49 protein-coding genes and 1 pseudogene (1 of these 50 only partly in view) are annotated in these 55470 nt (G+C 59.8%); 19 read left to right on the top strand and 31 right to left on the bottom strand.

Going from position 1 to position 55470, the window contains the following annotated elements:
* The 7 genes in view from QEH54_RS13435 to QEH54_RS13405 are tightly spaced (at most 40 nt apart) and all read right to left on the bottom strand, a layout consistent with a single transcriptional unit that may run on beyond the window.
* A protein-coding gene (locus tag QEH54_RS13435; RefSeq protein WP_309019203.1) for a glutamine amidotransferase crosses the window boundary here: on the bottom strand, positions 1-1249 show its 5' portion. The gene continues 1103 nt to the left of window position 1, outside the view; the window shows 1249 of its 2352 coding nt (coding positions 1-1249); its start codon is at positions 1247-1249; the stop codon falls past the left edge of the window.
* A gap of 9 nt (positions 1250-1258) precedes the next feature.
* Entirely contained in the window at positions 1259-4645 is a 3387-nt protein-coding gene (locus QEH54_RS13430) for a hypothetical protein (RefSeq protein WP_309019202.1), read from the bottom strand.
* Positions 4645-6675 carry a BatA domain-containing protein gene (locus tag QEH54_RS13425; RefSeq protein WP_309019201.1) on the bottom strand — a complete coding sequence of 677 codons (2031 nt, stop codon included), beginning with the start codon at positions 6673-6675 and terminating at the stop codon, positions 4645-4647. Before QEH54_RS13425 ends, QEH54_RS13430 begins: the two co-directional genes overlap by 1 nt.
* A complete protein-coding gene (locus QEH54_RS13420; RefSeq protein ID WP_309019200.1) occupies positions 6672-7577 on the bottom strand; it encodes a DUF58 domain-containing protein in 906 nt (301 codons plus the stop codon). The genes QEH54_RS13425 and QEH54_RS13420 overlap by 4 nt, the downstream gene beginning before the upstream one ends.
* A 19-nt stretch (positions 7578-7596) precedes the next feature.
* Positions 7597-8586 carry a MoxR family ATPase gene (locus QEH54_RS13415; RefSeq protein ID WP_309019199.1) on the bottom strand — a complete coding sequence of 330 codons (990 nt, stop codon included), beginning with the start codon at positions 8584-8586 and terminating at the stop codon, positions 7597-7599.
* Between the two features lie 32 nt (positions 8587-8618).
* On the bottom strand, positions 8619-9428 hold the full coding sequence (locus QEH54_RS13410) for a DUF4159 domain-containing protein (protein WP_345785658.1): 810 nt from the start codon (positions 9426-9428) through the stop codon (positions 8619-8621).
* Positions 9429-9468: 40 nt separating this feature from the next.
* A complete protein-coding gene (locus QEH54_RS13405; RefSeq protein ID WP_309019197.1) occupies positions 9469-12081 on the bottom strand; it encodes a tetratricopeptide repeat protein in 2613 nt (870 codons plus the stop codon).
* Here QEH54_RS13405 and QEH54_RS13400 point away from each other — a divergent pair.
* Positions 11990-12865: pseudogene (locus QEH54_RS13400) on the top strand (Na+/H+ antiporter NhaA). The gene QEH54_RS13405 and the pseudogene QEH54_RS13400 sit on opposite strands and share 92 nt — an antisense overlap.
* A 92-nt stretch (positions 12866-12957) precedes the next feature.
* Here QEH54_RS13400 and QEH54_RS13395 read toward each other — a convergent pair.
* The gene (locus QEH54_RS13395) at positions 12958-13737 is read right to left on the bottom strand and encodes a PRC-barrel domain-containing protein (RefSeq protein ID WP_309019196.1); all 780 of its coding nucleotides are present in this window, start codon (positions 13735-13737) and stop codon (positions 12958-12960) included.
* Between the two features lie 343 nt (positions 13738-14080).
* Positions 14081-15076: a hypothetical protein gene (locus QEH54_RS13390; protein WP_309019195.1), complete on the bottom strand. Its 996-nt coding sequence runs from the start codon at positions 15074-15076 to the stop codon at positions 14081-14083.
* A gap of 376 nt (positions 15077-15452) precedes the next feature.
* Between QEH54_RS13390 and QEH54_RS13385 the strand changes: the two genes are divergently transcribed.
* Together QEH54_RS13385 and QEH54_RS13380 are read left to right on the top strand one after the other, a co-directional pair.
* Positions 15453-15938 carry an MgtC/SapB family protein gene (locus tag QEH54_RS13385; RefSeq protein ID WP_309019194.1) on the top strand — a complete coding sequence of 162 codons (486 nt, stop codon included), beginning with the start codon at positions 15453-15455 and terminating at the stop codon, positions 15936-15938.
* Positions 15939-16238: 300 nt separating this feature from the next.
* Complete coding sequence (locus QEH54_RS13380; protein WP_309019193.1) at positions 16239-21755, top strand: chemotaxis protein CheB; 5517 nt, start codon at positions 16239-16241, stop codon at positions 21753-21755.
* 161 nt (positions 21756-21916) lie between these two features.
* Here the strand turns inward: QEH54_RS13380 and QEH54_RS13375 are convergent, their stop codons facing one another.
* Positions 21917-22330, bottom strand: coding sequence for a response regulator (locus tag QEH54_RS13375; RefSeq protein ID WP_309019192.1), 414 nt, complete (start codon positions 22328-22330; stop codon positions 21917-21919).
* A gap of 278 nt (positions 22331-22608) precedes the next feature.
* Here QEH54_RS13375 and QEH54_RS13370 point away from each other — a divergent pair, with 278 nt between their 5' ends.
* Positions 22609-22953, top strand: a complete 345-nt coding sequence (locus tag QEH54_RS13370; protein ID WP_309019191.1) for a hypothetical protein — start codon at positions 22609-22611, stop codon at positions 22951-22953.
* A gap of 76 nt (positions 22954-23029) precedes the next feature.
* On the opposite strand, the gene QEH54_RS13365 is transcribed toward QEH54_RS13370, so the two are convergent.
* Positions 23030-23476 carry a hypothetical protein gene (locus tag QEH54_RS13365; RefSeq protein ID WP_309019190.1) on the bottom strand — a complete coding sequence of 149 codons (447 nt, stop codon included), beginning with the start codon at positions 23474-23476 and terminating at the stop codon, positions 23030-23032.
* Positions 23477-23757: 281 nt separating this feature from the next.
* Complete coding sequence (locus tag QEH54_RS13360) at positions 23758-24186, bottom strand: CFI-box-CTERM domain-containing protein (RefSeq protein ID WP_309019189.1); 429 nt, start codon at positions 24184-24186, stop codon at positions 23758-23760.
* Positions 24187-24393: 207 nt separating this feature from the next.
* Here QEH54_RS13360 and QEH54_RS13355 point away from each other — a divergent pair, with 207 nt between their 5' ends.
* Genes QEH54_RS13355 through QEH54_RS13345 form a run of 3 tightly spaced genes read left to right on the top strand, consistent with a single transcriptional unit; the run spans position 24394 to position 30234 of the window.
* Complete coding sequence (locus QEH54_RS13355) at positions 24394-25872, top strand: efflux transporter outer membrane subunit (RefSeq protein WP_309019188.1); 1479 nt, start codon at positions 24394-24396, stop codon at positions 25870-25872.
* Entirely contained in the window at positions 25869-27083 is a 1215-nt protein-coding gene (locus QEH54_RS13350) for an HlyD family efflux transporter periplasmic adaptor subunit (RefSeq protein WP_309019187.1), read from the top strand. The genes QEH54_RS13355 and QEH54_RS13350 overlap by 4 nt, the downstream gene beginning before the upstream one ends.
* Entirely contained in the window at positions 27064-30234 is a 3171-nt protein-coding gene (locus tag QEH54_RS13345; protein ID WP_309019186.1) for an efflux RND transporter permease subunit, read from the top strand. The genes QEH54_RS13350 and QEH54_RS13345 overlap by 20 nt, the downstream gene beginning before the upstream one ends.
* Here QEH54_RS13345 and QEH54_RS13340 read toward each other — a convergent pair.
* Positions 30231-30605 carry a DCC1-like thiol-disulfide oxidoreductase family protein gene (locus tag QEH54_RS13340; RefSeq protein WP_309019185.1) on the bottom strand — a complete coding sequence of 125 codons (375 nt, stop codon included), beginning with the start codon at positions 30603-30605 and terminating at the stop codon, positions 30231-30233. The two genes, QEH54_RS13345 and QEH54_RS13340, sit on opposite strands and share 4 nt — an antisense overlap.
* A gap of 63 nt (positions 30606-30668) precedes the next feature.
* On the opposite strand from QEH54_RS13340, the gene QEH54_RS13335 reads away from it, so the two are divergent.
* Positions 30669-31190, top strand: a complete 522-nt coding sequence (locus QEH54_RS13335) for a hypothetical protein (RefSeq protein ID WP_309019184.1) — start codon at positions 30669-30671, stop codon at positions 31188-31190.
* A 6-nt stretch (positions 31191-31196) separates the two neighbouring features.
* Here QEH54_RS13335 and QEH54_RS13330 read toward each other — a convergent pair whose 3' ends face one another.
* Together QEH54_RS13330 and QEH54_RS13325 are read right to left on the bottom strand one after the other, a co-directional pair.
* Positions 31197-31901 carry a TrkA family potassium uptake protein gene (locus tag QEH54_RS13330; protein WP_309019183.1) on the bottom strand — a complete coding sequence of 235 codons (705 nt, stop codon included), beginning with the start codon at positions 31899-31901 and terminating at the stop codon, positions 31197-31199.
* Between the two features lie 20 nt (positions 31902-31921).
* Entirely contained in the window at positions 31922-33661 is a 1740-nt protein-coding gene (locus tag QEH54_RS13325) for a potassium transporter TrkG (RefSeq protein ID WP_309019182.1), read from the bottom strand.
* A gap of 240 nt (positions 33662-33901) precedes the next feature.
* On the opposite strand from QEH54_RS13325, the gene QEH54_RS13320 reads away from it, so the two are divergent.
* Positions 33902-34501, top strand: coding sequence for a superoxide dismutase family protein (locus QEH54_RS13320; RefSeq protein WP_309019181.1), 600 nt, complete (start codon positions 33902-33904; stop codon positions 34499-34501).
* An 87-nt stretch (positions 34502-34588) separates the two neighbouring features.
* On the opposite strand, the gene QEH54_RS13315 is transcribed toward QEH54_RS13320, so the two are convergent.
* The 4 genes from QEH54_RS13315 to QEH54_RS13300 all read right to left on the bottom strand — a co-directional run bounded on the left by QEH54_RS13315 (position 34589) and on the right by QEH54_RS13300 (position 37854).
* Positions 34589-35077, bottom strand: a complete 489-nt coding sequence (locus QEH54_RS13315; protein ID WP_309019180.1) for a ferritin-like domain-containing protein — start codon at positions 35075-35077, stop codon at positions 34589-34591.
* Positions 35078-35364: 287 nt separating this feature from the next.
* Positions 35365-35862 (bottom strand): hypothetical protein, encoded by a 498-nt coding sequence (locus QEH54_RS13310; protein WP_309019179.1) that lies wholly within the window; start codon positions 35860-35862, stop codon positions 35365-35367.
* Between the two features lie 60 nt (positions 35863-35922).
* On the bottom strand, positions 35923-36360 hold the full coding sequence (locus QEH54_RS13305) for a response regulator (RefSeq protein WP_309019178.1): 438 nt from the start codon (positions 36358-36360) through the stop codon (positions 35923-35925).
* 141 nt (positions 36361-36501) lie between these two features.
* A complete protein-coding gene (locus QEH54_RS13300) occupies positions 36502-37854 on the bottom strand; it encodes a sensor histidine kinase (protein WP_309019177.1) in 1353 nt (450 codons plus the stop codon).
* Positions 37855-37909: 55 nt separating this feature from the next.
* Here QEH54_RS13300 and QEH54_RS13295 point away from each other — a divergent pair, with 55 nt between their 5' ends.
* Positions 37910-38563, top strand: a complete 654-nt coding sequence (locus QEH54_RS13295) for a response regulator transcription factor (RefSeq protein ID WP_309019176.1) — start codon at positions 37910-37912, stop codon at positions 38561-38563.
* Between the two features lie 118 nt (positions 38564-38681).
* The gene (locus tag QEH54_RS13290) at positions 38682-38900 is read left to right on the top strand and encodes a hypothetical protein (protein ID WP_309019175.1); all 219 of its coding nucleotides are present in this window, start codon (positions 38682-38684) and stop codon (positions 38898-38900) included.
* A 116-nt stretch (positions 38901-39016) separates the two neighbouring features.
* Here QEH54_RS13290 and QEH54_RS13285 read toward each other — a convergent pair whose 3' ends face one another.
* Together QEH54_RS13285 and QEH54_RS13280 are read right to left on the bottom strand one after the other, a co-directional pair.
* Entirely contained in the window at positions 39017-40432 is a 1416-nt protein-coding gene (locus QEH54_RS13285) for a sigma-54 dependent transcriptional regulator (RefSeq protein ID WP_309019174.1), read from the bottom strand.
* A gap of 120 nt (positions 40433-40552) precedes the next feature.
* Positions 40553-40726 (bottom strand): DUF1328 domain-containing protein, encoded by a 174-nt coding sequence (locus QEH54_RS13280; protein WP_309019173.1) that lies wholly within the window; start codon positions 40724-40726, stop codon positions 40553-40555.
* Between the two features lie 293 nt (positions 40727-41019).
* On the opposite strand from QEH54_RS13280, the gene QEH54_RS13275 reads away from it, so the two are divergent.
* Genes QEH54_RS13275 through QEH54_RS13255 form a run of 5 tightly spaced genes read left to right on the top strand, consistent with a single transcriptional unit; the run spans position 41020 to position 45376 of the window.
* Positions 41020-41868, top strand: coding sequence for an STAS domain-containing protein (locus QEH54_RS13275; protein WP_309019172.1), 849 nt, complete (start codon positions 41020-41022; stop codon positions 41866-41868).
* 14 nt (positions 41869-41882) lie between these two features.
* Positions 41883-42254 (top strand): STAS domain-containing protein, encoded by a 372-nt coding sequence (locus QEH54_RS13270; RefSeq protein ID WP_309019171.1) that lies wholly within the window; start codon positions 41883-41885, stop codon positions 42252-42254.
* Positions 42247-42657: an ATP-binding protein gene (locus QEH54_RS13265; RefSeq protein ID WP_309019170.1), complete on the top strand. Its 411-nt coding sequence runs from the start codon at positions 42247-42249 to the stop codon at positions 42655-42657. Before QEH54_RS13270 ends, QEH54_RS13265 begins: the two co-directional genes overlap by 8 nt.
* Entirely contained in the window at positions 42654-43694 is a 1041-nt protein-coding gene (locus tag QEH54_RS13260; protein ID WP_309019169.1) for an ATP-binding protein, read from the top strand. The genes QEH54_RS13265 and QEH54_RS13260 overlap by 4 nt, the downstream gene beginning before the upstream one ends.
* A gap of 8 nt (positions 43695-43702) precedes the next feature.
* Positions 43703-45376 (top strand): ATP-binding protein, encoded by a 1674-nt coding sequence (locus QEH54_RS13255; protein WP_309019168.1) that lies wholly within the window; start codon positions 43703-43705, stop codon positions 45374-45376.
* A 261-nt stretch (positions 45377-45637) separates the two neighbouring features.
* Here the strand turns inward: QEH54_RS13255 and QEH54_RS13250 are convergent, their stop codons facing one another.
* From QEH54_RS13250 to QEH54_RS13235, 4 genes are read right to left on the bottom strand one after another with little or no spacing between them, the layout of a single operon-like run.
* A complete protein-coding gene (locus QEH54_RS13250) occupies positions 45638-46165 on the bottom strand; it encodes a hypothetical protein (RefSeq protein ID WP_309019167.1) in 528 nt (175 codons plus the stop codon).
* A gap of 37 nt (positions 46166-46202) precedes the next feature.
* On the bottom strand, positions 46203-46559 hold the full coding sequence (locus tag QEH54_RS13245; RefSeq protein ID WP_309019166.1) for a DUF3618 domain-containing protein: 357 nt from the start codon (positions 46557-46559) through the stop codon (positions 46203-46205).
* Positions 46556-47002: a phage holin family protein gene (locus QEH54_RS13240; RefSeq protein WP_309019165.1), complete on the bottom strand. Its 447-nt coding sequence runs from the start codon at positions 47000-47002 to the stop codon at positions 46556-46558. The genes QEH54_RS13245 and QEH54_RS13240 overlap by 4 nt, the downstream gene beginning before the upstream one ends.
* Before the next feature lie 26 nt (positions 47003-47028).
* A complete protein-coding gene (locus QEH54_RS13235) occupies positions 47029-47472 on the bottom strand; it encodes a hypothetical protein (RefSeq protein WP_309019164.1) in 444 nt (147 codons plus the stop codon).
* A 280-nt stretch (positions 47473-47752) separates the two neighbouring features.
* Here QEH54_RS13235 and QEH54_RS13230 point away from each other — a divergent pair, with 280 nt between their 5' ends.
* Entirely contained in the window at positions 47753-48028 is a 276-nt protein-coding gene (locus tag QEH54_RS13230) for a hypothetical protein (protein WP_309019163.1), read from the top strand.
* Positions 48029-48059: 31 nt separating this feature from the next.
* Here QEH54_RS13230 and QEH54_RS13225 read toward each other — a convergent pair whose 3' ends face one another.
* On the bottom strand, positions 48060-49298 hold the full coding sequence (locus QEH54_RS13225) for a phospholipase D-like domain-containing protein (protein ID WP_309019162.1): 1239 nt from the start codon (positions 49296-49298) through the stop codon (positions 48060-48062).
* An 11-nt stretch (positions 49299-49309) separates the two neighbouring features.
* On the opposite strand from QEH54_RS13225, the gene QEH54_RS13220 reads away from it, so the two are divergent.
* Positions 49310-49699, top strand: a complete 390-nt coding sequence (locus QEH54_RS13220; protein ID WP_309019161.1) for a DUF4112 domain-containing protein — start codon at positions 49310-49312, stop codon at positions 49697-49699.
* 302 nt (positions 49700-50001) lie between these two features.
* On the opposite strand, the gene QEH54_RS13215 is transcribed toward QEH54_RS13220, so the two are convergent.
* The 4 genes from QEH54_RS13215 to QEH54_RS13200 all read right to left on the bottom strand — a co-directional run bounded on the left by QEH54_RS13215 (position 50002) and on the right by QEH54_RS13200 (position 52416).
* Positions 50002-50418, bottom strand: coding sequence for a hypothetical protein (locus QEH54_RS13215; RefSeq protein WP_309019160.1), 417 nt, complete (start codon positions 50416-50418; stop codon positions 50002-50004).
* Positions 50419-50683: 265 nt separating this feature from the next.
* The gene (locus QEH54_RS13210; protein ID WP_309019159.1) at positions 50684-51784 is read right to left on the bottom strand and encodes an AI-2E family transporter; all 1101 of its coding nucleotides are present in this window, start codon (positions 51782-51784) and stop codon (positions 50684-50686) included.
* A gap of 6 nt (positions 51785-51790) precedes the next feature.
* Positions 51791-51922, bottom strand: coding sequence for a hypothetical protein (locus QEH54_RS13205; RefSeq protein ID WP_309019158.1), 132 nt, complete (start codon positions 51920-51922; stop codon positions 51791-51793).
* Between the two features lie 305 nt (positions 51923-52227).
* Complete coding sequence (locus tag QEH54_RS13200) at positions 52228-52416, bottom strand: hypothetical protein (protein WP_309019157.1); 189 nt, start codon at positions 52414-52416, stop codon at positions 52228-52230.
* Between the two features lie 379 nt (positions 52417-52795).
* Between QEH54_RS13200 and QEH54_RS13195 the strand changes: the two genes are divergently transcribed.
* Positions 52796-54433: an AarF/ABC1/UbiB kinase family protein gene (locus QEH54_RS13195; protein WP_309019156.1), complete on the top strand. Its 1638-nt coding sequence runs from the start codon at positions 52796-52798 to the stop codon at positions 54431-54433.
* A gap of 368 nt (positions 54434-54801) precedes the next feature.
* On the opposite strand, the gene QEH54_RS13190 is transcribed toward QEH54_RS13195, so the two are convergent.
* On the bottom strand, positions 54802-54960 hold the full coding sequence (locus tag QEH54_RS13190; protein ID WP_309019155.1) for a YqaE/Pmp3 family membrane protein: 159 nt from the start codon (positions 54958-54960) through the stop codon (positions 54802-54804).
* Between the last annotated feature and the right edge of the window lie 510 nt (positions 54961-55470).

The following is a 55470-nucleotide window of genomic DNA, read 5'->3' as shown; positions in this document are numbered from 1 at the left end:
GGAGCGCGTCGTATTCAAAAAGTTCTTGCGCGGTATTGGGAAAGCCTCCGAAGAGCTCATCCTTATCTCGCGTATTCATGCGAATGAGCACCGCCTCGTCGTAGCGCTCGTTCTCGTCTTCGCGGCCGAAGCCGCGGTAGAGGGAGTTGCTGTTTTCGCCTGCCCGTCCTTTGAATTCGAACTGAGGCTCCTTGCTCGCCACTCGTAGCAGGCCGACCATTTCCAGCTGAGGATCTTCGCTCAAGGCGCGATTCATAAACTTGTATTCCCAGTTCGGTCTACCGGTCACGTAGAGCAGTCGATAGCGATCCTTACCTCGGTCCGCTACCAGCAGACGCCGGTTGTTGGTTAGGGTGGCTTCGGAGGGTGTGGCTAGACCATCTTCGGTAGCGAGTTCGGCGCGGAGCTCAAAGAACTGCATGCCACCTCCGCTGCCTTGCCATTGCGAGCGCTGTATCATCTCCTGCTGTTCGTCTTCGAAGGTGAGGGTCCTCTCTTCGATGGGAAGATCGCGCCTCATGGTGGTAGGCGTGATTTGGGAGAGGGTGGTCTTCACTTTGGAGGGGCCAAGGCCTTGCAGGCGGAACTTGGCCTCCAAGCTGAGAGGAGCGTCGCCGAATGCCGAGACGTTCAATTCAGCCCTCTGTATTGAAAGGTCTGGTACTGACGTGGCTTCGCCTATCAGCACTGGGAATATGGGAGGCAGCTCGGCGAGCTGGCTATCGCTGAGCGGCTGGTCGGTGGCATTGCCGTCGGTGAGAAGGGCGATCGCGGCGAGGGGTCGCTCGTCGAGACGTTGCTGGACGCTGCTCAGGGCGGAGGAGATCTTGCTGCTTTGGCCTTCGAATGCGAGCGAATCGTAGCTGGAAATGCGTTGAAGCGATTTCGAAAATCGATAGCTACGAACTTGGTAGTCCTCTTCCAGATCGGTCAACCATCCGGAGGAGCGACCATGCAGGGCCTGTCTCATCCTCTCGCCCCGATCCAGGAGCTCTCCGGGATCCTTGATTCGCATGCCTAGGCTGTCGTCGGCGAGCAATGCGATAATGTTCTGACCTTGTATGGGACGTTCGAATACCCGTTGCGGGTTTAGGAGCGCCAGAGCCAGCAGCAAAATGCCTGCGGATCGCAGCGCGATCGCTGCGGCGCTTCTTTGAGAGCTGCCTCTCCAGGAACGCCAGGACAGGAAGATCAGCGCAGCGGCAAGTATTGCGACCAGGATCCAGGGCGTGTTGTTTGGGAAAATCATATCAGCAGGTCATTGCTCGCCAAGTGATTCGTAATAGCGGCGAACGAAGGCTTCGTAGGTTTCCGGAACTGGGTCCGAGTCGATCGGTTGGAGCGCATCCGGGTTTTCAATACGGTTCAACTCGGAACGCAACCACACGCTTACATCGTTCAAGGGAGCGGCGATCTCGTCTTGAATCATTTCCCACTGGGGGAGCTCGCCGTGACGCTTGAAGTCTCTGCGAGCGTCCTCTGCGCGCTCGCGCGCTTCCTCGATGCGAGCTCTAGCGATAGGATCGTCGATCAAGGCCTCTACGGTGCTCAAACGATCGATCCAGTCCTCATAGCCGCTGCCAGTCAGCGGACCTTGGTTGCGGTTTCCAATTTCCGAAAGAGCGCTGCGAATGCGGTCCTCAATGGATTGGTTGCCATTTTGCCCTCCAGAGGCGGTTGGACTGGAGGATTCCTGGGATCGGGCTTGGCCTTCTGAAGACTGGCGTTCCGAATCAAGCTGCTGCTGCAGCGATTCGATCTCCTCTTCTGCGAAGGCTAGCTCCGAACTCTCGTCGCCGAGCACGCTTTCCGCCGCTTGGGATACGCGATCGCTCAAGCGCTCCAGATCTTCGGCGAGTCCTTGCTGCTCGCGATTTGCGTTCTGGAGAAATCCTTGTCGAAGCAGTTGCTCGCTTTGAGTGTAGCGTTCCTCGAACTCGGCTCCGTTGCTGTCGCGAAGAACCTGATACAGCTCGCGATAGAGCATGGGTTCGGCGAATTCAGCCCCTTCGGCGACCTGGCGCATTTCTTCCAGAAAGGCTTCCACTCGGTCGGATTGCTTGTCGATGCGATTCGCCAGCTCGTCGCGCTGTTCGGAATCGTCGAGACGCCGAGAGAACTCGGCCTCGAAATCGCTCACCTGCTGTTGCAGTTCCTGTTGTTGCTCTGCCAGTTCGCGAGCTTGGCGGCGGGCCTCGCGCATCGCTTCGGAGAAGGCGCTGGAGCTTCGGTTTCTCATGTCCTCCTTGCTCCGTTCCAGCGTCTCTTCCGCGCGGCTACCGGCGGCGAGCGCTTGTGAGACGTCGCCTTGCTGAAGGTCCTCCGCAGACTGCTGCATGCGCTCTCTCGCTTCCTGCAGTTGCTCGCGAGCCTGCCTTGCGCCTTGGCGATTGGCGGCCTGCTGTATCGCTTCGTCCGCGTTTTGCACCAACTGGCGCTGCTCCTCTTCGAGACGCTTGAGCTCCCGTTCCGCTTCTCGTCGCTCCTCTTCTGTAGTCGCGTTGGCGATAGCGGCCTGCATTTCTTGGATACGCTCGTTGAGGTCGCCTTGGCGTCGCGAAAGCTCGTTGAGTTTGGCGATCAGTTCGAGATTCTGTCGCTCTTCGGGAGAAGCGAGCGACTGAGCCTGGGTGGCGGTTTCGTAGCGGTTTTCCTCATTTCGAAAGTCGAGCTCGTCGATCTGCCGCTGACTGCGGGAAGCTGAGCCGCCTCCGCCGGACTGGTTCTGAGAACGAGCGACATTGAACTCGGAATCGTTCAGCTTGATCAGCTCCTGGTAGGCTGATTGGGCGTCGGACCAAGCGGCGGGAAGAGGCTGGTCGGTCGAGTCATCGATGGCCTGAGTCAAGCTCAGCTCGACTCCTTCCATGAAGCGGAGGGCGTCGGAGGCGATTTGCTTGTCGCTCGGGTTTTCTAACATCTGGTGCATTTGCTGGAGTTCGCTGTAGGCCTCGAGCTGGGAATGCTGCAGCGTCACCAGGTCCTCTATCCTGCTCTCTGGCGGTGTCTCAGTATTTTTGATACGGAACAGAGATATCGTGATTTGCCGCTGCTTCTCGATCAATTCCATCCCTTGGCCGCCCATGCCCCCCTGTCCGCCACCTCCGGGATCCTGCTCGCGAAAGATTTCGTCGAAGGGGCGAATGTCCGCGAAGTAGAGATCTCCCGTGGTGTGCCGAATCTCGCCGTCGGGACCGAAATCCTTGGCCCAGAGGTACCAACTGAATGAGTCTCTGGGCTGGAGAGATTTCCGCTCGAGAGCGACTTGATGACGGAGCTGGGCGCTAAGCGCGTTTTCTTCTGCTTCGCTTTCCTTCTGCAGTGAGGTTTCAATCGGGCGATCGCTGGAATAAACCAGACCGATTCCGTAGTCGAGCAGCCCGAAGTCGTCGCTCGCCTCGCCGGAGAAGACGATCTCTTCGATGGGAGAGTACCGTTGATCGCCGCGTGGAGTATCCACTCGTAGCGTGGGCCGTTGATTGGCGATGGCTTGGATCTGGATGCGAGGCGGCAAAGCATTGCTCCTGCCGTCTAGATCATCGAGATGCAGTGTGAAGCGCAGGCTGCTTTGTATTTTCTTTTCGTATACGAATTGAGTAGATGCTTCGTTGCTTGGCAGGAGCGGAAAGCGTTCGCCGGTCTCGTCTTCCAGAACGGCGCTCGCCACGGGCTTGTTAGTATTGAAACGGTATTGAAGCTGGGTACCCTCGATCGCGGAAACGCGAAGCGTATCGGGAACGTCTCGATCGGGCCATCCGGTGTATTCAGGAAAGGAGAGCGAGGCGTCCGCTTTGGTCAGCTGAGGAAGGTCGTAAACGGAGAGCGAGTAGGTCTGGCTGGTCTGCTCTCCATAGCGTATCCGGTACTCGGTGGACTGCTCGACTGAGCTCAAGGTGAATGCGAAAACTGGGTCGGACAGGCTTTTGACCATCTTGGCGGAGGAATCGCTGCTGTTGGGCGAGGGGGAGAACTCGATAAAGGCTTCGTCAGGAGGGGAACCAGTGAAGCGGGCGATAACGACTTGCGAGGAGCCGCGTTCAATTTCGGTATTCCCAGGTTCGACGGTCAGGGTCCGATCGGCGAGGTCGATCCCAGGCTGTCCAGGGGTGAGGGCGGTCTCCTGCTGGGCGATGTAGTATGCGGCGAGCATCAGGACGAAGAAAGATGCTAGCGCACTGGAATACTGGATACGCGAACGGGTTTCGGATCGGGTGGCCGCTTCCGCCCAGTTTTTCCGACTCGGATGGGCTAAGGCGTCCTCCACAACGCGGCGACCAAGGAATGATGATTTACCTGAAAGCTCGCTCTCCACGGCAGTGATGAGGGCCTGGTTGAGTTCGGGATGCTCCTTTTCGATCGCTCTGGCTGCGGCGAGGTAGTCGTAGTCGACTGAACGCTCTTTGAGCCATGAAAGAATGATGAGAGCGATGCCGCCGAGGGCCATGGAGACTAGGAGCAAGGAAGCCCACTGTGGGTACAGCGCCGCTAAGGCTAACAGCGGCAAGGCGAGCAAGCCTGCGAAAAGGAACAGTCGTGTCCGACTGCGCTGGCAGTCGCGCGCGATGAGGCGCCGCGCTACGGGATCCAAAAGAATGCGCAAACGCGGCGTGAGCCCTTTTTTGATGGGGTGTAGTTGACGATCCATTACGCTGCCTGTTCTCCTTTCGTCCTAGCTGGTTTGGTCGCCAGCAAGCTTTCGCTGAGCAGGAGGAGGATGACGAGCCATAGGGTCCACTTCCAAACGGCCTGCCTTTCTTCTAGCTGTTGCGAGCTCTCGCGACTGCTGGCAGCGGCGATCGACTGGGCGACTTGGCTGATTCGGCTTGGATCGTATTCTGGTAGACCCAATCTATCCCATTCATCCTCGTCGATGGGGTGAAGGGAGCTTTCGCTGGCATCGACCTGCAGGGCGAGCCAGGGGGCGTTTCCGCGGCCTTCGACCTGATACATCCCGGCTCGGGTGATGGGCAGCTGGTCCGCTCGGATAGACTGCTGAGCGAGCAGAGCGCGATCGAGATAGAGGTTGTTGGCGGGCGGAGGACCGCCGATTGACTGGAGGCAAAGCTGGTACAGGAACGGAACGAACTTGCTGGAGAGGGCCCACTGGGAGGAGCGAGGCGACCAGTCGCCTGCCCATACGAACACCGTTCCGCCGCCCAGCTTCGCTTCTAGCAGGAGAGGGGAGCCATTGTCGTAGGAGGCGAGCTTTCGTATGTCAGGAGAATCAGGAAACTGGATACGAGGGGCTTTCCAGGTGTTGATGTTGGCGAAATTGCTGAAGCGAGGATCGGCGAAGGGCTCGAAAAGCGGATGTTCGAAGTCGATCTCTCCGATGCGAAGGTCTTGGTCGAGCGTTTCGTCAATCTGCCATTGGCGATCGTCGAAAAGGGCTCGCAAGGTGTCTTCCTTGCTCGAATCGGATACGATCAGGAAGGCGGTTCCACCCGTTTGCGCTTCGCTCCGAAGGCGCTGAAGGCTTTGCCTGTCGAGCGGCTTGTCGACAATTGTCAGGTCAGCGTCTGTCGAGAACGAGTCGACCGGAAGAAGTCTTGTCCTAGGATTGTCGATACCCTTGAGCGCCTTTTCGATGAAGTAGGGAGCTTGTTGGGGGTCGGCGAGTTGGGCGTCGCTCAGAAGGGCGATCGTGACAGTGGGAATAAACCTGGGAGCGCGATAGAGTTGGTTGTCGAACGCTACCTCGTCGCCGGACAGCTCGAAGCGAATCGGTAGCTCGTCCGAGCCGGTGGCTAGAGGAATGGAAATCGGGACGAATCCCTTGCCCGCGGCGAGAACTGCCGTGACGGGCTGGCTCAAAGGTTGCGCCTCGATCGCATGGAAGGCTTGCACTGAGAGGTCGAGCGGTTTCTCCGGAGGAGAGTCGAGGGAAAGTCTTAATTCCGCAAATAGCTGTTGCTCGGCGTTCCACTCCCAGCCAGCCCAGCTAAGGCTGGCGTTGACTGGCGGTGGCGTCGGGGCTACCTGGATACGCTTGAGAAAGGTTTCGTTAGGCCAGTCCAGACCGGCAAGGCCGCTGAATGAGGAGCCTTTGGCGAAATCGGAAAGCGCGATGAGTTCGGCGATTCGTTTTTCTTCTGTTTGCTCGCCCAATCGGGCCAGCTCGTCCAATCCGTGTTCGATGGCCAAGTCGAGTCGTGTCGGGAAATCGGTGACGGGTGTAGCGGCGATACGCTGCAAGGCGAGCTGCGTTCGCTGATCGATCGGCCAGTTCTGCCACTGCTCGGCTGTTACGATCGGAGTGACGGTATCCGAGAAACCGAATATGCTGATACGCGACTGGGGCGCAGCGGCGGAGAGGATTTCTCTGACCGATTCCTCAAGACTGTCGCTCACGCCGGGACGCTGCATGCTGGCGCTCATGTCGATGAGAAGCACGCGATCGATCGAGGGGGTGAAGGAGGCCGAAGAAAGAGATTGTTCAGGGAAGAACGGTCGGGCGAAGGCCAAGGCGAGCAATGCGACGACTAGGCAGCGAATGATAAGGAGAAGGGGATTCTGGATACGTCGACGACTCTCAGTCTTCGGTTGACTGTGGTCGAGCAGCTCGGTGGAGCTGAAGGGGATGCGGTTGCGCGGCGCCTGTCGAATCAGGTGAAAGAGGATCGGTCCGGCGATCAACGCCAAGCCGGCGAGAAAGAGTGGGGCGAGGAAGCTCATCGCGTTTTCCTAAGCTCCCTCACGAAATCGACCAAAGCCAGGTCCAGGGGCTGGTCGGTGGTGATGGTTTGCAGGCGAGCTCCAGCTGAGGCGAAGGCGGATCCGACTTGCCGCTGCCGTTCCGAAAACCGCTTGGTGTAGTCGTCGCGAGCGGAATCGGGATCGACGTAGCGAAGCTCTCCCGTTTCCACGTCGTTCCAATAGGCGGCCTTGCCGTAGTGAAGGTTGACCTCTGCGGGATCGAGCACCTGAAGCCCACGCACGTCGTGTCCCATGGAGCGTAGGTAGGCCAGCTCCGAGCTCCATTCATGCGGATCGCTGAGAAAGTCCGAAATCAGGATCACAAGCGAGCGGCGGCGGGCGAGTCGAAGCGTGGCTTCGAGCGCCGCCTTCAAGTCGGTGGCCTGTCCTTCCGCGGGGCGCTCCAGCAAGGCGAAAAGCCGTTTCAGGTGACCCGGGCGCCATTTGGGCTCCTGGTAGTCGGTGATGGCGCTGTCGAACCGTGCGATGCCGACTACGTCTCGCTGTTTGGAGAGAAAGTAGGATAGCGTAGCCGCTATGGTGCGAGCGTAGTCGAATTTAGAATACGAACCGGAACCAAACTCCATCGATTTGCTGGCGTCGGCGAGGATGAGGCAACGCAGGTTCGTCTCGTCTTCGAAAACCTTGAGGTATTCGCGATCCGTTCGAGCGAGAATCTTCCAGTCGAGGTAGCGTAGATCGTCTCCCGGACTGTACTGGCGGTACTCGGAAAACTCGACGGAAAAGCCGTGATAGGGGCTGCGATGCAAGCCTGCCCAGATGCCTTCCACAACGATTCGGGCCCGCAGTTCCAGATCGCGTATGGCGAGCAAGGCTTCGGGATCGACGGACGTCGTAGGGCTGTACGGGTTGCTTGGCACGGCGTTGGGGGCGTGTTATCTATTCTACCAGTTTTTCGATGATCTGCTCCACTGAGGTGGACTCGGCTTCCGCTCGGTAGTTGAGCAGTATCCGGTGACGCAGTACAGGTTTCGCCAGCGATTTGATCTGTTCCTTGCTCGCGTAGGCCTTGCCCTCCCACAGGGCGAGGGCTTTGGAGGCGAGCACGAGAGCTTGAGCGGCGCGGGTGCCAGCGCCCCATTGCACGTATTTGCGAATGTAGTCCGGAGCGCTTTCCGATTCAGGGCGGGTGCGGGCCACGAGCTGCACGGCGTATTGGATGACGTCGCTGCTGATCGGGACCTCTCGCACCAGCGCCTGCATGGCGATGATTTCCTGAGCGGTGAAGACCGGTTCGATGCGTTGGCTCGGGCCTGCGGTGGTGCGGCGGACCACTTCGATTTCGTCTTCCTCTGGCAGGTAGTCGATGAGCACGTTGAAGAGAAAGCGGTCGAGCTGAGCTTCAGGTAGCGGATAGGTGCCCTCCATTTCCACTGGGTTCTGGGTGGCCAGCACGAAAAAAGGCTCCTGCAAGGTGTGTCGCGCTCCGGCAGCTGTCACCTGGTGCTCCTGCATGGCCTCCAGCAAGGCGGATTGGGTTTTCGGGGGCGTGCGGTTGATTTCGTCGGCTAGTAACAGGTTTGTGAATACTGGACCGCGGACGAAAGTCATCTGCCGTCCGGTCGGGGTGTCGGTGAGGATTTCCGTGCCGGTGATGTCTGCCGGCATGAGGTCGGGGGTGAACTGGATGCGCTGGAAGTTCAGCTGGAAGACTTGGGAGATGGACTTCACCAGCAGCGTCTTAGCGAGACCCGGGGCGCCGGTCACGATGCAGTGCCCGCCGGAGAGCAAGGCGATGAGCAATTGGCGGGTGACTTCCTTTTGTCCGACGATCACTTTGGAGAGCTCGGCTTCGAGTTTCAGGCGACCGTTCTGGAGCTTCTCGAAGAGCGCGGATTGGGAGTCGATAGGTTCGTCGGTAGTATTCATGAAATGGATGCGTATTTTGTTGGGTCGGACGGCTAGTGGGTCATGGCGTAGACGATGATATTGATGCCCATCGGGTAGGCCTTCTTTTCGGCGAATTCGTGAAAGTACCATTCGGATTCGCCCTCGCGTTCCCAGCCGTCGCCGAGATCGGTATTGTGGCAAATGATGACGCACATGCGTCCGTTGTCGTCATAGATCGCCCGGTAGTGCACATGTTCCGCTCCCGGCCCTTTGTCGGTCTCCCAAGTGATGCCGGTGCCTTCGTAGGATCGGGCGTGGTAGATGCTCGGGACCTGCGGTTTCTCTTTCAGGTCGAAGACGATATGGAAGATCGGATGCTCCAGGGGGAGATCGTGAATCTCGCGATCGGGGAACACGCGCCCGAGCTCGTAGCTTAGATTCTCCCATTCGGAATCGCCCCAGAAGTCGTCCACCATGAGAAATCCGCCATTGAGCAAGTAGTCCCGCAGGGCAGTCACTTCGCTTTCGCGAAAGATCAGCCTGCCCGGCTCGACCATGTAGAGAAAGGGGTAGTCGGCGAGATCGTCTTCGTCCAGGCGAACCACCGCGGAGTCGGGGTTCACCTTCAGAGAAGTCATCTGCTGCAGTCGGTAGGCGAGGTTGAGCTCGGCGTCCGGGTAGTCGGTGGACCAGCGGCCGCCGCGCCGTCCCCAGCCGCCGCCACCGTCGAAGGAGTCGTAGCGCACTCGGGCGAAGGTGAAGACGTCGTGCTTGAACTGGGTGGGTACCTCCCATTCCGGCACGCCGGCTCGATCGCTCAGCTGAGCTTTGGCGTCTGGAGCCGCGAGCCCGGCGATAAGGACCGTAGCCAAGACCAGCATGGCATGGAAAAACGGATACACGTCCGGCGAGCGAGGCGTTCTACTGGAAGAAGTTGTTGTCAAGATCGAGAGCGTTCAGGGGATCGGTTTGCGTTTGCCGGTTTTCGGCGGCGATGGCCTTTTGCAGCTTGTCGAGCAGAAGGTATGCCTTTTGGAAGCGGGGTGCGTCCTGCAGGGCGAGCATCACGTGACGTTTGGCCGCAGGGGCGTCGCTGGTCTGCAGCAGTTCCGCCAGCTGGTAGTGCAGCGAAGGTTTGTCTGGGGGGTTGAGGGCGATGAGCGAGCGAGCCGCTTCGGCCGCGTAGTCGGAGCGTTCGTTGTCGATCGCGGACCGCAGCAGCGCCCGCCACGGCGTTTCCGCCATGGGGTTGATGGCGATCCAGGCGTTGGCCCATTTGAACGCGCTTTCAGAGTCCTGTCGCGAAAGGGAAAGCTCCAGCAGGCGCTCCACCGGGCCAAGGCGCCCTGCCTCGTGACGGGTGATCGCTCGCAGGGTCTCGATCTCCTTTTGCTCCTGGCCCAGTTCGCGGTAGGCGCGAGCGAGCGGCCAGTGGGCGTTTTCCTCGCCTGGCAGGTAGCCGGCTTCGGCGACGAGAGGCTCCAGGGCCGCGACGGCTTGTTCCCAGTTTCCCTGCTCGAGCAAGGCCCGACCGTCTTGCAGGGCGAGGCGATAGTCCTTTTTCGGTTGCAGTAGCAGCAGCGCCGAAGCGAAGGGCGAGTCAGGCGGACTGAATCGATAGTCGCCGGCTAGCTGGCGGGCTTGCTCCTGGGCGAAGGAGGCGAAGGCCTCGTCGAGTTGGGGCAGCGGAGCGAAGCGCTTGGCGATGGCCTGATTGACCTCCACCCCTTCCCCGAGATCAGCCAGGAGGCCTCGCATCGCTTCCATGCCATGCTCCCGTATTAGGAAATCGACTACGAGGTAGGATTGGAAGTAGGCGAACTGGATGTCCTCTCCGTCTTCGGCTTTGAGGAAAGCGGAGCTCATGTCGCCGATGGTCTGCATGGCGCCGCTGAGGATGCGGTCTCGGTAGTTGGCGCTCATGCGCTGGCCCCAAGCGGGATTGGCCAATCGCTCCTCGTAGACGGAGATGCCCTCCGAGAGCCAGCGGGGCATGCGGTTTTGGCTAAGGGTAAGGGTGATGCTGTGGCAAAACTCGTGGTAGAGCACCGCCTCCCAGTTGTTGGCCCGGCTGGCAGGGCTGTTTATGGTGAAAACCGGTCCGAAGCAGACGCCGAGAAAGCCTGGCGTGCCAGGCATGCCGAAGGTGCGGGTTTCGAAGTCGGCAGGATTGGGATAGATCTCGACGGTGGTTTTCAGCGGGAGCTCGATACCGTAGCGCTCCGACAAGGTGGCGTAGGCGTTTTCGAGCAGGTTCAAGACGCGTTGCCCGTAGATGGGAGCCTCGGTGGAGCTCATGCGCACCAGAAAGCGCTCCGACTCCAGCGTGGCGAACTGCGAGAGACGTTCCTCCAAGGTGACGAGATTGTAGGCGGCTATGTTGTATGGATCTTCTCGATACACGCGCTCGGCATGCTTCCAGGCCTCCTCGTTACGGGCGAGCCGGAGCAGATCCTGAGCGAGCTGGATGCGAGCGGGGGTGAAGGTTTCGTCCAGCGAGAGGGCGATGCGCTGGGAAGTGGCGGCGTCTTCGAATCGGTATTTGCGCGAGAGCTGGAGGCCGATCTGGTAGTCGACGGAGGGATTGCTGGTCCAGGTGGAGAGGGCCGCGGCCCGCAGCTCGTCGCCCCGCGCGTTGTCGTTTTTTATGTAGGCGATGGAAGCTTTGAGCGAAAGGGCATGGGGCGAGAGCGGGTTGGTCTGCAAGGCCATGTCGAGCAAGGTCTCGGCGGCTGGGTAAGACTCGGCGGCGATGTGGTTTTCCGCCAGCAGGCAGAGCGTGGCAGTGTGCTTGGGGTTGATCTCCAGAGCTCGGCTGGCGTATTCTGCGAGCTTGCTGCGGTCGTCCTCTCGAAATGACTCAGCCAGGCCGTGCCACAGGTCGGGATTTTCGGGAAAGGACTCGAGCCCTTGCTGAAAGGTCTTCGAGGCGAGCTGGTAGTCGTGTTTGTCCAGAGCCAGATCTCCCGCGGCGAGGAAGGCGGAGGCGGGAGCGGTGCGCAGCTCCTGGGCGCGACGGTAGAAGCTTTCCAGAACGATCTTCGGCTCCACCTCGTACAGTTCGGCGATGCGGCCTACGGATACGATGTCCTCAGGGTTGTAGCCGTAGCGGCGCGAGTATTCGTTTACCAGAAAGCCGAGGGCGTCGTACTGGCTGCGAGCCTCTTCGTAGCGAGCGGTATAGAGACAGGCCTCTCGCAGGAGCAGGCGTGGCAGCAGCTCGTACTGTCGGTCGTCGACGAAAGCGCTCAGACTACGGTAGGCGTCTTCGTAGCGTCCGAGGGCCAGCAAGGAACGGGACTTGATGACCTCCCAGGTCGAAATCCATGGGTCGAGCTCCTGCCCGTTGGTGGCGTAGTCGATGGCTTGCTGGTAGTTTCCCGACTCGTAGAGCTTTCGGGCTGTGTCGAGGTTGGGAGGCGGAGCGTCGAAGTCCACCGCCATGACTGGACGCGTCGAGACGAGCGCGAGGGCGAAGAGCAGCGCGAGGGTGGCGGCGTGGCGTAGGCGGCTTGATCGAAATCCAGGTGACACAGGCGACAGGCGGTTTGACGACTATGAGGAAGACGTCTCGAGCAGCGTATCGATTGTGCGAGATTCGGCAAGCTGTCACTCGGTCGATCGTGTGGCATTCGCCCGGGCGTATCGGTGTTGGTCCAGCGCTTGTAGCGTCAGGGGACGCTATGCGCTTCGTCGCGATGCGAGGGATCGCTTGAGCGAAAGATGGGAGCAGGGCGCATGTCTGAGAGAATGCCAAATCGAAACGAGGCGGAGCTCGCGGTTGTGGAGGGGGGGGCGAACCCGCTCGCCGGGTGGCGAGACCGCTAGCGTCTTGTTAGGCGGTTTCCACTTCGAGCGGGCCTTGCGCGAATGGGTGAACGATGCTCTGATGGCCTTGTTTTTCTTCGTGGCCGCCTTGGAACTGAAAAAAGAGTTCGTGCAGGGCCAGCTCTCCTCGTAGAAGCAGGCCTCAGCTCCTTTGGGGCGGTCTTGTTCGGAATGCTGGTAGCCGGTCGGCGTCGTTTTTGCCATCGCCATGCCAATGGGAGGGGAAGGCCTGAGCGGTTCGGGGATTCCCATGGCTACGGATATCGCTTTCGCGCTGGTGCTGCTGGCGTTGGTTGGATCAGGGCTGCCCAAGCGCTTGCGGGATTTCCTCTTGGCGCTGGCAATTGTAGACGATGCCGGAGCCAATCTGGTGATCGCCATCTTCTACAGCGATTCCGTTTCATGGATCGCCGATTTGCTGGCATCGGCATTCGCGGCTCTCGGGGCGTGGCTGCGTATCCGTTCTCTCGTGACGTGCGTGAGGACGTGATTGCGAGGCGTCGCGATCGCACGCCTTAAAGGCTAGCCCCCACGGAGGAGGCTAGCCAGGTTTAGTGACCCAAAATGCGTTGGGCGATGGGATTAGTATTGACCGGATTTCTTATCAGAAACGCGAATCGAGTTTTCGATCGACATGTCGGTGTGTTCGCGGGCGATGCTTTCGGCGCGACGCTTGGTGGTCGCGGAGGAAACCTGGCCGCTGAGGATGAGTTTATCTCCATCGGTTTCCAGGCTCAGGTTGGCCAGTTCGTTGTCTTCGCTTTGCGATTGGTTGAAAGCCTGGCGGATCGCGTCGATGTCGCTGTCGAAGGACTGCTTGGCGCTGTATCTACTGTCTGAATACTCGGAGTTATCCGCTAGGTTTTCGTCGTAAGGCTCCTGTTCCGCTAGAGCTACGACCTGTTCCTTGCTGGTCGGTAGGGTGAAGCGTTCCTCCAGGCTGTCGAAGGATATGGCGCTTGCGGGAACCGCTACGATATCGTCGCCTACGCCTAGCAGCCCGCCGACGGAAATGAATACCGTGGTTTCCTCTCCGAGGCTTGGCAAGTGCTGGGTCCAGTCGTCCTTCTGGCTCTTGTCGCTGTGTTGCTGGGAGTTTTGCATCTTCTGGAACGATGCATGGCTCGGCAGCGAGAAGTCGGTCACGCTGCCGATTTTCTCTCCTTGGCTGTCGTAGATCGACTTTCCGATCAGGTCCTGGGCGGTGAATTGCTGGTCAAGGCTTTCCTGGGTCACGCGCTTCATCTTGCCGGTGATGCTGTCGTGCATTTCATCCTTGTGCTTGTCCTTTCCGGCGTGTCCAGCGGTCGTGACGAGAGCGATGGCGAGAGCAGTGGACGTAATGATATGTGGGTATTTCATATGGTGTTGATTGAATAGGTTTATCGAAGGAGGTTGATCATGTGAATTTGTTGGACCTCCGTTTCGGATATCAGCCAACGGTTTGCTAGAGCTGCGCCAAATGGTAGCTTTGCCGACTAGCCTGTCGCGTCGCCGCTTTCTCCGAGGGCGCACTCGTTATCTCTGTACCGAAAATTCCACTACGTGGCGCATTTCGTCAGGTGCATTTCGCTCCTAGGAATCGATTTCGTATGAAAAACGCAATGCGTAAGGGCGAGGGCTTCCGGCTTTCGAAAGCGGAGCTTGGGATCGCGTGCAGCAGGGCAGGCAGCAAGCGCCAACGGGTCCTTGCCGGAACCGTGGGCTAAAGGTGGCCAGGGGCTTCGAAAAGCAGCTTGCGCAGCGTCAGCGTCCAGGCCTCCGGCTGGTGACGCAGGACCAGCTTTTGCAGCAGAAGCAGTTCGCATGCGTCTTCGAAAGCGCTTTTCAGCTGCGACTTCGAATAGGGCGAGTCGGCTGCGAGCAAGGTTTCGATCTCGCCAGGCTCTTGCTCCCAGTCGGTGCCTTGCAGGGCGGCGTGGACGGTTTCTTGGTCCAGCTTGAGTCCGAGCAAGTCGAGGGCTTGCAAGGCTTCGATTGGGCTGGCGATGGGGCGACCATCCGTGCAGTTGGCGTAGAAGCGATTGAGGTCCTGCAGCCTGACTTCCAGCTCTTCCTGGGCGGCGAGGTAGCGCAGGCGCAGCTGGTCGCGCTTGGAGCTGGCGGTCTTTTGGAAGAGGGATGTGAGCTGATGACTCTCGGCGGAGGCGCCATGCGTTTGGCGGGAGTCATGCGGATCGTGAATCAGGCATTGGCGCTGCAGGGTGTGGCCGGATTCGTGAATGACCACGAACGCGCTGGCGTCGTGGGCGATCTCGATCGTGTTGGAATTGGCTTCGTATCGGCCCACTAGGGTGCTGCCTAGCCGTGGGTTGCGCTTGGATTGGAAAACTGAGAGAGCGACGGCCTCGTCGATGCTGCGGTAGTCCGAGTAGAAGAGAAAGGCGTCGCTATGCTGGGTTTGCCACCGCAGTTTTTGCGCGAGCAACTCGTCCATCTCGTCCTCATAAATGGAGCGCAGCACTTCAGTGTAACGAATCGAGCCGCGCTCCGATGCTCCCTTGCGAAGGGCCTCGATGCGCTCGCGGTAGCCTGCGAATGGGCTGATGGACTCGTCGCTCTGGAGGGCTCTGCAGGACGCGGCAGCGGCGGCGTCTGGATCGCTGCGACCGGACGAAGCGGCGAAGATCAGAAGCGATGCGACCGCCGCGGCCAGAAGAGACCTGGGCGAGGAGGCGGGGATCTGTTTACCTTTTGACAATTGGAATCGCATGCTTCGGTAAATGGATTCAAGGGGAAGCGGCGACTAACGGAATCGAAAACAGAGGGTGTCCGAGCGCCGTCCAGCTTTTGAAAGACTATTAGCGTTGGGACCTGAGCGGAAGGTGCGTTTCGCCTCTCCGTTTCGCGGGCAATGAACGGTCGAGTTGCGAAACGCAACTCGCGGGATCGCTTGTGACGGCCGAGTGACGCCTCGAGCGACGCTGGCGCAGCAATTGCGGGGTCAAAGGCATGGAACGCGCTGAACGAAATCAGGCCGGAATCTCGACGCGTGCGAGACGATCCCGCCATCCGTATTGGTCCTGGGGATACGCAGACCTCCCGGTCAAGGCATAGCGTCTGCGAAAGGCGATCGAATGGAACAGACTGCATTGATGGATCAGTTCGCGCTCTTCGCCAAGGTGGTGGGAGCGATGGTCTTAGGTGGCGTCATCGGCTTCGAGCGCGACTTGAGCGACCGGCCGGCGGGATTCCGCACCCACATGGTGGTGGCGGGGGCATCCGCATTGCTGGTCAGGTTGGGCGAGTACGTGGTGCGATTCTATCAATCCGAGGGGCTGAGCGATACCGTGGACGCCGATCCGTTTCGCATCATCGGGGCAGTCGTGACGGGTATCGCGTTTCTGGGAGCGGGCACCATCATTCAGAAGCAGAGCAAGATGAAGGTGCGCGGATTGACCACCGCGGCTTCGCTGCTGTTTTGCGGAGCGATCGGGATCGCCACCGCCTTGGAACTTTGGGTCTTCGCCTGTCTGTTGACCTTGGCGACGCTGTTTATCCTGACGGTGCTCAACCGTTTCGAGGGCTGGGTGGAGAGGAAGACCAAGCAGGGCGACGAGTGACCGTCGCAGTCGCGCCGAGCTGCCAAGGGATCCTGTATTCGGGTTTATACTACGAGCGTGGTTTTTGGGGGCGTTTGCGGCTTCTTTTTCTAACTCTAAGGATAGCAACGTCTTCTGAAACAGCTTTTGAAATGGCGCTCTCCGTCGCTCCGCAGGCCTCCGCAAATGATATCATTGACCGGCGGAGCTAAAGGGCGCAAAACGGTTCGCATATGAGTCGCTAGAACTTCCGCTCGCGACCGTGCCTGCCTTCTCTTTGTACAGCTCAGGAATGGAGTCGCTCCTGATTGCCACCTCTTGATGACCTCCAGCGAAAAAGTCCGCAGCAGCAGCTCTGTCGCCAAGCGAGCGCCGGGCAGCGCTCCAGCTAGGCCCGAGTCCCAGTGCGTGGTGGTCGGCGTCGGGGCGTCCGCGGGCGGGTTGAGCGCTTTCAAGCAGTTTCTAGAGGCTCTTCCGAGCGACACGGGCATGGCGTTCGTATTGATCCAGCACCTGGACCCGAATCACGAGAGCATGATGGCGGACTTGTTGTCGAAGTCCACCAAGATGCCAGTAGTGCCTGCCGAGCACGCCATGACGATCGAGCCGGATCGCGTGTACATGATCCCGCCAAACAGGTTTTTATCCATGCGGGATGGCGGGCTGTTTCTGGAGCAGCCGGTGAAGCGTCGCGGGATCCGCATGCCGATCGACCATTTCTTTCGCTCCTTGGCGGAGCAGCGGCGGGAGCTGGCGGTCGGAGTGGTGCTCTCCGGCACGGGGGGAGACGGCGCTAGGGGACTGAGGGAGATCAAGGCTCATGGCGGCATGATCATGGTGCAGGACCCCAAGACAGCGGAGTACGACGGCATGCCGCGAAGCGCCATCGCCACCGGCTTGGTCGATTACGAGCTGCCGATCAGCAAGATGCCGGATGTCATCGCCCAGTACGTGCGCCACCCCTACGTCGAAGGACGAGAGAAGGGGTCGGAGGACTTCCAGGGCAGCGCCGACGACTACAAGTCGATCGTCAGTTTGCTCAAGGCCCATACGGACTACGACTTTCGCTGCTACAAGCAGGGCACCCTCATTCGCCGGATCCAGCGCAGGATGGGGCTTCATCAGCTGCGAAGGGTGGAGGACTACCTGAAGCTACTCCAAGAGGATCGTGAGGAAATGAGGCAGTTGTTTCGCGATCTGCTGATCAGCGTCACCGCCTTTTTCCGAGAGCCGGAGTCGTGGAAGGCCCTGGAGAGCGAGGTGGTGGCCCGAATCGTTCAGGAAAAGCGGGACCACTCCACGGTCCGAGTCTGGGTGCCAGGCTGCGCCACTGGCGAGGAAGCGTACAGCCTGGGCATCGCGTTTTTCGATGAGTTCGAGCGGCAGGGCAAGAGCCTGACCCTGCAGCTCTTTGGCACCGATTTGGACGAGGACGCGATAGCGAAGGCCCGTCAGGCGGTGTATCCGGCTAGCATCGGCGACGATGTGCCGAGCAAGCGCTTGGAAAAGCATTTTTCGAAGACGGAGGACGGCCGCTACCTGGTCAACAAGCGCCTGCGCGAATCCATGGTGTTCGCTTCGCAGAATGTCATCGCGGATCCGCCGTTCTCGAAGCTGGACCTGGTAAGCTGTCGCAACCTCTTGATCTATCTGGAACCGCACGTTCAGCAGCGGCTCTTCCGCATGTTTCATTTCGCCCTGAACAAGGATCGCTACCTCTTCCTTGGGCAGAGCGAATCGCTGGGTCGGGAGGCGAGGCTCTTCGATGAGGTTTCCAAGCAGTGGCGGATTTTTAGAAAGAAGGGCTCGATCGATCTGGGGGCCTTGCGCACGCCGGTATCCGGCAACGTCAATACGATGAAGGAAGAGAGTACGCCTAACCTTGGCTCCGGCCCTGTTTCACCGGTTGAACGATCGAAAAAGCTGCTGCTCGAGCGCTTCGCTCCCGCGTGCGTGGTGGTCGACCGAAATTTCGATATTCAGTACCAGCAAGGTCCGGTGAAGGACTATTTCGAGTTTCCGAGCGGCGAGCCGACGCGCAATCTCATGTCGATCTGCGCCGAAGGGCTTCGCAGCAGCCTGCGTCGGGGCATCGCTCGGGCCCTGCAAAAGAGCGAGATGATCGCCGACGTCGCGCCCAAGGTGCGACGAGGAGACCAGCAGGTCAGTGTGAGCTTTAGCGTGGAGGCGGTGCCGGCCGACAAGGCGAGCGAACAGCTCTACATCATCGCCTTTCACGATACCATGGCCGCCCTGCCTCCCGGAGGCATGGCTCTATCGTCGCTTGCGGAAGGGGAGTCGGGCGGGGATGCCGAAGGTTCGGAAGCCGAAGGAGCCCGGCGGGAGGGCGACGGTTCCGACGGTCGGCTGGCCCGCCGTCGACTGGAACGCGAGCTTCAGGCCGTGCGCGAGGACTTGCAGCGCAGCGTCGAGGAGTTCGAGACCTCCAACGAAGAGCTGAAGGCCTCCAACGAGGAGGTGATGTCGATGAACGAGGAGCTGCAGTCCACCAACGAGGAGTTCGAAACCTCGCGCGAGGAACTGCAGTCGCTCAACGAAGAGCTGAGCACGGTCAACAATCAGCTTGAGGACAAGATCCAGCAGCTCGAGGACGCGAACAACGACCTGTCGAACCTGCTCAGCAGCACGGAGATCGCGACCTTGTTTCTGGATACGAACTTCCGGATACGGCGCTACACCCCGGTGACCTCGAATCTGCTGCACGTGATCGAGACGGATATCGGTCGGCCTGTCAGCGATCTCGCTTCCAGTTTCGACGACGCCAATCTCTATTCCGACGCACGAGAGGTGCTCGAAAAACTGATGCCCATCGAGCGCGAGGTCTACGTGACGCTTCGAGATGAGGCCTCGGGAGTGGTCTCCGGACCGAACCCGGAGCCGCAGGTGCCGGTCGAGGAGCGAAGGAACTGTTTCATCCGCCGCATCCTCCCGTATCGCACCAGCGACAACAAGATCGATGGCGTGGTGGTGACCTATACCAACATCACGCGGTTGCGCGAGTCGTTGTCTCTCTTGGAGCGCCGCGAGCGCCAGGCCGCGGTGGTGGCTCAGATCGGCAAGGCCGCCCTTGCTGGCTCTTCTCGCAACGAGCTGTTCAAACTGACCGTAGAGGGATTGAAGGACGCCTTGAATGGGGACTTCGTGAAGATCCTCCAGTATCGCCCCAACGAGGACAAACTCCTGCTCAAGGAAGGGATCGGGTGGCGAATGGGACTCGTTGGTAAGGCAAAAGTGGATACAGGCGTTTCCTCTCAGGCTGGCTACACCCTGCAGACCAACGCGCCTGTCCTTGTGGACAATTTGGAGACCGAGAAGCGGTTCCGTGGACCGGAGCTGCTTACGAGCCATGGTGTGAAGAGTGGCATCAGCGTGGTGATCGGAAAGCTGGATAACCCATGGGGCATCCTCGCCACCCATTCCAAGGAATCGGGCCAGTATTCTCTCGATGACGCCTATTTCGTGCAGGCGCTAGCCAACATCCTCTGGGAAGCGATCGAACGCTATCAGACCAGAGATCGGCTGACGCGCCGCCTGACTGAAATCGACTCCATCTACGAAAGCGCTCCGGTGGGTCTTTGTTTGCTGGATACAGACCTCAGGTTCGTCCGGATCAACGATCTGCTCGCTCGCATCAACGGTCGCAGCGTCGACGAGCACATCGGCAGGTCCGTGGAGGAAATCCTGCCGGAGATGGCGGAAACGCTGGTGCCGATCTTGAAACGCATACTGGAGGGCGGCGAACCGGTTATCGGTATGGAGCTGAGCATCTCTTCCGCTGCGGGCCAAAAGGGAGATTATCTAGCGAACTACTATCCATTTCGTTCCGGCGGTGAGATCGTAGGCGTGAATTGCGTCGTGCAGGACGTGAGCTCCCGAAAGCGCTCGGAAGACGCTCTGCGTCAAAGCAACGAGCGTCTGGAACTGGCGTGGGACGCCACCACGGGTGGGGTCGTGGAGCACAACGTGCCGCTGGATAGCTCCCCCATCTTGAGTCCGCAGGTCGCCCGGATGCTCGGCTACGAGCTTGACGATATCCCTAGTTCCTTAGGCATACTGGAATGGATCCGGAATCGAGTGCATCCTGAAAATCTGGATACGACGGAAAAAGCCTACGCCAATTTCCTCTTAGGTACCGACGATCGTCTGGTGCTCGAAACGCGCATGCGACACGCGAGCGGGCGCTGGATCTGGATACATGCGAGCTTCAAGGCGGTCGAACGCCGGGAGGACGGAGCCCCGGCTCGCGTTATCGGTATGCTGCTGGACATGTCCGAGCTCAAGGAAGCGGAAAACGTGGTGCGGGAGAGCGAAGAGCGGCTTCGCATCGCTCGAGACGCTGCCCGCATCGGTATCCACGTTTATGATATCAAATCGAATCACGTCAAATGGGATGATCGCGTCCGCGAGCTTTGGGGGATCGATCGCGACGAGGAGATAACCTACCAGACCTTCGAAGCAGGGCTTCATCCCGATGATCGCGAGCGCACCAACGCCTGCGTGAAAGCGGCTCTGGATCCGGATACGGGCGGACACCTGGAGGTGGAGTACCGAGTGGTGAACCGGAAGGACAGGAAGACCCGATGGATCGCGGCCACGGGCGAGGTGTTTTTCGAGCGAGGCGAAGCGGTGCGCATGGTGGGCACCGTTCAGGACATATCCGTTCAGAAGGAGACTGAGGAGAAGCTGAGGCGGGCGGACCGCAGAAAGGACGAGTTTTTGGCGGTTCTGGCCCATGAGCTGCGCAACCCCATGGCGGTGCTCTCGAGCGGCTTGAACGTGATGAAGCTGGCCAAGGGAGACGAGGATTTGGTGAGCGAGACCCATGGCATCATGGAGCGGCAGGTGGGGCAGTTGACCAATCTGGTGAACGACCTGCTCGACGTGGCCCGCTACGAGCGGGACAAATTGAATCTGCAGATGAAGCTGACCTCCATCTCCGAGGTCATCAGCGAAGCCACCGACTCGACCTTTCACCTGTTCCAAGAGAAGAAGCATTCCTTGAAAGTGACGCTGCCCAAGAAGCCGGTTTATGTAATGGCGGATCCAGGACGCATGTGCCAGGTGGTGTCCAATCTCTTGACCAATGCGGCGAAGTTCACCCGAGACGCAGGCGAAATCGAAGTCGCGGTCAGCGCCCGCGGCGGCAAGTCCGTCAAGATCCGGGTCAAGGACAACGGAGTGGGGCTGAGTCGGCAAGCCAAGGAAAAGATCTTCGACATGTTCGCTCAAGTCGAAGAGGGCTCCGAGGGAAAGACCGCCGGACTGGGCATCGGCTTGACCCTGGTGAAAGGACTGGTGGAAAAGCACGGCGGCACCATCGAAGTCGATAGCCCGGGCCGCAACAAGGGATCGGTCTTCACCGTATCCTTGCCCATTGTGGAGCGAAAGACGGAAGCGGGCTTGGAGAAGAATCGGTCCCCTGGCCGGTCCGAAAACTCGAAACCGTTTAAGATCCTGATCGTCGACGACAACGAAGCAGCCTTGAAGACTATGTCCACCTTGCTGAGCCTCAAGGGGCACGAGGTGCGAACGGCGGGCGATGGCAAGAGCGCCTTGCTCCTGGCTCCGCGTTTCAAACCCGATGTCATCGTCATGGACATCGATATGCCCAAGATGAACGGGCACCAGGCGGCTCGTGAGCTGCGTCAGCAAAAATGGTCGAGCAAGGTCTGTCTGGTCGCTCATTCAGGATTGGGTCGGCAGTCGGACAAGGCCGCCGCGCAGTCCTCGGGATTCGACTGCCACCTCACGAAACCTGCCACCGTGGAACACTTGGAAGAAGTGCTGGCCATCGCGGCGAAAAAGCGATCCGGATAGCGGTATTCGGTAGGGCGAGCGCTCGGCTGACGGGAGGGGACGGATGTATCCGGAAATGGATACGAGGATCAGGTCCAAAGCTCCATCGCTTTTGTTCGTCGTCTGAGGTCAGGCTGCGCGAAGCGCGATGGGATGCTGCGAGCGATCGAGTGAAGCGACCGCTAGTCGCGGAAAAATTTGTCGAGCACCTCCATGTCGACGGGCTTGACGAGGTGTCCCTTGAAGCCGGCTCGTTTGCTGGCGAGAAAGTCTTTCGGCTCTCCGCGACCGGATAGGGAGTAGAGCTGGACGTCCGACATGCCAGGAAGTTCGCGGCATTTCCTGGCCAGCTCGAGTCCGCTCATATCCGGAAGGCCAATGTCGACCATAAGGATGTCAGGCTTCTGTTCACGAATCGCCTCAAGCGTTTCCTTTCCGGAATGAGTGACCCGTAAACTGTGATGAGGAAACTTCAGTTTGAATGTGATGGCCAGAAGTCGACTCAGGCTAGCGTCGTCTTCGACGATAAGGACGCGCTTCCCCTTTTTCGAAGGAAAATCCGCAGGGTCTGTCGAATGAGATTTCGCTATCGCCATCCCCTCATCCCATTGCAGTGGCTGAAGACTGTCAACGAGTATTGAGAGTGCGTTCAGCAAGTGGTGTCATCGCATCGCCTTAAGGGTTGTTCCGTGCACGGGTCTCGAGCGGGGTCTGGCGCGGAATAAGCAAAAGTGAATGCGAACGGTGGCTCCGACGCGTGAGGCCTGTCTTCGATTGTCTCGGGTTTGGGCCGGTTGCGTGTTAGAAAAACGAATACGGAACTCGTAGTGAGAGGCCGCCATCACGAAGGAATCAACCGCAGAAGGAGAATGAAATGAATCAAAACCGCGCGCAGAAAAACGAAACGACAGAGCCGCTTCACATCGAGATGGGAGACGGCGAGGTTGTTGAAATTCAGGGAGACGGTCTGGCTGAGCCGGACAAGTCCCTCATCGCGGAGCGGGCCTTGGAGTTGGCCGCGGTGGAAGGGCGTTCGGGTTCGCCGGAGCGTCTGGACTACGAGAACGCCGCCCGCGAGTTGAGCTCCAACGCCGCATTGCTGGAGCGAGGCGATAAGGATGTTCGCGATCTTCAGGCTGAGCGGAACCATCCCTCGGAGGCGAAGGGCGCTGCTCAAACCCTGAATCGAAACGAGTCTCAAGACAAGGGTGACGCGTGACCGGTTATCAGTCTGGAAAAGCGCCTCTCGCGATGCGGAAGGAGCCAGCTAGGTCGTTGTGCTGGATGCGAACGCGTTAGCCATCGGTCGGCGTTTCTATTTCTCTGCCCAGGGCGTTGGCGTAGCTCTGCAACACGTCGTAGGCTTCGTCGCGCCGTCGTTGAAAATTGGAGACGGTGGCGTCGCTTAGCCTTTCTATCTTCTGCACCGCCTTTTCTTCCAGATCTTCGAACTGCGCCTGTTGTTCATCCGATGTATCCAGATTTCGCTTCGTCTGGGCGACCGTTTGCAGATTTGCCAAGGCGGTGTTCAGCGCGGTCACCTCCGTTTCGATCATCTCCTGACTTGGTTCGGATTCGTTCGCTTCGCTTCGCGGCGTTTCGTAATAGTCCGCGTTGACCGCGCTCGTGCTGGATTCGTCGGTGAAGAAGAGCTGGAAGACCAAGATGGCGGCGATGGCAAGCGCCCCGGTGATGGTTACGGGCATTGCGATTCGTTTCACATTTCGTTCTAGTCTATTCATGGCTGTCCCTGGGTTTTAGGCTTTCGATAGAGGCTTCCGCTTTCATCAGCTAGTTGAGCGCCGGAGAGGCGCGGTGCTCTCCGCTCGGGTACCGCAGGCGTCTTAGGGGGCGAGCGCCAGCCACGAGCTTACCGAAGAGGAAAGCGAAATGCACCTGAGGCGATTGCAGTTTGCGGCGTTGTTTGCGGAAGGGGGTTGGGGCGTCAGGGAAACTCAACCTAGAAATCTGAATACGCCATGTGGCGAGCCGAGGAGGAAATGTTGAGGCGGTACGCTAGCCCTCAGAGGTGGGGTTCGATGCGTCGGCAGAGACGGGACAGCAGAGCCCTCGTAGCCTTTTTTAGAGATCGGCTGCCGCCCACCATACCTGCGAGGTAGGGGCCGAACCGGTAGTAGCCGCGGACGAAGGCGCGGCCCGTTCGATGTGGGAGCAGGTGGGTGTCCCTGAATCGCCTCAAGGTGCGCACCTCCGGGGCGTCGATGCTTTCGAAAGCCACAGTCGCCACGAAGCAGTTCTTGTTTTTCGAATCGCTGTGAATGGTCGAGTCAGGCTGCTTGCCGCTTCCCCCGCAAACGGGGCAAACCCCGTGCGCGTAGCTAGCGGCCGGCGTCTGGCTGGTCGGGGCGGTGCCATCGGCGGGAGCTTTTCCGGTACCGTTGCAGTTTTCGCAAGGTGCAGGTGTTTGCACATTCTTTTCTGGTCCTGTCATAAGGGAGGGCTCTGCACGATTGGCGCCAAGGGCGTTGTTGCATCGGAGCGGCGTTTGGGCAGCAGGTAGGAAAGGTATCGGGAATTAGAATACATGGATAAATGTCGAGTTCTAGCGCTTCTAGCCTGTACTCGCCGTGCATTCCCGAATGCGATTCCCATCCTTCTGCGAATCGGCTGGCGCGTGACTTGCGCATATTAGCGGTCCATGGAGGTGGCTCGGATAGATAGTGCGAATCGCAAGTTCGTTTGGCGTGCTTGGTGCGTTTTGCAGCCTTTCTTGCTGGTTCTGTGCGGATGCGCGTCGGACCCGCGCTTGGACAGGCAGCCCCTGTCTGAACTGCCGGAAACGATGGGAGTCGACGGAAAATTGATACGTTGGGAGCAGCGACAGGCGTGGTTCTCGTTTTTCCGGAACGAGGAGCTGAAGGCGCTGGCGCGAAAGGCTTTGCGGGGCAACCCCTCACTGGCTGCGGCTCGAGAGCGACTGGAGCAAGCGCGAGCTCGGGCCGATCAGGCTGGCTCCGCCTTCTGGCCGACGGTGGAAGCTTCGATCGAGGCAAGCCGTCAGAAAGCGCCTCTTCGAGCTGGTGTTTCCAACGCCGGACAAGGTATCGAGGAAATCGATACGTATCGAGCGAGTTTAGCGGCTTCGTACGAAGTCGACTTGTGGAGTCGTTTGTCGAGTCAGGAGCAAGCGGCGCGTCTGGCCGAAGAGAGCGCTGCGGAATCGGCTCGAGCTGTCAGCATGACGCTGGTGGCGAACGTGACCGAGGCCTGGCTGGACGTGAAGCTTGCCCGTCAGCGAATCGCCTTGCTGAAGCAGCAACTGGCGTTGTCCAAGGACCAGTTGGCTCTGGCGGAAAAGCGTTTGTCGAACGGCATGGGCTCGGCTCTCAACGTGAGCTTGCAGGATCAGCAGGTTGCTGCGGTGCAAGAACGCTTGGAGCGGGCCGAGGCCCAAGGCGTTGCGGCGCTTGCCCAGCTGTCCATTCTCGTTGGCGAGCCCCCTCAGAAGAATGCGGTCACGGTGGAGGATGCGGCCTTTCCGAGCTTGCCCTCGGTTCCGGAGGCGGGGCTGCCTTCGGAGTTCGTCTATCGTCGTCCTGACCTTGCAGCGGCGTTGGCAGGTTTCCAGGCGGAAGAGCGACGGCTGGCCTCCGCATTGGCGGAGCGCTTCCCGGCGCTCCGGCTGCGTGGCAGCCTTTTTGGCGAGTCGATGGAATGGGAAGACCTGTTCGATGATCTGTTTTGGCGAGTTGCGGCAAGCCTGAGCGAGGAGATTTTCGATGGTGGGCGGGAACGCGCGAGCGTCGCCCTGCAGCGGTCTGTGGCGCGCGAGCGCTATGCAGATTTTCACAGCGCTCTCCTGTCGGCCTTCGGCGAGGTTGCCACCACGGCAGCCCAATACGAAGCCCAATTGGCTGCTTTGCAATGGGTGGAACGTCAGGTGGAGTCGGCCCAGGAAGCGGCTCGTCTCGCCGAAATCGCGTTTTCCGGAGGGGAGGTGCCTTATATACAAGTTTTGGATACAGAGCGAACGCTGCATCAGGCGCAGCTCGGTTTGCTGACGGCGAAGCGTCAGCTGTTGGCCTTGCACGTGCAGCTATGTCGGGCCCTTGGCGGAGCATGGCCGGAGTCCATGGACCCGCTGGAGAGCGACCGCGAAGAAGGAGGTAACGCATGAAGAGGAAGGGAAGGCGGATCGCCCAGGTCGCGATCAGCATTTGTGTATTGGGAGTCGCAATACTTTTTGCCTTTTGGCTGATCGTCAGCAAAGAGGACGCTCAGCGAAGCGAACCCGAAGAACGCAAGACCTTGGTGGAGGTTCTGGAGGTGGAGGCCAAGCCCATGACGCCGGAGCTTTCCTTTAGGGGAACGCTGCGCCCCGCCCGCCGCCTGCGCCTGCCGGCTCAGGTCGGTGGCGAAGTGGTCTGGGTGAACGAGAAGTTGGAGGTGGGCGGATTGATCGATGAAGGTGAGGAGCTGGTTCGGCTGGAGGCGGCTGACTACCGCGCTACCCTGCAGCAGGCCGAAGCTCAGTTGGCCGAGGCGATCGCCCAGCTGGAGTTGGAGCGGGGACGTCAATCGATCGCTCGCGAGGAGCTGGAGTTCTATCGGGAGCGGGACACGCTATCGGAGTCGGAGCTGAAGACCTCCTTGGTTTTGCGCGAGCCACAGCTCAATCGCGCTCAAGCCGCGGCCATGCGAGCGGAGGCTGCGGTAGCGAAGGCGCGACTAAACCTCGAGCGCACGCGGATGCGGGCGCCGTTCGACTGCATCGTGGAGGAGGAGATGGTGGAGGTTGGGCAGTCGCTCAATCCAGGGTCGCCGGTGGCTACCTTGCTCGGAACGCGACGCGGGCTCGTGGAGGCCCGGGTGGCGGTTTCTCAGCTGCAGCATTTGCGAGTGCCGGGCTGGAATGGGCAAGCGGGATCCACCGGCGAGGCCTTGTATCGACATGGTTCCGAGGTGGCTCGACGACAGGCGGTCGTTCTCCGACTTGCTGGAACGCTTGATCCGGCGGGGCGCATGGCTCGCCTCATCCTGGAGGTTCGAGATCCATTAGGAAGAGCGTATTCAGAGGGTGGTGACGAAACGTCGGGGGAGGAGGCGCTTTCCATGTTGTTCGGAGCGTTTGTGGAGATACGAATACCGGTTTCGCACGAGCGCCAGCTGGTCGCCTTGCCCGACTGGGCCTTGCAGGACGAGGGGCGGGTTTTTGTGATGAACGAGCGCAACGTCTTGGAGATTCGCGAGCCGAAGGTGTTTTTGCGCGGTGTGGACAAGACCTATGTGAGCGACGGTTTGCAAACGGGAGATCGAGTGGTGACCAGTCTGATTGCGAACCCGATCGAAGGTATGGCCTTGAAGCTGGATGATGGAGAAGGAACGTAGAGGAGTCGTCGGCTGGATGGTCGACAATACGGTAGCGGCCAATTTGCTCATGGCGTTTCTGCTGGTGGGCGGGGTGCTTTCCCTGCCGCGGATTCGCCAGGAAGTGTTTCCGGAGGCGACCTTGAACTTCGTTTCCGTTTCGGTGCCGTATCCAGGAGCCACGCCTCAGGAGGTGGAGGAAGGCATCGTCCTGGCGGTAGAAGAAGCGATTCGCGGCACCGAAGGCGTGAAGGAGCTGAGCTCGGTTTCGCGCGAGGGAATGGCGACGGTGATGGCGGAGCTGTACCAAGGAACCGACCTCAATCGGGCCCGCAGCGATATCGAAAGCGCGGTGAACCGCATCACTTCGTTCCCCGAGGATGCGGAGGAGCCAGTGATCAGCACGCCGAGCAATCGAAGGCAGGTGCTTTCGCTGGTGTTTTACGGCGAGCTCGATCGCAAGACCCTGCGTCGGTTGGCGCTGGAAGCGAGACGACAGCTGCTGCGCGACAGCCGAGTGGCCCAGGTCGAGCTCGCGGGGCTGCCGGATCCCGAGGTGAGCATCGAGGTGGATCAGGCCACGCTGCGCGAGTACGGGCTGACCTTCGATCGCTTGGCGGCGATCGTGGGACGAGGCTCGGTGGAGCTGCCAGCGGGTAGCCTGGAAACGCCGTCGGGCGACTACCTTCTGCGCATCAAGGAGCGCCGGGACGAGAGGGCTGACTTCGAAAACCTGGCGGTGGTGGCACGCCCGGATGGGTCATGGGTGACCCTAGGCGAGATCGCCAGCATCGTGGACGGGTTCGAAGACACGGACCAGTCCGCGCTCTTCAACGGCCAGCCCGCGGTTCAATTGAAGGTCTATCGCACCTCGGAACGCACGCCGATCGAAACCTCTCAAGCGGCGCTCGAGCTGATGGATACGCTTCGTAAGGAGTGGCCGGATACGGTGAAGATGGACATCTGGAACGATTCGTCGGAGATCTTTGCGGATCGCATCGACCTATTGGTGGAAAACGGTCGCCTAGGGGCCTTCCTTGTCTTGCTGATTCTGGGGCTGTTTCTGCAGCCTCGCCTGGCCTTTTGGGTGACCATCGGCTTGCCGGTTTCGTTTCTAGGCGTGTTCGTGTTCATGCCGATGCTTGATGTATCCATAAACATGTTATCGCTGTTCGCTTTCATTCTCGTTCTCGGTATCGTGGTGGATGACGCGATCGTGGTGGGGGAGGCGACGTTCGCGAGGCAGCAGGAAGGCCTGGAGCCGCGTCAAGCGGCGTTGCGCGGGACGCGGGAGGTGATGATACCGGTGGTGTTCGCAGTGGTGACAACCATCGTGGCGTTTGTGCCGTTGCTGCTCGTTCCGGGGCTCACCGGTAAGTTCTTTCGGGTCATCCCTTTGATCGTCATACCGATTCTGATTCTTTCCTTGGTAGAGTCGCTCTTGATTCTCCCGGCCCATTTGGCCCACGTGAAAGACGAGAAGGGGCAGGGCTGGCTGCAGGCTTTGGCCAAGCGGCAGCAGGCGTTTTCCGATTGGTTCGAGTCCAAGGTCGAGGCCCACTATCGCCCCTTCATCGAATGGGTGCTGCGCTGGCGCTATGCGGCGGTAGCGGTCAGTTTCGCGATCCTGATCCTGGCGGTCGGGTATGTCGCTGGCGGTCGGATCGCATTTCGTTTCCTGCCGGAGATCGAGTCGGATCTGATCACCGCGCGCATAGAGCTGCCGGTGGGGGCGCCGGTGCAGGAGACCGAACGGGCGGCCCAGCTCGTGACGGACGCCATTCGCAAGCTTGGCGATAGCGAGGAGGAAGGCGGTTTTGTGAGAGGCGTCTTCACTGAGATCGGTAGTGGCTCGAGCGCTACGAGCGGCCCTATGGGTGGCCAGGTGGAAGTCGGCGGGAACTTGGCGGCGGTTTCGGTGCAGCTTATTCCCGCGGGAGAACGGGAGGCGTCGGCAGCGGAGATCACTCGGCGGTGGCGGGAGGAGATCGGCGAGATCGCTGGGGTGGACCGGCTAGCGTTCACCTACAGCGCCGGTCCGTCCGCCGGTTCGGACCTCAGCTTCGAACTGGCTCATGAGAATCTGGAGATCTTGGAGGAGGCAGCCCGGTCCTTGGGACGGCGGTTGGCCGAATTCGAAGGCGTCTCCGAGGTGGACAACGGTTTCGAGCAGGGCAAGCCGCAGGTCGAACTGCGATTGCGGCCGGAGGCCCGGGCCTTGGGCGTGACGGAGATCGATTTGGCTCGGCAGATTCGCGGGGCCTTTTTCGGCGTGGAAGCGGTTCGCACGCAGAGGGGCAAGGATGAGCTGCGCGTTTACGTGCGGCGCCCGGAGAGCGAACAACGCGTTTTGAGCGATATGTATGGACTGATCGTGCGAACGCCGGGAGGTGGAGAAATCCCGATCGAAGAGGCGGCCCGTATCCAGTTTAGCACTTCATACACCAGCGTGGAGCGCGAGCAAGGTCGCCGAGCGGTGCAGGTGACGGGCAGTATCGATAGAACGGTGACGTCTGCTGGCAAGGTCACTCAGTCGGTTCGCAGGGAGGTTCTTCCGGAGCTGCAGGAGCGATACAGCGGTCTGGGCTTCGAGCTTTCAGGCGAGCAGCAGGACCGGCAGGAGGCTCTCGGCTCGTTGGGAAACAATATGCTGCTCGCCTTGCTCGCGATGTACAGCCTCATGGCGGTGATCTTCCGTAGCTATGCCCAGCCGCTGCTGATCCTTCTGGCTATCCCCTTCGGCTTTCTTGGAGCGTTAGCGGGGCATCTGCTGATGGGCTTCGATCTCAGCTTGGTGAGCATGTTCGGGCTGGTGGCTCTGGCCGGTGTGGTGGTAAACGATTCGCTGGTGCTGATCGCCACCATAAACGAAGGCAAAAGAGCTCGTCGCGATGATGGCGAGGGCTCGAATCAGGAAAATGAATACGTGATCGACGGGGCCATACGACGGTTTCGCCCGGTGTTGCTGACCTCCTTGACCACCTTTTTCGGCCTGGCTCCCATGATCTTCGAAACCTCTCTGCAGGCGCGGTTTCTCATCCCGATGGCGTTGAGTCTTGGATTTGGAGTGCTGTTCGTCACCGTGATCGCTCTCGTGATCGTGCCGGCCCTCTACTGCATCTTGGAGGACGGGAGGCAGCGTTTTGCAGCCCAACGCCCAGGCGCTGGCTAGACGATTTTCGAAAAGACGTTTCGGTGCCGAGCAACGAAGGCGTAGCACCATTCGCTAATGGTGGCGAACCAGGCGAAGCGGCGATACCAGCGATCGAGAAACCCAATCCGCGTATGGGAAAGAGAGCGAAACGCCGCTGCTGCTCCGGAATGGATTTCGCCTTCTGTATCGAAGAGGTAGATACGCTGTGAGAATTCCTTCTCGCTGAGCGGCGAAGGTGGGAGGTGCCCGGACTGGTAGGGGCAATCGTCGACTCGAGGGCGGCCCCAGCCCCGCCATTTTTGCACGCAGCGTTTGCAAAACGAGCAGTCTCCATCCCAGACCAGCAGTGGACGAGGCGGCGGTTTGTCCGTTTTTGCGGCGCTAATCATGGTTGTGGGCTGTTTCCTGAATAGTCATGCCTTTGTGGCGCTCTTTTTGCGAGTGGGGAGGAAATGAAAAATAAGGAGCGAAATCAAGTGGGGGAATCGAGCTGCAACGATCTGTTGCGAGTCGAGTTGGCGGCGGTGGAGATTTACGAGCTGGCGGATAAGCTGCTCGGAGAGGAGAGCGACGCTCCGGATTACGCTTCCCTCAGGGAAGGGCACCGATCCCAAGTCGAGCAGCTCATGGCGTATTTGAAATCCATCGACGGGGCAGCCCGACCGCAGGAGCTGAGCTGGGATCGTCCGCGCACGGCGATTCTGGCGGCCGCCACCATATACGGTTCGGAGTCGCCGCTGGACCTGCTCCGCCAGCAGGAAGAGGAAATCGTGGAAACCTACCAGCAGGCGGTCGAGCATGGCCCGAAGGCAGGCACGGCAGGGGGCGCCTTTCTCGCCGGCCAATTGGCGAGAAGCCGCGCGTTGTGTGATCGGGTGAAAGCCTTCGCTGAGCAGGAAAGCCGCGAGTCTGTGGAACAGGATGTGGAGCATCTGGATACGCAGCGGGAGCGCAAGAGGGACGCGGTCGCCTGACGGCGACTAGTCCGAGTCGGTGAAGGCCTCCACGTCCTTTTTCCGGCCGAAGACCACCAGATAGTCGCCGGACTCGAAGCGCTGCTCCGGGTCCGGCACGCCGCAAATTCCGCGAGCGTCGCTCTCGTCCCTCTCCTCGTCGTTCTTGTCCTCCTCCTTGTCTTCATCGCCATTGCAGCGGATCGTCACCAGGTTGAGCTTGTGGTCCTCCCGCAAGCGAGCGTCGGCGAGCCTGGTTCCGATGAGTTTCTTGGGCACCTCGACCTCGAGGACTACGAAGTCCCCGGTCAAGTTGAACCGTTGCTTGGCATGTTCGATGCCCAGCCGCTTGGCGAACTGGCGGGCCGCTTCCGCTTCCGGCCTCACTTTTTCGGTGACGTCCAGCAGGGAGACCAGGCGGTCGTGCACGTCGTTCACCACGCGGCAGTAGATCTTCTCGATGCCGAACTCCTGCATGTGCGAGGTGGCCATAAGCGACGCCTCGAACCTTTCTCCGATGCAAATCGCCACCGCATCGACCTCATGAACTCCCACCTCGCGAAGGGCGTCGATATCGGCAGCGTCCGCCACCGCGGCGACTGACACCTTCTTTTTGATGGACGCCACCGGGGCGTCGCGATTGTCGATAGCCAGCACGTCGTGTTGCAGGCGGGACAGCTCGCAGGCGAGCGAGGAGCCGAATTGTCCGAGGCCGATCACGCAGAATTTCATTTGGTTTGCGGGGTTGGTGGTTAGGAAAGCAAGGGAGATTCGTCCGGATAGGTAACGCGCGTCTCGGGGCGCGGCGGCAGAAGGGAGCAGATCACGAACAAGATGCCCAGGCGGCCCACGAACATGGTGACGATGATGATCCACTTCGCCGCAGCCGAGAGTTCGGGCGTGATGCCTCGACTCAATCCTACCGTTCCTAAGGCGCTCACGGTTTCGAAGAGCGTGTCGAAGAAAGGGATCTCCGGATGTATCCACTCGATAATGACTGATGAAAGGATGATCCAGGAGCCGCCGATGGTGATGATCGCTAGGGCCTGGGATGTCACCATAGGCGGGATGTTTCGCTTCCACACGACGGTGGAGGAACGCGATTGCATGACTTGTCTTAGATTTATCAATACGATGCTGAAGGTCGTGCATTTTATGCCGCCAGCCGTTCCGCCGGGACAGCCGCCGATGAACATGAGGATCATCAGGAGCGAAAGGCTGCTATGCGAGTACTCGGAAAGGGGCGCGATGTTGAACCCTGCGGTGCGGGCTGTCACCGAGTCGAAAAAGGAGAGAAACCAGGACTGTCCCTCGCCGTCGAATTCAGCGTAGCGGGTTAGCTGCAGTCCCAAAGCTCCGAGGAGGAGCAGAGCGAAGGTGGTGGTGAGCGCTAGTCGCGTGTGGAGGCTGAAAAACAGTCGCTCGCTCTTCGATTCTCTGGAACGGGCGGCGTTGTACAGCGCGGTTTTCGCCTTGGCGATGAGCTCGATCCAAACCGGCGTGCCCAAGCCTCCCAGGATGACGAGAAGGGCCACGATCGCCGTGGCAGCGGACTTGCTCTCGAGTCTGGGATCCGCGAGGTTGAGAGAAAAGGAGGAGAACCCGGCGTTGCAGTAGCCCGATACGGCGTGAAAGATGGCGTGAAAGGCGTCCTCGCTAGCCGTCTCGCCTATGCCGCTCCACTGGAGGTAGAGCACGATCGAAGCGGCCAGTTCGACAACGAAAGTGATGACGAAAATCGTCACGAGCCGTTGCTTCAGGTCTGATATGGCATCGTGGGTGAGCAGGTCCTGGAGGATGACTTGATCGCGAAGGGATATCCTTTCGCCAAACGCCACCGCCATGAGGTAGGCCCAGGTCATGATTCCCAGGCCGCCCAGCTGTATCAGGACCAGGATGACGATCTTTCCGAAGAGGGATAAATCGTGCTCTGTATCCAAAGTGGTGAGACCGGTGACGCATACGGCGCTGGTGCTGGTGAAGAAGGCGTCCTGCCAGTCAATGGACTGGTGGGTGGCTGAGGCGTTCGGACCGCGCAGCAGAATCGCTCCGAAGAGGATGGCCATGCCAAACGAGGCGATGCCGAGCACTCCAGGATGCTGGCGCGAGAACCAGCGACTGCTGGAGATGCGGGTGAAGGTCGCCAGGCTGACGATCGCGAGGGTTAGCAGGGAAGAGCAGCTGATCGCGATGAGGGTTCGATCGCTGAGGGATCCAGAGGCAAGCCCGGGCACGATGCTGGCCCCGATCGAAAGGGCGAGCAGGGTCAGCCTGAGCTTGCGCTGCTTGAGGTAGCGCAGCGGATCTCCGCTGAGAACGGCCCGCAGGGCCTCCAGAGAGGTGGAGCCGAGCACAAGAAAGAGAGCCCAGCTGAAATGGGCGGGCAGGTCGGCGAGATCGTTGCTCCAGCCCGCTAGCCGGAAGCAGAGAGCGGCGCTAACCAATCCGACGAGGATTTGCAGAAGGGAGGCGATCGTTTTTATGCGATTCACGGAAGAGAGAAGGGGCTGACGCCCGCTTGGTTGGGGGTTGCGGGTTTGCAGGTCGCATGCCACGGCGCGTTGGCTCGGGCCCGAAGAGGCTCTGCTCTGAAGCAGGGAACTGCTGTTGGGGGGGGGCTGCGGGGGACGCGGTCGGCGCGGATGTTGCAGCTGTCTGGTTGAAACCCCTAACGCCAAGGGTCTCGCGAGCCGGAGGAGGCGGCGAAACCCGAACCGAACGACTCAGTTGTTATGAAAAAGCAAAGCCCAACCATCCCGTCGTCCATCATCACACTCGGCGCCTTGAGCCTCGCCCTGTTCAGCGGTTTCGGCTGCGTGCAGCGCGAGGAGGAAGACAAGCCGCTCGAACCGCAGGTCAGCGCCTCGATCGTCAACCTGGAGCGCCGAATCGCGGTGGCTCAGCTTTCGCCTACCGAAGGCAGCGAGGTCGAGGGCGAGGTGACCTTTGTGGAGGAGGCCCATGGCATACGCGTCATCGCGGACGTGCGCAACCTCACCGTGGATTCCAAGCACGGGTTTCACATCCATGAAAACGGGGATTGCTCCGCTCCTGACGCCAGCTCGGCAGGCGGCCATTTCAACCCCGGCGGTCATCCTCATGGTGGTCCGGACGATGAAAAGCGACATGTTGGCGATCTCGGAAACCTGCAGACTACCGAATCCGGTGGCGCCATGTACGTGAGGGTGGACAGCGAGCTGAGTTTCGACGGGGAATCCTCTATCATCGGAAAATCGGTGATCGTTCACGCGGGCCAAGACGACCTGCGCTCTCAGCCTACGGGCGACGCCGGGCCGCGCTTGGCTTGCGGCGTGATCAAGTGGTCGGACTAGCCCCGCTGGCTGCGTTTCCTTTTTTCCAAAAAGAAAGACGCCTGCTTGGGGAAGCAGGCGTCGCTGTAGGGTGTATGGAAAGCGCTGTTACACGTTTGCGGCTTCGTTGGCCTCGGTGATGGCGGCCTTGCTGAGCAGATCGTTGGCTCGCTTCTCTTCGGTGAGCGACATCTCCAGCAGTTCGTAGGCCTCGTCGAGCTTCATGCGCTGCGACCAGCTGCAGAGGCAGCCGTAGGTGGCGATTTCGTAGTGCTCCACCTTTTGGGCGGCGCAGATGATAGCGGCGTCGTTGGCGGAGCTGCCTTCGAAGTCGCCGAGCAGTTCCTTGGCCTCCTTGATCAAGCCTTTGGTGGCTTGGCAGGCGCTGCGCTCCGGCTCCACCTCGATGATTTCGAAGATGCGCTCCAGGCGCTGGATCTGGGCTCTGGTTTCGGTCAAATGCTCCTCGAGTCCGGTCTTCAGGTTTTCCGACTCTGCCGCTTCGATTTTGCTGGGCAGAGCTTCCAGGATGCGATGCTCGGCATCGTACATATCCTTTAGCTGGTCGATGAATAGTTCTCTTAGTTTCGTGTCCATATCAGGTTAAGTTGGTTTCGGTTGTCTCTTCTTCGGTACGGTTCGTCCGCTTCGACTCCCTTCTTTTGCATAGCTCGCGCCGGAACGGAGAAAAGCCCATGCGGCGGCGCTTCGCCCTCGGGAAACGACAGTGGATCCGTGCCGTGAGCGGCGACGTCGGTGCCCTATTGCAATCGAACGCGATGCAGCCTGCACGACCGCTTCGGCCAGTGACGGTGTCAGCGTGCGGCGAGGCGCGTCACGACGGGATGTAGCGACGCGATGGATACGGTTTCTTAAATCGCTCTCTAGCTGCAGGCCGCAACCCGGGAGGGACCGTCGTCGGATGGCTTTTCCTTTCGGGGAGCGGCGCGCTTCTCCAGGCGTTGATGGGCTTTATCCATATCCTGTATCCAGTTTTCCAGGTACGATTTGCCTAGCCCCAGTGCGTTGGCCTTTTCCAGATAGAAGTCCGCCAGCTTGAGATCGCTTTCCTTCAGGTAGTCGAAGGCCAGCTGCTGTTCGATGCCGAACAGTGTGGCACGCGGATCGTCGGCGAAGGGTCCGGTCTGCTCGTCGGGTTCAGGCAGCTTTTGCTCGGCCTCGATCAGGCGGGCTTCCAGCGTCTGCTGCATGCGACTGTGGCAGAGGCGGAGCTGAGCGATGGTTTCGATTTGGATGCTGGATTCGTCGCGCCATTCGAAGTAGGCCCGCCCGTAGGCAGCTTGGGCGCTGCGAGCGGCGTTGATGGCGAAACGGATCAGGGAGAGGTCGAGAGTGAAAGTCTGGTCTTGGTTTGAGTTCATGATGGCATCGGGCATGCAGCTCGCGCGCCATCCTCGTCGTCTGAGGTGGGGAAGCTGGCGTTAGGCTGGCACGCCTTGGCCGAGCAGATTCTTCACCGCGTTGCGCAGGGTATCCGGTTCGAGCGGCTTCTCCACGTAGTTGACGCTATCGTCATCGATAAAGTGCTTGAGGGCTTTTTTCGCGGGGGAGGCGCTGACCATGAGTATGGGCGCGTCCACCTTCAGGGCTCGCAGCTGGGAGATGAACTCCACCCCGTCCATGTCCATGAGCTTGGAGTCGAGGATGATCGCTTCGAAGGAACGGGTAGCGGCGAGCTCCAGGGCGGCGGCCCCCGATTTCTCGGTGGTCACGTCGTAGCCGCTCTTGCGCAGCGCGAGCTGGAAGGTGGTGAGGATGGCAGGCTCTTCATCGATGAGCAGGATCGGCACCTTGCAGGATCTCTTGGCGAGACTGACGGTTGCAGCGCTCGATTTGGAAATGGTTTCATTTTGCCCCATGGTGAGTTTGGTTGGATTCGGGTACGAGGAGCGTAGCCTACTGATACAATTCGCAGCAGTCTTGAGTTGGAATGCACTGTGACTGATGCGAGATGCAGCTTGTTCCCGCCCACCATGTGGATCAATTCAATTAGCCTATGCCTAACGACGGATACGTAGATCCGTTTTGCTTTCCGAGAAGGCCATGGGCAGGGTCACGCGGGCCGTGACGCTCTCGTCGTCGCTCTCGATCTCCAGGCGGCCGAGCAGCAGGTTCGTCAGGCGTTTCGCGATGGAGAGCCCGATGCCCTCGCGTTGGACAGCGTAGGAGAGGGGAGCTGAGTCGCCATCCGACGAGGCGAGGGAGTCGGCGTCCGGGGGCTGGCTGTCGTCGACGGCGTCGTCTGGGCGATGGAAGCCGTTGATTTGCTCGTTCGCCCGCGAGGCGAGCTCCATCTGCTCCGCGATGGGGATGGCGGATCGCGAGGGCTCGAAGGGTCCGGAGTTGCGCACGCTCACCGACCAGGCTTTTTCGGCTGGGTGGAGCTCCCACTGTATGGAGACGTCTCCATCTCGGGTGAATTTCAGGGCGTTGTGCACCAGATTTTGCAAAATGCGGCTGAATTTGGCGGGGTCGGTCTCCACCGCCAGGGCGCTCGGCCCGTCGACCTTCAGGTTGATGGATTTCGAGTCGGCCACGACCGCGTAGGGCGAGAGAGTGGTTTCGATGAGCTTCGCGGCATCGACGTTTTCAGGGCAGGCCGCGTTTTCTCCTGACTCCAAGCTGTTGTGGTAGCGAATGTCCTCGAGGATTTTCAGGGCCCGTTCGAAGCCCTCGGCGAGGTGTTCGTTCAGGGAGTCGCCGTTCGAGCTCTGGCCGTTTTGGGCTACCATCCGGGCGATGTTGGAGAGAATGCCCAGGTGGCTCGCCAGATCGTGGCTCGCTTCCGCGTAGCGCTTGCTCTGGGAGTCGCACAGTTGGCGCAGGTCTTGGATGGTCGTTTCCAGATCCTGGGAGTGGCTGCGCGCTTCGTCCTGCCGGATCTGCTCGTATTTCTCCACGCTGAGGTTGATGCCCTCCGAAATGAGGTCGGCCAAGGTGCGCAGGGCCGCTCCGAAGGGCTCGACGGACCATTCCGGCTGAAGGGTCACGGCTCGGGAGAGCTCGTCCAGAATGGCGCAGCGTAGGTGGTTCCAGTCCCGTACCACCTGGGCGATGGTGAAGCCCTGCTGCCAGCGGCTCAGTCCGTGGGCCTCCAGCTCCTCGCGATGGCGCGTGGCTGCGTCGCACGCGTTTTCCAGCTCGGCGTTTCGAAGCTGCGTGTCGAGGGCGTCCAGGATGTCGGGAATGTGGTCGAGAAACTCCTTGCTCGAGAGCGTTGTGGCGACGTTCAGGCTTCGGTCGCTGCGGGCTCGGTTCTGCCAACGCTGAAGGATATCGGAGCGGTTCTGGCGCAAATGGTCGGCGAGCAGATGGCGTTTTTCCTCGTTTTCCTTCGTCGATTTTATATCCATTCCCCTGAAAGTTGCACAATGCATGCCGGTGCGCCTGTGAAGAACGGAGAATTTCATGAAGACGATAAGGGTCGGTATTGTTGACGATCATCCGTTCGTGGTGAAGGGGCTCGCCGCGTATCTGGAGGAGGACGACGGCTTGCAGCTGGCGTGGACCGCTGGCGAGGAGGAAGCCGCCATGAAGCTGCTCCATGAGCAGCCGGTGGATGTGGTCATCCTGGATTTGAAGATGGGCGAGGCTCGTTCAGGCTTCCATATCCTGCAGAGGCTTTCGCAAAGCTCGCTCGAGACGCGAGCCTTGATCCTGTCCGGATACGCTCCGGCGACTTTGGTGCGCGAGGCCGCGGCGCTCGGGGCTTCGGCCTATTTCGCCAAGACCGATCGCAGCGAGGAGATCGTGCAAGCTGTGCGCACGCTTGGCGAAGGGCCGGTGACCGGCCTGCTGGGGCCGTATCGGGACATCGCCAAACCCGACATCTACGTGGAGCTCAGTTCCAGGGAGCGGGACGTGCTGGTGGAGATCGCCAAGGGCAAGTCGAACGCGGCGGTGGCTAAGGATCTGCACTTGAAGGTCGGCACCGTGAAGACGCATCTGGAAAGCATCTACAGGAAGCTTGGCGTGACCAGTCGCACCGATGCCATCAGGACTGCCCTTTCGGACGGCTATTTCTCAGTGGAGGACATGCAAAGCCAGCAAGGCGGCCACTGAAAATGGCAAAACGCACCATAATCCGCGTGGGATGATGCAAAACGCATCGAACTTTTGCCATCTTTTCCTCCGCTCCCCTTGAGCCGCGATTGGCGCGATTCGTGTAGTGGAAAGAGGCATGGAATTAAAAACTCACCTTAAGCGCCTAGCCTTTCTCTCAATTTTCTGCCTGTCCTTTCTTTTCGCCGGTTGCGGCGATGGAGACGATTTTGACGACGCAGTGGACGAAGCGGAAGATGCTGCCGAAGACGTAGCCGACGAAACGGGAGACGCCATGGATGAAGCGGCGGACACCGCTGAAGACGCTGTCGACGAAGTGAAGGACGCTACCAACTAGCGCCCGCTTTTTGCGTACTGCCTTGAAAAGCAACGGCCCCAAGTCGGAAAGTCCGGCTTGGGGCGTTTTTGTTGAAAAGACGCTGTTGAAAACACGCTTACGGAAAGCCGCTTCGGTCAGACTCTCGAAGCGGCTTCTTCGTGCTCTTCGACCTCGCTCTCGTGGTCTCCGTCGTGCTCGGGGTCGAGCGATGGCTTGCGTTTGCGCTTACGGTAGAGGGTGGTTTTGTTGATGCCTAGGATCTCCGCCGCTTGCTGGTAGCTCTTGGCGTTGGCCAGCACCCCGTTGATGTGAGCTTCTTCGATTTCCTCGAGCTTGAAGTCCCCTCCGATGGTCAGTCGAGACGTGGGCCCGCCGCTGGCGGATCCAGCGCGCACCTCGGGCGGCAGGTCGTCGACCTCGATGCTCCCGTTGTCGCAGAGGATCAGGCAGCGTTCGACCACGTTGTGCAGCTCGCGCAGGTTGCCGGGCCATTCGTAGTTCCTCAAGGCCGACAGGCACGCGTCGGAAAAGGCGCATCCGGAGCGGCCCTGCTGTTTGGCGTGGTAGTCTAGGAAGTTTTGGGCGAGGGCAGGGATGTCGGCCGGGCGCTCAGCCAGGGACGGCATCACCACGGAGATGACGTTCAGTCGATAGAAGAGGTCTTCGCGGAAACCGCCCTCGCGAGTGGCCGCCTGCAGGTCCTTGTTGGTGGCGGCGACGATGCGCACGTTGCCCTTGCGGGTCTTGGTTTCGCCCACTCGCTCGTATTGCCGCTCCTGCAGAAAGCGCAGCAGCTTGGCCTGGATCTCGAAAGGCAGGTCGCCGATCTCGTCCAGAAAGAGAGTGCCTCCGTCCGCGGCTTCGATCTTGCCCCAGGTGTCCTTGACCGCCCCGGTGAAGGCGCCTTTGACGTGGCCGAACAGTTCGCTCTCCAGAAGTTCCTTGGAGAGGCTGGGGCAGTGCACCACTACGAAGGGCTTCTCGGCGCGTTCGCTGAGCAAGTGTATCCGTTTCGCAAGTACCGTTTTTCCCGTTCCGCTCGGTCCGAGGAGCAGCACCGTAGCGTCGGACGGGGCAGCCCGTTCGGTCAGCCGGTAGATGTGCTGCATGGATTTCTGGTCGGACTCGAAGATCACCGGAGGCGACGCTCCGCTGACTTGGGACTCGAGCTCCACGACCTTGGTCTCGAGGGAGATGTTCTTTTGCACGCGCTCCAGGGCTTGGCGGATTTGCTCCGGCACGAACGGCTTCAGCACGTAGTCGAAGACTCCCTTCTTGGTGGCTTCGATGGCGGTGGATATCGAGGAGTAGGCGGTGAAGATGATGATTGGCACGTCGTGTCCGCTGGCTCGGATCTTGTCGAATACCTCCAATCCGTCTTCCGAGCCGAGTCGCAGATCGAGGAAGACGACGTCGATGCGGTTTTCATCGAGCTTGCGAATCGTCTGGGTCCCGCTGTAGGCGGAGAAGGGCTCGTGCCCCATGGCCTTCAAGGCGATTGACGTGGTTTTGTGGATGTTGGCTTCGTCGTCTACGATCAGTACTTTCATCGATGGTAGCAGTGGAGGGTGTCGGTCAGGTTGTTAGGGGAGCTGTCGGAGCGAACGGCGGAAGCGCCTGGTTCCCAGAGGAAGCAGGCGTCCGATAGTGTATATTTATTTTGGATACGATCAGCGGGGCGTCCTTCCTCGCACGGCGCCAGCGATGGCCGAAACCACGAGAAGCACGAGAAAGATGAAAAAAAGAATCTTGGCGACTCCTGCTGCCGCTCCGGCGATTCCTGTGAAGCCGAGCAAGCCGGCGATCAGGGCCACGACGAGAAATGTAAGTGTCCAGGAAAGCATAGTTTCAGTTGGTTGATAGTTAAGGTTACAGTTCGTCAGTGTCCCTTGCTTGTATCGTGCCAAACGTCTCCGCAAAGGGTTCCCTGATCGGGAGCGAGAGGTTCGCGAGCTAGGCCTCGGCAGGCTGGTTGGCGGTGGAGCGCTTCGCGTGCCGGCAGGCGAAGCGGGATGGATTCAGGCCGGTGCAAAATGCAGTCAATGAGGGCGAAGCGCAACGAAGTTTTCGCGGATTTTGGGCAATGTCCGGTGGACAAATGCATTTGGTTTGCTAGGTCTTTGTAAAGGAATCGTTTATGAAACAAGTTGCCGAATTGCTCTCGAAGGACGTGTCTGGAATCCTCGAAAAATGGATAGCGTTGCAGGAAAATGGAGGCGGCGTCGGGAGGAACGCCATCTCGCGTGACGAGCTCGTTTCGCAGTCCAACGACTTCCTGAAGCTCTTCGCCGAGGCGGTGGCCTCCGGCAAGAGCGAGATCGAAGACGAAGCCTGGGACGAGACCCTGATGATGTTGCGGGAAGTCGCCATGTATCGCAGCCAGCGCGGGCTCAAGCCGAAGGAGACGGCGACCTTCGTCCTGTCGCTGAAGGAGGCTTTGTTCGAGCGGGCGCTTTCGCAGAAGTCCAGCAGCAAGCTTCTCGAGCAGCTGTGGAGCGTGACGACCTGCGTGGACAAGCTCGGCCTTTACGTCATGGAGCTTTTCATCGAAAAGCGCGAGGACGTCATCGAGCGTCAGCGCGAGGAGCTGCTGGAGGTTTCCACTCCGGTGGTTGAGCTTTGGACGGGCATCCTGGCTCTTCCGGTGATCGGGACCTTGGATAGCGCCCGAGCTCAGGCGGTCATGGAGGCCCTCCTGCAGGCGATCGTCGACTACGAGGCCAAGATCGCCATCATCGACATCACTGGCGTGCCCGCTGTGGACACCCAGACTGCCCAGCATTTGCTGAAATCGGTCCGGGCGGCAGAGTTGATGGGTGCCCAGTGTTACATCAGCGGGGTGCGTCCGCAAATCGCGCAGACCATCGTGCAGCTCGGCCTCGATCTGGGCGGCATGCAGACCAAGGGATCGCTGATGAGCGCCTTCCGCCAGTCGCTGACCCAGCTCGGCATGAAGGTAGCCGAGAACTCCTCTTCGAACGGCTAGTCGCGGGCCAGGCCATGCAGAGCAAGATACCGATTCTCAAGCTAGGCGAGTTTCTCTTGGTGAGCATTCAGGTGGATGTGCATGATCGCACTGCCTTGCAGCTCCAGGAGGACCTCTCGAACGAGATCTCGCGCCGACATTCCAGAGGCGTGCTGATCGACATTTCCAATCTCGAAGTTGTGGATACGTTCATGGGACGGGTCATTTCGGACATCGCAGCGATGGCCAAGGTGCTGGATGCGGAAACGGTGGTCGTGGGCATGCGGCCGGCGGTCGCCATGACCTTGGTGGAGCTGGGTCTGGAGCTGCCCATGGTCCACACGGCTCTGAATCTGGAGCGTGGCATGGAGCTGCTGAGCGCCCACCTCGAGAAAGGAGATGACTAGCGAGGAGAACTTTCGCGAATCGATTCCATTGCGAAGGGATTCGGATGTCGCCAAAGCTCGCGTCTTGATTTCGCAATGGGCTCAGCGGCAAGGATTCAGCGCGGTGGAAAAGACCCGAGCCATGACGGCGGTGAGTGAGATCGCCCGCAACTGCGTCACCCACGGCGGTGGCGGTTCTCTGCACATCAGCGTTCTCTATCGCGGGGACAAGCCGGGCTTTCGTATCCAGATCGTGGATCAGGGTCGTGGCATCGAGGATGTGGAGCTGGCGATGACGCGGGGCTACAGCACCGGCTCGGGACTGGGGCTGGGCTTGGGCGGAGCGAAAGCGCTCTGCAATCGGTTTTCCATCGAATCGAACGCTGGCAAAGGCACAACCGTGGTGATGGACTACTGGCGATGATGCTGCCCACGCGAATCGAAATCGATGATCAGAGTCGCGTCTCGCAATGCCGTCGGCGAGCCAAGGCTTTGGCCCGCTCCTTGGGTTTCTCCGAGGTCGACCGCGAGCGCGTGGGCATCGCGGTGTCCGAGGCGGTGAGCAACGTCTTGCGTCATGCGGGCAGCGGCGTTTTTCTGGCGCAGCCCAGCCGCCTCTTCGCAGAGCCCTGCCTAACCGTCCTGCTATGGGACCGTGGACCGGGCATCTCCAATCTGGACCGTTCGCTGGAAGACGGCTATTCCTCCGCCGACGGGCAAGGAATCGGCCTGGGGGCCATGAAGCGGCAGTCCGACGGCTTCGAGCTCTATTCCAAGCCCAAGGGCGGGCTGGTGGTCAGCATGCGCTTCCGCAAACGGGGCCCGATGAAGCGTTCCGCCTCGCCAGACGTTTCATACCGCAACGTGTTCGCCACCGCGATTCCCATGCCGGAGGAGGCCGATAGCGGCGACGCTTGGGCGGTGGAGAAGCGCTCGGGGGTGTGGAAGCTTCTGCTGGTGGACGGCTTAGGGCACGGGACCAAGGCGGCCAAGGCGGCCCGGCTGGCGGTCGAGAGATTCGGGACCGTGGCCGATCTCGCTGGCGAATCGATCATGTATTCCCTGAACGACGCCTTGAAGGGCAGTCGCGGCGCAGTTGCTGCAGTGGCGGAGATAGACGAGTCCCGAGGACGGCTTCGCTTCACGGGTGTCGGCAACATATTTGGACGACTGTTCACGAATGGAGCCCTGTCCACCATGACCTCGTCGAGCGGCATCGTGGGCTACCAGATGCGTACCGTCAGCAGCTATGAATTTGATTGGAATAAAGACAGCATGATCATCCTCCATTCCGATGGGATCGGCAGCAAATGGCTCTTGGACAGCTATCCAGGGCTCGCGTTCAGCGAAAGCTCGATCGCGGCGGGCGTCCTGTTGTCTGATTTCAGGAAGCAGAGCGATGACAGTTCCATACTGGTCTTCGCTCCCCGCGGCCAAACGGACAGGGAGGCCGAGCTCTAAAACCGGAAATGCCTTTTTCAACTGCCAGCCGATATACGATCGTCTCCTCGATCATCGAAAGCGAGGAGGACCTGGCCACCAGTCGCCGGGTGGCGTATCGCATCAGCGAACGCCTTGGTCTGGACGAAGCGACGCAGACGCGGCTCGCTACCGCGGTTTCGGAACTCACCCGCAACGCTCTGAAGGTCTGTCGAGGCGGAACCATTCGGTTCCAAATCGATATCGAAAGCGAACCGCAGGAGCTGGTGGTTTGCGTGCACAGCGACTATCCCGCAGAGGATGGCAGCGCTCAGACCAATGGCAGGACGCGCAGCCTGCGCGAGGGCTCGCTGGGGCTGAAGGAAAGCCGTCGCTTGGTCAGCCGTCTTGAGGTGGAGGAAGTGAAGGGAAGGGGCGGACTGATCCGTCTCTATGTGGCTTTGCCCCGCACCGCGCAGCGCCTGAGCTTGATCGACGCCAGCGGCATTCGCGAAGAGCTGCTGCACACCGGGGAGCTCGACCCGATGGCCGAGCTCAAGCGCCAGAATCACGAGCTGCTCGCTTCGCTGCAGCTGATCGAAACGCAGAAGCGGGAGCTTTCGCGCTTCAACGAGGAGCTGCGTCGCAGCGAGGACAAGCAACGGCGCACCGCGGAGAAGCTGCACGCCATTCTCGAAAATTTGCCTGATTCCATCGTGCTCTACGATCCGGATGGGAAATTTGAATATAGCAACGGACCGGCTAAGACCTTGGCCGAAGTGAGCGGCTCTCAGGTCCCCTTCGGGTTGGAGCCCTTGCTGGAGCAGGCGATCCGCACGGGAAAGGACTACTTGCCCGAAGGGCGTGAATCGGTCCTGCAGGAGAAGGTCAACGGGGAGGATCGCTATTTTCTTCCGCGAATCATCAGTCTGCTCGGCACGGAAGACGCATTTCGCGGGGCCCTGCTGCTGCTGCGCGACGTGACCAATCTCAGGCTGATCGACGACCTGAAGTCGGACCTGATCGGCACCGTGAGCCACGAGATCAAAGGGCCGGTCACCTCGATTCGCATGGCGGTGCTGCTCCTGCTCGACAAGACCTTGGGTGAGCTCAACGATGACCAGCAGGAGCTGGCGGAGACGGCCAAGTCAGAGATCGAGCGTCTGCTGCGCATGCTCAACAACCTGCTCGACGTGCAGCGTTATTCCAAAGGCGAGTTCAGCCTGCGCCGCACCCATGTCTCGGTGTCCAAGCTGGTCGAGACCTCCGTGGCCGAAATGTCGCGCGACGCTGGCAAGCGCGGGGTGGAGCTCGTGAGCGAAGTCCAGGCGGATATCGCGGATCTGGAGCTTTTCGTGGATCGAGAACGCGTCAACTACGCCCTGAACAACCTGCTCTCCAACGCCATCAAGTATTCGGAGACCGATGGCGAGGTCGTGGTGGGCGCTAGGCGCGTGCAGGGCGACTGTATCCAATTGTCCGTTACGGACGACGGCCCTGGCATCGCGAGGGAGCATCAGCAGCTCATTTTCAATCGCTACGCGAAAGCGCCGGGCAATCGAAAGGCGGGCGTCGGACTGGGGCTGGCGCTTGCCAAGGAATTCGTGCAGCTGCACGGCGGCGTGATCAGAGTGCAGAGCGAGCTGGGCAGAGGAAGCTCCTTCTACATCGACCTGCCGATAAAGTCCGAGCAGGAACTGCTTGCGGAAAAGAACGACGACTAGACGTCGCGTTTCAAAACGCCTGGATGACTTCGAAGGCGTCTTGTCATGGAAAAGTGGTTACGTCCTGCAACGAACGCATCGGTGCGGCTTCGGGGCGATCGCGGCACGGCGGGCGCCGGCAAAAAAAAGAAACGCACCCTCGCGAGGATGCGTTTCGTTTAGGCAGGAAGCCTGGTACGGCTCCCTATGTGGCTCCTGATTGGTGAAAATGCGTTTGTTCGTATTTTGGTCCTTATGCCCTGCTACTTGCGATGCGGACGTCTAGTCCTTTTCGTGAGCGGCGGGCTCGGAATCTTTCACTTCCTCTTCGAAGCGTTCGCTGGCGGCGTCCGCCGCTGATCGCGCCGCGCGAGTGGCTTCGTCTTTGGCCCGGCTGGCCGCTGAGCGAAGCTTCTGTCCGGTTTCGGCGATCTTGGATCGTTCCTTTCGGCTTCGCGGGATAGCCAGGCCCAGGGCGACCCCGGCGGCTACGGCTCCTGCCATGTAGGCGAGTGGGTGACGCTCGAAGGAGCTCTGCACGCCTTTCTTGGTTTCCGCCGCCTTCGCAGCGACTTGATCGCGCGTTTGGCTGTAGCGGGCCTTGGCGTTTTCGGAGGTGTCATGCAAACGCTGCTTGGCTCCCTCCGCGAATTCGTTCGCAGTGGCGCTCGCCTTGTCGCGAGCGGCGCTTAGCTTCTCGCCAGCTCTTTCCTTGAGACCAGGCTTTGAGGCGGAGGAGTGGCTTTCGAGCCAAGGCTCTTCGCCCGCGTCCTGCGCCGCGGTGGTTGTGCTTGTGTTGCTTTCTCTCATAATCGATTTGGCTTCGGTTGTCTGTTTCAGGCTTTTCTTAAAGTGGTGAGGGGGATGATTCCTCTGCGGACTGATTTGGGCTTGGGGATCGGCGCTTGTCCGCCTGCTTGCTGCCTCGGGCGAAAAGGGCCACGCCGATCAGGATGGCCAGAGTCGGGATCGGGTTCTCCTTAACCGTCTGAGCGGCTTTGCGGGCGAACTGGGAGCAGCGCTTGTTCAAGCTTTCCAACAAGGCCTCCGAGTGCTCGTCCACGTAGTGCTCCAGCAGATGCCTCGGGTTCAGCTCCTCTCCGATTTCGTGGATGGTGTGGGACATGCGGTCGCGCGTCGCGGTGATCTGTCGCTGCAGCTGATCGCTGGACCGCTCCCTCCGGTCGAAATTCTCTTGTATCATTTGCTGATTTCCTCCGCTTGGTTGGCGATCCACTCGGCATGTTCCTCGATGGTGGAGAGCGTTTTCTTGGGGATGATCTGGTCCGGCGAGAGCTTGTTTTTGCTTCGCTTGGCCAGAATCGCTCCGGCGATCCACAGCAGCAGGGCCAAGCTCAAGGTGCAGACCCAGGCGGCCGTTTCGTAGCTGAGCGCTTCCGGCGCGAGCAGCGAGATCGCCAGAAGGTCGATGCCCAGAAAGGTGAAGAGAGCCCCCATGCTGCAAACGCCAAATCCAAGCAGGGCGGCTCGAAAGCCTGCGGCCGCGTTTTCCGCGTTCTCCTCCATCTCTTGACGGAAAAGCTGCGTGGTGGAGCGGAGCAGGTGGGCGAATTCGTTTCGAAGATCACTGAACAGGCTCCCCAAGGGTGGCTTGTGGCTGCTGCGAGGTTCTTGTTGACCGATCATGGTAAATGGAGGGTGTGAGCGAGCGCTCAGGCGTTCGCGGGTTCGTCGTCTTTGGCGGAGGCGATGACGCGTCCGGCCAGAAAACCGCAAACGGCGGCGGCTCCCAAGGCGATGAACGGAGAGCTGCGAACCCGGTCTGCCGAGTCGGCTAGAATCGCCTCAGGCTCGGAGTTTCGCACGTAGTCGGCCGCTTCATGGATGCGCTCGGCCAGCTCTCGGGTGATCTCGGCAGGCTGCCTCTCTTCGTTTTCGCTCAAGCTTTCGGAAGCCCTGGACAGAGCGGATTCGTAGTGGCTCATCCGGTCGGAGACCTGCGTTTGCACGCGTCTGCTGATCTCTCTGGATTTGTTTTCGAACACCTCTCGAAACTCCCGCTTTCGCTCGCCGATCCAGTCCGCGTTGCTAGGCTCCGCCTGCTGCTGGTGAGGCTCGGGTTCCGTGTCTGTCAGGTTCTCTGCGCTTTGGTTCATCGTCGTGACTGTATTGGTTTTTCTGGGTTTTGGATTGGGTGACGGTACGTTTGCAGACTTGATGCCGTTTTCCGGTAGGTGCCCATAAGGCGCAGAAGATCAGTTGGATAAAAATCTTCAGGCGGTCCTGCCTCCATCTCCGCCTCAGGCGGGCAACTGCATGTGGCCCCGAATGCACAGGTTCGATATGCAATTTGCATCTCGCTTCGGGGATTGTAAGCAAAGTTCGAATACGCGCCGCTTCGCTTAGTTTCATTGCCCATCTGCCGATGGGGGGGCTATGTCCAGCATCACCGCCAAGCGAAGTCTCCTCAGTCGTGTCAGCACCAGCCTGCTGGGCGTCGCTCTGCTGCTGCTCGCTCTTCGGCTCGGCGCGTTTCCCTTGCTCAAGGCAGGGCTTTGCTTTTCCGGGGCTGTTTTTGTGGTCGTCGGCGCCGTCGGCTCTGCTCGCTTCGCCTTTTCCAAGGAGTCCTGGGGGCGGGCTGCGGACCGTTTGATCTTCTTCTTGGCGGACGCAGCGGAATCCTTGGACGCTTTGGTCAAGCCGCGCGGCTAGGGCCGAGGTTTTCTCGCCAGTGGCGACAGCTCTAGAGCTGCTCCTTGAAGAGCATTATCAGTTTTTGGAAGAGCTTCTTTCCCATGTGAGGCGAATGGAGGTCCTGCGGATTGATCGGTTCGCTGAGCAGTAGGTCCTCTTGGTAGTGCTGGTCGAGCGTTCCAGCGATTTCGCGGTCGAAGATGACCAAGGCGATTTCGAAGTCCTTCTTGCGGGAGCGCTGGTTGAAGTTTGGCGAGCCGACGCAGCTGATGGCGTCGTCCACGCGGATGACCTTGGCGTGGATCATGGAGCGCTGGTAGCGACGCAGGGTGATTCCCTCGACGTCCGCTAGAGGGCCAAGGCATTCGTCGGCGACGAAGTATTCGAAGCGCTTGTCCAAATGCTCTCCGGGAAGTAGTATTTCGATGGATACGCCCTGAGCGGCCTTCTTCTTGAGCAGTTCGATGTTGGGAGAACGGATATTGAAGTAGGGGGTGGTGATGGTGAGCTTCTTTTTGGCTACCACTATCAGAGACTCGAAGACCAGCTCCATCTCGCTTTGGTGGGTGGCGGGCGAGGAGCGGATCACTTGGACTCGAGTTTGCCCGACAGGCTCCGCTGGGGGAAAGGTGTCCCGATCCGGCAGACGCTCGCCTGAGATGTCGATCCAGTTGTTCCAAAACGCCCCGCACAGTCCGGCTACCGCTGGTCCTTCGATGCGAAAGTGGGTTTCGCGCCATTGCGAGGCGTCGCGGGCGTCACCCTCCCATTCCTTGGCGATGCCGACTCCACCGGTGAATCCGACTTGGTTGTCGCAGACCAGAACCTTCCGGTGCGTGCGCTTGTCGTAGTCCCAGAATCGCAGCTTCATGGGACGGAACCAGTGAAGATGCACGCCTGACTGGGTCATGGTTTCGACAAGATCGGAGCTCATGCGCGAGGCGCCGTGATCGTCGAGCAGGACCTTGACCTGCAGGCCTTGCTTGGCTTTCGCGGCGAGCAGCTCGGAGAATTCCTTGGCGACGTCGCCGGTCCAGTAGACGTAGGTTTCGAAGAGGATGGAGCGGCGGGCGTTTTCGATGGCCTCCAGCATGGCGGGGAAGATCTGGTCTCCGTTCTTGAGCACGCTGATGTGGTTGCCATCGGTGAACGGCGCTCCGATGGTGTGTTCCAGGTAGCGGAGCTGGTGGAATTCGGACTTCGGGGCGCCGTGTTTGATTTCGGTTTCTTCGACGGTTTTCATGAGCGCGCGAGTGGTGTCGTTCGAAGCTTGGCGCTCGAACTGCATTTGTGGTGGTTATGAGCAGGTCTGGAACAGCGGAGACGGTTGAGGTGACGAGAATGGATGAGCAGCAAAGCAAGCGGGAGGAAATCGAGCGTCTGCAGCGCATCGCTCACTTCTTCGATTCCGCGTTCGCCATCCCGGGCACTTCGCTGCGCATCGGTTGGGATAGCATCATCGGCTTGATACCTGGAGTGGGGGATCTGATCGGCATGGCCCCGCTCGCCTTCTACCTTCGATTGGCCCGAAAGTACCGTTTGGGAGGTGGGGTGTACGCCCGTCTGATCGCGAACCAAGGGCTGGATTTCGTCCTTGGCACCATTCCGGTGGTAGGCGACCTCTTCGACTGGGGCTTCAAGGCGAATGCCAGAAACGCCAAGCTGCTGATCGAGCGCCTGGAGGCGTAGCGATCTGTTCGCTGCGCCGTTTTCAAAGATGTCCGCCATAATGCCGGACTGCGCTACAAAAATCGCGCCAGAAGACCGTCTCCTGCGAGCTTTCGGAATGCAGAATGCGGCCCACCGCCTCTCTGTCGCGGCGCCATAGGGGCTGTCGCTGCGGTGTGGATCTTTACGTATACGGAGATTGGATACGAAGGGAGCATGACGTCCTAGCGACCCAAGCGAAACGGGGGGCGCGTAAGACGCGCCCCCCTTTCCTCCTTGTTTTGTCCCTCTTCCCGATCGTATCGGAAAGTGTTTGCCCGGTCTCAGACCGCTCGGCTTCGCAGCGGGTTTGGTTGATCGTCAACCTGCTGGTGGTTGTGACCGAGCCGATCGTTCAGTTCGAGATCGAGGGTGCGGATCTGGCAGAGGGCGCTTGAGCTCAAGGTGAGGTGCTCGTAGGCGTAGGTGGCCGCCGCCAGCTCTTCGATCAGGACGCGTGCCCGCTCGCAGTTGAGCTTGCCGGAGAGTTGGGCGGCGAGCACCCGGCTGCACCCGCGCTTGATGGCGGAGCGGAGTTCCAGCGGAAGCCACTGCTCGGACTGGATGTTCTCCAAGATGAAGCTGATCCGCTGACAGACTGAGAAGCTCGACTTGAGCGTGGGAAACCTCCGTGGCGACCACTCGTTCGCGAGTTCGCGGGGACGTTCGTCGGTCGGAAAAGGGCGGATGTTTGTCTTCATGAAGTTGGATTCCTGGGTTTTGCGATTTTCGTTTTATGGGCCGTCGGTTGAGTTGGATTGACGACACTCGTTGCATGAGCCCGTCGGTCTCTACAAAATCCGCGCCAGCTGCGTGGCGAGGCCATGGATTTCGTCGAATTCCCAGAGGCGTTTGGGCAAGCTCTTCTGCAGCTTCCGAGGTACGGTTTTTGTTCCTCGTTTTTTTCAGGAAAACGGATTGCAAAGAGCATCGCCCTGGATTGCAGAACGCGTTGGGAAGGAACCCTTATTTGCTGAGAATGATGGCGAGCGGCCGGGAGCTTTCGAAGCTATTGGCGGCGGACTTCACGGCGACCAGTATCGGCACCGCCATGACCGCTCCCGGCACGCCCCAGAGCCAGCCCAGAAACAGCAGCACCAGAATGATGAAAATCGGGTTGATGGAGAAGGACTTGCCTAAGATGAGCGGTGTGAGGAAGTTGCCTTCGATGACGGTGAGAACGAGGTAGATGCTGGGAGGAAGCAGGGCGAGTTCGAGGTTCGGTTGGGTGCTGAGGGAGGCGAGGGCCAGCAGGCCTACGCCGGCGAAGGCCCCCAAGTACGGGATGAAGTTCAGCAATGCCGCGATGGTGCCCCAGAGCACTGGGCTCTCGAATTCGAGAAGAAACAAGGCGAATCCCACGCTGAAGCCGAGCGTGGCATTGATGATGGTCACCGTCACCAGATAGCGCGAGACGTTCGCTTCCACCACTCGGGCCGTCTCCACCGAATGACGTTTTCCTGCGAGATCCGGAGACGCTTCGACGATGCGCTTGAGCAGGAGATTGCCGAACGCCAGCAGGAAGAAGAGCAGGATCATCGTGGACAAGGTGGCGCCGATCACGATGGGGGTCTGGCTGAGGACGATGTCGATGATATTCGTTTCCTGGATACGAACGAGGACCGGCTCCTTGCCTTCCCCGTCCGATTTGGTCATCTTGTTGAGCTGCTCCGTGGCTGCGTTCACGTTTTCCACCGGCCGCTTGAGAACGCTGGATATGCTCTCGAGCTTATCGAAGCTTTCGGGGGCCTTTTCCAGCCAAGTGATGGCTGGGCCGGTCAACGCGATGATGGCGTAGAGGGTGGCCAGGAAGCTCGCGCCTACCACGAGCAGGGCGGCCAGGACGCGCGGGATCTTCATGCGGACTAGGATACGGACCGCCGGTACGAGGGCGTAGCTGAGCAGCAAGGCTGCGAACACGGGCAGCAGGAACCCGCGGGCGATGTAGAGCGTCGCCAGAATGATGATGGAGGATACGATGAACTGCAGCTTAGGCTGGAGCGAGAAGCGTTTGCTTTCGGGCTTGGGCGGCGAGGCAGGCCTTTCCGTTGACGCTATGGTTTGCATGCCGAATCAGTTTCCCCGTGCGGGAGACGCTCGAGCGATGAGCGAGTCGGGACCTGGGTTGGGTGGCGATGCGATGGCTGCGCGGGCCGCGTTCGCGTCGGTTGCGGTGAGGCGATGAATGATGGGCTTTGGTGCCATGAGGTGGAAACGGTGAGCTGCCATCGGCAGCGAGACCTAGAGTTGGCAGCGAGTGGGCTGCTTGGGCTCGACGTGGCTGAAGATCGATCCGACAGCCTTTGCGAGATTCGCGCCACCCGCCCTCCGGACGAGAGGAAGTCGCCTTAGCGGAGCGGTTTGCCGTTTCGAGAGGTTTCGCCGTCCGTTTCCTGTTGCGTTGCGCACCCGACGATAGGCGCCGAGTCGCGCAGCGCAACTTGGAAGGTGTAGTGGGATCGGGACTACGACTCGCGCCTGCCCGGCACGGTCGCGAGACGCGGGCGGGGTCAGACGCTTTTATGATTTTGGTACTTGGGGGCTCCGTCGTGGTGGTTGCGCGGGTGGTCCTTCGCGTTTCGATCGATACGGGAGGACCTGTTTCGCTTCTGCGTTTTCTTGTGCAGGAAAATGCCGATCGCGAATAGGGCGAGCGACACAAGTCCGAACAGAAAGAGCAGTTCTAGGATCGTTCTCATGGTCGATAGGCTTCATTTTTCGCGCCAGAGCGCGGACTTGGGCCGCTCATGAGGGATACGCTGGCGTGTCGCCCCGGGGCTCAAGCCGTTGGGCGTCGGTACGAAAGGAGTGCATCGATCCGTTCTGTTCGTGCAAAGCGCAAGCGCAGCAGGCTTGATGGTGCAATGCGCAAGCATGTCGGTTCGCTCACGACGGACTGGAAGGGCGGGAGAAGCGTTGGCGCTGTTCGTGCAAATGGGGTCGGTATCCTTGACGTTCGAATACGATGCAGTCCCTGCCGCGCCCGGTCGTCTCGAAGCCGTTTCGTGAAGAGCTCGGGGCGACATTTCGGAGGCGCGGTCTAGTGATACCTCGCGTTTCCTTCAGCACGATTGATTCATGAAACTCCTTCCTCAGCACCTTGTTTTGTATAAAAAGATCGCCTGGCTCTTCGTTCGCCACGCCAAGCCGGCGATCGTGGAGCAGACCAATTTCGCCAACGAAGCGGACTGCGATGAAGCGTCAGGGGGCGACCCGGAGGAGTTTGTCGATTCGCTGGAGAAGATGGGACCGACCTTCGTGAAGCTCGGTCAGCTGCTTTCGACGCGAGGGGACCTCATGCCGTTGCGTTTCATCACTGCTCTGGAACGGCTGCAGGACAATGTGGATCCGGTGGACTTCGCCACGGTGCGGGAGGTGGTGGAGCAGCAGTTGGGCGTTCGCATCAGCAAGGCGTTTTCCTGGTTCTCCGAGCAGCCCGTGGCTTCGGCGTCGCTGGGGCAGGTGCATCGGGCTCGGATGCGAGACGGCCGCGAGGTTGTAGTGAAAGTTCAACGACCGAACGTGTTGAATCGCATTTCGACGGATTTGGACGCGCTCGAGGCCATCGCCAACTATGCCGACGATCATACAGAGCTGGGGAAGAAGTATCGGTTTTCCGGCATCATCGAGCAGTTTCGCCGGAGCTTGATCGAGGAGCTCGACTACGAGTGCGAAGCGCAGAACCTCTGGAGGATGAAGAACGTGCTGGAGCGTTTTTCGAAACTGTTCGTTCCGCAGCCGATCGAAGGGTTTTTCACGCGCAAGGTGCTCACCATGGAGTACGTCGACGGCATGAAGGTCACCGAGCTTTCCGGAGTGTCCAAAACCGAGTTCGAAGGCGAGTCCTTGGCGGAGGAACTGTTCAAGGCCTATCTCCATCAGGTGCTGGTCGAAGGCTTCTATCACTCCGATCCGCATCCGGGAAACCTGCTGATCACGCCGGACCACCGGGCGGCTCTGATCGACCTAGGCATGGTGGGGCGTTTGAGCGAGTCCATGCAGGACAATCTTTTCGGCTTGCTCACCGCCATCAGCGAAAACGATAGCGATCGCGTTGGCGAAGTGGCGCTGCGCATGTCGGATACCAAGGAGCTCACGCAGCCGAGGTCCGCCTTTCTAAGCGAGATCGCCGACCTGGTGGGCCGCTCTCACGACGCCGCGGTGCGTCACTTGCAATTTGGCTCGGTGGTGATGGAGGTCATGCGCATCTGCGCCGAATACGGGCTGCGGATCCCTCGCGAGATTTCCATGCTCGGCAAGACCTTGCTGAATCTGGATCGGATCGGACAAAGCCTCGCCATGGATTTCAATCCGCGCGACTGCATTTCGAAGAATCTGAACAGCATCGCTCGCTCGCGTTCCTTCGAAACCTTGAAGCGCGGCAGCGCCATTTCCTTGCTGCTGGAGTTCAAGGAGCTCGTGGCGAAGTCGCCCCAGCGTTTGAACGACTTGCTGGCGATACTTTCTGAAAACCGCCTGCGGCTCGATGTCGACGCCGTGGACGAGGCCGCTCTGATCCAAGGGTTTCAGAAGATCGCAAATCGTATCGCCTTGGGGGCTATCATCGGGGCCTTGATCGTGGGCGCGTCCTTGATGATGGATATCGATTCGAGTTTCACCGTGTGGGGGTATCCGGGATTCCCGATGCTGCTCTTTCTCGTGTCGGGGTTTTTCGGGCTGCTTTTCATCCTGTCGATTCTTCGGCACGACGAGTGAAGCCGCAGGGCCATCGATTTTAGGAGAAGCAATGCAAAACCAACGATCGACGGTGCGCGATGCATCGTCGGGTAGCTTCCCGATGCGGGGATACGTATCGGATTATCAAATACGAAGATAAATTCCCCTCGCGTACTAAAGGAAGCTCCCGGTTTTTTCCAGACGCTGAAAAAGTTGGCGCGGTTCTGGCGGTTTTATGAGGAGATGAATTTCTGTGGAGAGCCTCTGAGGAGGGAGGTCCACAAATTGAAGGCGGTCTTTGAGGAGGGGCCGCCTTCTTCATTGCCTAGGCTCGAGCGGCGAGCTGCGTCGGGCGGAGGGGAAACTGGCCAGCAAAAGCAGCGGGAGAGCGGCTACCGTCTCGGCCGCTATTTCTTCGCGATGATGTAGACGGCGTGCACGATGCCCGGGATGTAGCCGAGAATGGTTAGCAGGATATTCAGCCAGAAGTGGAAGCCGATGCCGACTTGGAGGAATACGCCCACGGGCGGGAGGATGATTGATAGGATGATTCTTAAAAGGTCCATGATGGTCGGGTCAGGTGTTGGATTTGGAGTCGTGGTTTCGAAGGAGGGCAGGCTTGTGGGATGCGCAGATCTCGCCCATGCCGCCACCGGACTAGCATAAAGCGAACCAAGGCCGGTCCGCCACCGCATCCCCGACGTGACTGATCGGGGCGGTCGCATGGTCGCCTCGGTTTGGGCGCTTGCGGCGGTGTGAAAGGCTCCGTCTCGCTCGCTCGAACGTCAGCGGATCTGTGACCGCTCGACTGCTTCGTGGCTTTCCACCGGGCGAGTTTCGCAGGTCGACCCCCGCCGGTCTGGAGGCGGATTTGTAAAGAAAGTCTTAGAAAGAGAAATAAAGACAACTTTATAAGGAAATGGCTTGATATCACGAATTCTTATCCTAGGTTCGTATTCAGTTTCGAACACATCGCTAGAACGGCAACACGATCAACACGCTAAGGGGCTTTACCCGACCGCTCGGACACCGATCCGGCATCACGACTGATCGATTGAAGTTCTAGCGAGGCTCGA

This window comes from Pelagicoccus sp. SDUM812003, assembly GCF_031127815.1.
Classification (GTDB): domain Bacteria; phylum Verrucomicrobiota; class Verrucomicrobiia; order Opitutales; family Opitutaceae; genus Pelagicoccus.
The sequence above is the reverse complement of the archived record's forward strand: the minus strand, read 5'-3'. Positions and strand labels throughout refer to the sequence as shown.

What these genes read in the sequence shown, in the direction of transcription:
- QEH54_RS13430 (WP_309019202.1), bottom strand. Translation starts at nt 4,645, where the DNA reads ATGGATCGTCAACTACACCCCATCAAAAAAGGGCTCACGCCGCGTTTG.
- QEH54_RS13425 (WP_309019201.1), bottom strand. Translation starts at nt 6,675, where the DNA reads ATGAGCTTCCTCGCCCCACTCTTTCTCGCCGGCTTGGCGTTGATCGCC.
- QEH54_RS13415 (WP_309019199.1), bottom strand. Translation starts at nt 8,586, where the DNA reads ATGAATACTACCGACGAACCTATCGACTCCCAATCCGCGCTCTTCGAG.
- QEH54_RS13410 (WP_345785658.1), bottom strand. Translation starts at nt 9,428, where the DNA reads ATGCTGGTCTTGGCTACGGTCCTTATCGCCGGGCTCGCGGCTCCAGAC.
- QEH54_RS13395 (WP_309019196.1), bottom strand. Translation starts at nt 13,737, where the DNA reads ATGAAATACCCACATATCATTACGTCCACTGCTCTCGCCATCGCTCTC.
- QEH54_RS13385 (WP_309019194.1), top strand. Translation starts at nt 15,453, where the DNA reads ATGGAACAGACTGCATTGATGGATCAGTTCGCGCTCTTCGCCAAGGTG.
- QEH54_RS13380 (WP_309019193.1), top strand. Translation starts at nt 16,239, where the DNA reads ATGACCTCCAGCGAAAAAGTCCGCAGCAGCAGCTCTGTCGCCAAGCGA.
- QEH54_RS13375 (WP_309019192.1), bottom strand. Translation starts at nt 22,330, where the DNA reads ATGGCGATAGCGAAATCTCATTCGACAGACCCTGCGGATTTTCCTTCG.
- QEH54_RS13370 (WP_309019191.1), top strand. Translation starts at nt 22,609, where the DNA reads ATGAATCAAAACCGCGCGCAGAAAAACGAAACGACAGAGCCGCTTCAC.
- QEH54_RS13365 (WP_309019190.1), bottom strand. Translation starts at nt 23,476, where the DNA reads ATGAATAGACTAGAACGAAATGTGAAACGAATCGCAATGCCCGTAACC.
- QEH54_RS13360 (WP_309019189.1), bottom strand. Translation starts at nt 24,186, where the DNA reads ATGACAGGACCAGAAAAGAATGTGCAAACACCTGCACCTTGCGAAAAC.
- QEH54_RS13355 (WP_309019188.1), top strand. Translation starts at nt 24,394, where the DNA reads ATGGAGGTGGCTCGGATAGATAGTGCGAATCGCAAGTTCGTTTGGCGT.
- QEH54_RS13350 (WP_309019187.1), top strand. Translation starts at nt 25,869, where the DNA reads ATGAAGAGGAAGGGAAGGCGGATCGCCCAGGTCGCGATCAGCATTTGT.
- QEH54_RS13345 (WP_309019186.1), top strand. Translation starts at nt 27,064, where the DNA reads ATGATGGAGAAGGAACGTAGAGGAGTCGTCGGCTGGATGGTCGACAAT.
- QEH54_RS13340 (WP_309019185.1), bottom strand. Translation starts at nt 30,605, where the DNA reads ATGATTAGCGCCGCAAAAACGGACAAACCGCCGCCTCGTCCACTGCTG.
- QEH54_RS13335 (WP_309019184.1), top strand. Translation starts at nt 30,669, where the DNA reads ATGAAAAATAAGGAGCGAAATCAAGTGGGGGAATCGAGCTGCAACGAT.
- QEH54_RS13330 (WP_309019183.1), bottom strand. Translation starts at nt 31,901, where the DNA reads ATGAAATTCTGCGTGATCGGCCTCGGACAATTCGGCTCCTCGCTCGCC.
- QEH54_RS13320 (WP_309019181.1), top strand. Translation starts at nt 33,902, where the DNA reads ATGAAAAAGCAAAGCCCAACCATCCCGTCGTCCATCATCACACTCGGC.
- QEH54_RS13315 (WP_309019180.1), bottom strand. Translation starts at nt 35,077, where the DNA reads ATGGACACGAAACTAAGAGAACTATTCATCGACCAGCTAAAGGATATG.
- QEH54_RS13310 (WP_309019179.1), bottom strand. Translation starts at nt 35,862, where the DNA reads ATGAACTCAAACCAAGACCAGACTTTCACTCTCGACCTCTCCCTGATC.
- QEH54_RS13305 (WP_309019178.1), bottom strand. Translation starts at nt 36,360, where the DNA reads ATGGGGCAAAATGAAACCATTTCCAAATCGAGCGCTGCAACCGTCAGT.
- QEH54_RS13300 (WP_309019177.1), bottom strand. Translation starts at nt 37,854, where the DNA reads ATGGATATAAAATCGACGAAGGAAAACGAGGAAAAACGCCATCTGCTC.
- QEH54_RS13295 (WP_309019176.1), top strand. Translation starts at nt 37,910, where the DNA reads ATGAAGACGATAAGGGTCGGTATTGTTGACGATCATCCGTTCGTGGTG.
- QEH54_RS13290 (WP_309019175.1), top strand. Translation starts at nt 38,682, where the DNA reads ATGGAATTAAAAACTCACCTTAAGCGCCTAGCCTTTCTCTCAATTTTC.
- QEH54_RS13285 (WP_309019174.1), bottom strand. Translation starts at nt 40,432, where the DNA reads ATGAAAGTACTGATCGTAGACGACGAAGCCAACATCCACAAAACCACG.
- QEH54_RS13280 (WP_309019173.1), bottom strand. Translation starts at nt 40,726, where the DNA reads ATGCTTTCCTGGACACTTACATTTCTCGTCGTGGCCCTGATCGCCGGC.
- QEH54_RS13275 (WP_309019172.1), top strand. Translation starts at nt 41,020, where the DNA reads ATGAAACAAGTTGCCGAATTGCTCTCGAAGGACGTGTCTGGAATCCTC.
- QEH54_RS13270 (WP_309019171.1), top strand. Translation starts at nt 41,883, where the DNA reads ATGCAGAGCAAGATACCGATTCTCAAGCTAGGCGAGTTTCTCTTGGTG.
- QEH54_RS13265 (WP_309019170.1), top strand. Translation starts at nt 42,247, where the DNA reads ATGACTAGCGAGGAGAACTTTCGCGAATCGATTCCATTGCGAAGGGAT.
- QEH54_RS13260 (WP_309019169.1), top strand. Translation starts at nt 42,654, where the DNA reads ATGATGCTGCCCACGCGAATCGAAATCGATGATCAGAGTCGCGTCTCG.
- QEH54_RS13255 (WP_309019168.1), top strand. Translation starts at nt 43,703, where the DNA reads ATGCCTTTTTCAACTGCCAGCCGATATACGATCGTCTCCTCGATCATC.
- QEH54_RS13250 (WP_309019167.1), bottom strand. Translation starts at nt 46,165, where the DNA reads ATGAGAGAAAGCAACACAAGCACAACCACCGCGGCGCAGGACGCGGGC.
- QEH54_RS13245 (WP_309019166.1), bottom strand. Translation starts at nt 46,559, where the DNA reads ATGATACAAGAGAATTTCGACCGGAGGGAGCGGTCCAGCGATCAGCTG.
- QEH54_RS13240 (WP_309019165.1), bottom strand. Translation starts at nt 47,002, where the DNA reads ATGATCGGTCAACAAGAACCTCGCAGCAGCCACAAGCCACCCTTGGGG.
- QEH54_RS13235 (WP_309019164.1), bottom strand. Translation starts at nt 47,472, where the DNA reads ATGAACCAAAGCGCAGAGAACCTGACAGACACGGAACCCGAGCCTCAC.
- QEH54_RS13230 (WP_309019163.1), top strand. Translation starts at nt 47,753, where the DNA reads ATGTCCAGCATCACCGCCAAGCGAAGTCTCCTCAGTCGTGTCAGCACC.
- QEH54_RS13225 (WP_309019162.1), bottom strand. Translation starts at nt 49,298, where the DNA reads ATGCAGTTCGAGCGCCAAGCTTCGAACGACACCACTCGCGCGCTCATG.
- QEH54_RS13220 (WP_309019161.1), top strand. Translation starts at nt 49,310, where the DNA reads ATGAGCAGGTCTGGAACAGCGGAGACGGTTGAGGTGACGAGAATGGAT.
- QEH54_RS13215 (WP_309019160.1), bottom strand. Translation starts at nt 50,418, where the DNA reads ATGAAGACAAACATCCGCCCTTTTCCGACCGACGAACGTCCCCGCGAA.
- QEH54_RS13210 (WP_309019159.1), bottom strand. Translation starts at nt 51,784, where the DNA reads ATGCAAACCATAGCGTCAACGGAAAGGCCTGCCTCGCCGCCCAAGCCC.
- QEH54_RS13205 (WP_309019158.1), bottom strand. Translation starts at nt 51,922, where the DNA reads ATGGCACCAAAGCCCATCATTCATCGCCTCACCGCAACCGACGCGAAC.
- QEH54_RS13200 (WP_309019157.1), bottom strand. Translation starts at nt 52,416, where the DNA reads ATGAGAACGATCCTAGAACTGCTCTTTCTGTTCGGACTTGTGTCGCTC.
- QEH54_RS13195 (WP_309019156.1), top strand. Translation starts at nt 52,796, where the DNA reads ATGAAACTCCTTCCTCAGCACCTTGTTTTGTATAAAAAGATCGCCTGG.
- QEH54_RS13190 (WP_309019155.1), bottom strand. Translation starts at nt 54,960, where the DNA reads ATGGACCTTTTAAGAATCATCCTATCAATCATCCTCCCGCCCGTGGGC.